This is a genomic window from Mastigocoleus testarum BC008 (assembly GCF_001456025.1).
GTDB lineage: Bacteria > Cyanobacteriota > Cyanobacteriia > Cyanobacteriales > Nostocaceae > Mastigocoleus > Mastigocoleus testarum.
In genome coordinates this window covers 1-56,852 of sequence record NZ_LMTZ01000160.1, presented here as the reverse complement: position 1 = coordinate 56,852, position 56,852 = coordinate 1, and the positions used below count along the sequence as shown (strand labels likewise).

Here is a 56,852-nt window from a genome sequence, read left to right as displayed (position 1 = left end):
TGACTCCCAACTCCTGACTTCTGACTCCCAACTCCTGACTCCTAACTCCTGACTCCTGACTCCTGACTTCTGACTCCTGACTCCTGACTCCTAACTCCTAACTCCTAACTCCTAACTCCTGACTTCTGACTTCTGACTTCAAAAACCCCTCTCCAGTAAAGAAAAGGGGCTTTGTGTAAATTAAATTAAATGTGTAATTCAATTAAGCAGGATAAATCCTTAATCGGCGATTTGGTTCATCCCCAAAACTGTCCGATCGCAGCCGATAGTGTTCTACTAATTCGTGCTGCATTTTACGTACTTGTGGCGAACGAGGCAGTAATTCTACTGGCTGTCCCTTAGGAATCACAATTTGTTCCACCGCAAGTCTAGCTTCTTCTAAAGCATCCATCTCATCATCGCTGGCGCTATGGAGAAAAAGTTGCAACTCGCGATCGTCAGTAACTTCCGGTTCGTCGATATTCAGTAACCGACGCAAAGCACGGGTAATTTGAGGAATAGTACCAGCTTTGAGCATCTGGATCGGTAGATGGCGCGCCTTTGCCATTTGCCTCAACTTCGCATGATTTTTCACGTGCGATCGCAAAGCCAAAATTGCATCAGCATTATCCAGTTCCTTTGTCAAGACCACTGGCAAATTCAAAACCCCAATGACTTGATCCAATTGATGGCGACTGACACCATAAGGATAGATATGGAGTGGTAGATCTTCACCGTTTGGTCCCGATTCCGATCTGCTATTGCGACCGAAGCTATTGCCGTTACTTAAAGATTCTTTACGTAATAAGCGTTCAAACTCACTTCGCCCAGAACCATTACCATTTTCTGCTTCAGAAGATAATGGTAGCGGAATCATTTGTCCGCTAGCACGCCAACCAGTGGATTTCCTGCCAGAACCTGCAGCAGCTAAAGATTCTTCTCTGCGGCTACCCTTCTTATGACCGTCGATTGCAGTTAACTGACGGGTAATGTTGATATTACCTTCCTCATCAACGGTTCTAACTTGGGGAGTAGGTTGATGTCCTCGCAACAAACCGTCAACAGTATCTGCGAGATCTTCGTGAACAACCCAACGCTTCCGCTCTTGCATTTCAACGGCAATTTCAAAGGTTGGAGGAGCTTTTCTTTCCAGTACAGTTTTTTGAGAACCCCTTCTTCTGGCTTCATCATCCCCCAGGGTTACAGCCTGGATTCCACCAACCAAATCGGATAGTGTGGGATTTTTGATCAGGTTTTCTATTTGGTTACCGTGGGCGGTACCAACTAACTGTACTCCTCTCTCAGCGATGGTACGGGCTGCTAAGGCTTCCAACTCAGTACCGATTTCATCAATGACAATCACTTCTGGCATGTGGTTTTCCACCGCCTCGATCATCACCTGATGTTGTCGGTCTGGATGGGACACTTGCATCCTTCTTGCTTTTCCAATTGCTGGGTGGGGCACATCGCCATCCCCGGCAATTTCGTTGGAAGAGTCAATAATTACCACTCGCTTATCCAATTCATCTGCGAGAGTACGAGCGATTTCCCGTAGGGCAGTAGTTTTACCTACCCCAGGACGACCCAACATCAGAATAGATTTTCCAGTTTCGACTAAATCGCGGATCATACTAATGGTACCGAAAATCGCTCGACCAACACGACAGGTCAAACCGATAACCTTCCCACTGCGATTGCGAATAGCACTGATGCGATGCAGGGTTTGCTCTATTCCGGCTCTGTTGTCTGCGCCAAAGCTTCCCACTCGCACAATGCAATCATCTATCTGTTCCTGGGTGACTGGTACGTCGCTCAAATACTCGGCTCCGGAAGGAAATCGAGCTTCTGGGCATCGACCCAAATCCAAGACTACTTCTACTAAGCTATCTCTTTGCGGATGGTTCTCTAAATTTTGCCTCAGATCTTGGGGCAAAATTTCTAATAGTTTTTGGAGATCGTCTGTAATCGTCATGCTTTAATATGGTGACGTTTTTAGAGATAGGGAACTATGAACTAGCGCTCCTGCTGTAACTTGAGCTGGGAAACGAGAGAATGGGCAAGCTCTACAGCTTGCCAAAGCAAGTCTGGCTCTTCTTCAAGACGGACAATAGCTCGATCGCTATGGTTATTCACCTCCTTATCTTCTAGTTTTTGAAGAACTGGCGACAATAAGACCCGGGCATAGCTACCATAAGCTACACCGGCAATATATGGGGATTTCGGAAAATTATCAGATAATTCAAAGAAATTTGAGGAATTGTTACTTGAAGCACCTTTCCTCCCATTCCCCATAGACGTACGCAGCATTCCCATTGCCTTAATTTTGGCAACTGTATAGCTGTTTGTGCCACCTGCCAATTGCACGTATCCGGGTAACTTAGATGTCAAAACTTTTTGCCCTAATTTCACCGTTGCTAAAGTGGTGCCACCTCCTATGTCCCCGCTCATCGGACGACCATCAGTTTGCCAAATCAATGCACCCGGCAAAGGAGACATCAAATCATATATCGATTTGAGGTATTCAATGAATCCTTTGTCGTCTGGACAACTGACCGCAACTAATTTCAAGCGATTCAGCCATGGCACAATGGATTGCCACAATCGCTTAAATTCCTGTTCCCGTCCTACACGAGTATGAATTTCTACAGCATCCACCCCCATTGAAAGTACCAATGGCGCAACCGCTCCCGGCGTCGACACATAGGATGATGTATAAATTTTATCATACGGGCAAATAGGAACGCAACGACCGCAGCCATAGCATTTTTCAGCTAAAACACCAGAGTATTTCTCTTGATGGCGCTCGAAAACAATGGCTTGTGTTGGACAAACTCTTTCACATGGTCTTGAACAATTGGGAGGACATTGGGTATAATTAAATGTTGCTTTCCGAAAGTGAGGATCCTCGCCATCATTTATGCTAACCATAAGTAATGGTAGACTTTTTGATGCCAAAAAACCTTTCTCCCTAGCTTGCTTGACAAATAGGGAGGCAACATGTAATCCTTCTTGAGCGGCTGCGATCACAGCAGGATCGGCAGCGACATCTATGCAGTCAGCACCAGCCAATGTGTAGGCAATCGTTAAACTTCTAACTGCAGGCAGATGTTGGAAGCTGGCTCCGCATATGAGCTTAAACCAGTTACCTTCCTCAAGGGATTTTAAAGGAGCGTTTTGAAGAACAGTCACATTTCTATTATGCTAATTGGTGACTGAAAAGAGTAGTAGATTACAAATTAATTTGGCTGGTTTACTGGAATCTCAATTGCAAATTCGGCACCGCGTTCGGTTAAAGGAGTACAGTCAAGCATTCCTTTATGCTTTTGCACCACAATTTGATAGCTAATTGACAAACCTAAGCCACTACCCTCTCCCACCGGTTTAGTGGTGAAAAAGGGGTCGAACAAACGCGAACGCACTTCTTCATCAATACCCGCTCCATTATCGGCTATCGAAATTCTAATTCGGTCGGTATTCAAAGATTGAGTAGATATCCGAATTTGCGGCTGTGATGGCGGCATTTTCGCCTGGGAAGCGCTTTTATTTGCTATTTGTTTTTGTTCATCTAAAGCATCAATGGCATTATTGAGCAAATGCATAAACACCTGATTGAGTTCGCTGGCATAGCAGGTTGCTAGTGGTAAACTACCATATTCTCTGACAATATGGATTGCTGGTCGCTTTTCAGTTTCTTTAAGTCGATGTTGCAACATTACCAAAGTACTTTCAATCCCCTGATGAATATCAACCTGTTTCATTTGAGCTTCATCATGTCTGGAGAAATTTTGTAGCGCTAGCACCATAGAACGAATCCGATCTACACCCCTGTACATAGCCCCCATAAGATTTTGTAAGTCATTGATGACAAAATTTAAATCTATATCTTGGATTATTTTTTGAATTTTACTTGTGGGGCGGGGATATTCTGTTTGGTAAGCCTGTATTAAGTTCACCAAATTTTGTACATATTGACGAGCGTAGTCAAGATTACCGTAGATAAAACTAATTGGATTATTTACTTCATGGGCAATACCAGCTACCATCTGTCCCAATGCTACCATTTTTTCATTTTGAATTTGTTGAACTTGGGCAGCTTTTAAATCATCCAGCGCTTGTTGCAATAATACATTTTTTTCTTGCAGTTTAATTTGTAACCAACGAAGATTAATTTGATTTTCAATTCGCAGTAATACTTCTGTGCCATTGAAAGGTTTAGTAATATAATCAACTCCACCAACATCAAAGGCTTTAACTTTATCTAGTACATCGTCAAGAGCACTAATAAAAATTACTGGTACGTCACAAGTTTTATCATCATTTTTTAGCTGACGACACACCTCATAGCCATTCATTTGAGGCATATTAATATCTAGTAAAACCACATCTGGTAATAACATTTGGCAAGCAGTTAGCGCCATTTTTCCACTTAAGGCTTTACGAACTTCATAGCCTTGAGCTGTCAACATTGCCGACAAAAGCCTCAAATTATCGGGCGTGTCGTCTACTATAAGTATATTTCCTTTATATTTTCTATTTTTATTTAAACTCATTTTTTAGTAATTTTGTCGATAATTTTATTCACTATCAAATTAAAAAATGGCAGCAGTTTATATTATAGGTATATATCCAACCAAGAATGATGATAAAATACAACTCCGAGATGTTGTTTCCAAGTAGAAACACATAATAAAATCTTCTATTTGCCAATTGACTATCCGGTCTTATAGGTATAAAAACTCTAGCTATAGTTTTGCAGCATTTGTGAAAACCAAATTACACATTTAGGCAGAGCGTGGGGATTTATCAGAGCATAGGAGTGTAGTTATAATATCTCTTAATAATGCTAATTTCCTTGCTGATGATAAGAGGCTTCTCAAAATATCATTTACTCAGCAAAATGCGGTCTAGCATACAAAAATTACCACCATATCTGAATTTAAAGGAAATTGGCGAATTTTTGTGATCGTTAGGTTAGATTAATTCAGTTAGATTAATTCAATTAGATTAATTCAAATAAGATTTTGCTTCTCTGAAGGACCAAGTCTACTTATATTTTTTTTGATTTGTATCTTGGGAACTTGACTATTTCGCCAAAATATTAAATTGATTTTCAATGACGTAATGACGTTAATTTTGCGTAAGTTCTATTGGTCTGTAGTTAGGCTATGTCCTGATGGACACGCTGACGCTAATAGCCCATTAAAGTTCTGATTTTCAAGTGCTGATATCATGTCCGGTAAAACACTTGCGATAAGGTTCGTAGTAGCGCTTTAGCGCCAATATCTTTACTATGGCGCTAAAGCGCTACTACAAANAGCACTACTACAAATTTCAAGTCTGAAGCACTACTACAAACCTTAGCTTACCCAGCAGAATTAATGAAAAATACTACTAGCAACTTGCGTTAGCAAATCCTTGGTCCTCAGTTCCGTGCTTGTGATGTTAGTAGTAGTGCGGTTTATTTTGATCTACAGGTAGCGCTGTATGACAGCGATCGCATCAAAAACTTTCCTAATTTTAGGACTCACACAAACAAAATTTTTCATTGCGATAGTTACTAAGAAGCAAGCAGGTGTAGAGTTAGGGCTTAGCGACAGCGCAATGACGTAATTGTTTAAATTTTGCGTGAGTCCCCAGTTTATTAATTTAATCGAGGCAGCATAAATAACTCAAGACTAACTTGAGACGAATTTACCTCCCGAAACCGTAAAAGTTAATTAACGGTATTCTAGATATTTTTTTATAGAACTGTTATTGTCTGGTTTGCCTATAGCAAAAGCTTGCTAAAATTGATGAGTTAATTTACTCACCAATGTATTGGCGATGTTAATTATTTCAGGTTTTTAGGAATCTTTATAGTAGAAGATCCAAGCACAAAACTAAAAATAAAACCTAAAAATATATTGTTCAATAATTAGTCTTATTTGCTAACTCCTTAGGTTCTTCACATGAGTTGAACACCTCGATTTTTTTATTTGTAAGTGCTCTGTAAAGCTCAAATAATAACTTGGCATAACAGGTACTAGAGGGGAATTTTATTAATTGACATTTAAATGAATGCAGTAAATAAAATTCCGAGCGCACAATCATTTATAGTGCAGAACCAGAATATTTTTTATTTATACAAAGGATTTCCTCGATCAATAGAGCCAAACTTTTCATTCAAAGGCCAAAACCTAAGTACAGCTTTACCAATGATATTTTCCTTTGGTACAACGCCCCAACAACGACTGTCATAACTACTATTACGATTATCTCCTAACACTAAATACGAATTCGCCGGAATAGTTTCTGTTTGAGCTAAAAATGGGGAATTTTGGGAAGAATGACAAACACTAATTTCTGTTTTTTGCTCTTGATCCAAATATTGTTTTTCAGCTAATGGTTTACCATCTATATGAACTTGGCCATTTTTTAGTTCAACTTTTTCTCCTGGCAAGCCAATAACCCGCTTAATAAAAGCGTCTTGATATTGCTCTTTCTGTAAGTTTTCTGTGGGTGAAAAAACTACAATATCTCCTCTCTTAGGATCGGAAAATTTATAGCTCACTTTATCTACAATGATCTTATCTGCTTCCCATTGGTTTGGTGAACCGTGCAGAGTTGGTTCCATTGAACCAGACGGTATCCAGCGTGCCTCAGCAACAAAAGTACGAATTCCTAAAGCTAGAAGAATGCTAAGTAAAATTGTTCTAACTAGTTCTGCAATCCAGGAATTATCTGGTTGTTGACTGGAATTTTGATCGGACACTTGATTTTGCATCTTTAATTAATTAATTACAGACAACAAGAAAGTAAGTAAACTGCCCAACAGGAAGGTCACAAAGAATATATTTATTCATTCTAACGATGAGATGCCGAAAAATGGCGATTAGAAGGTTTTGAGAAAAGAATAGACAGTTAAAACTCAAATTTTGGCATAATCTGCAAAAATTTATAACTTATAGTAAATCGTGCATCTCAGTTTAACCCAAAAGCACGTTACTCTGTCATGATTTATTCATCGTTTTTACCCTGCTAACTCTATGACATCTTCACATAGTTTACTGATCCGCCGTGCAAACATTATTTTAGCCAATGGAGAATTGAGTATCGGGGATGTACTCATTGACGAAGGTCAGATATTAGATGTTGCATCATCAATTGACAATGTAACAGCAGCTCGAGAAATTGATGCACAAGGGCTAAATTTGTTGCCAGGAGTTATCGATCCCCAAGTGCATTTTCGGGAACCCGGACTAGAACACAAGGAAGATTTATTTACTGCAAGTTGTGCCTGTGTTAAAGGGGGAGTAACTTCTTTTTTGGAAATGCCTAATACTCGTCCTCCGACAATTTCCCAAGTAGAAATGGATGATAAGTTAGAACGGGCAGCCCAAAAATGCTTGGTTAATTATGGTTTTTTCATTGGAGCAACATTAGACAATGTTGCAGACTTGCTAGCGGTAGAACCAGCATGCGGGATTAAAATTTTTATGGGTTCCATGGGAGGCAAGCTATTAGTTGATGAAGAAGCAGTATTAGATGGGATATTTGCTCGGGGCAAACGCTTGATTGCTGTTCATGCCGAGGATCAGATGAGGATAAAGCAAAGACGAGAGCAATTTGCCGGAATTCACGATCCAGCGATTCATTCCCAAATCCAAGATAATCAAACAGCACTACTTGCGACGAAACTGGCTTTAAAACTATCTAAAAAGTACCAACGGCGCTTACATATTTTGCACATGTCAACGGCGGATGAAGCCGATTTGCTGCGGGAATCAAAACCTGATTGGGTTACTGCCGAAGTCACGCCACAACATTTGCTTTTAAATGTTAGTGCCTATGAAAAAATTGGGACTTTAGCACAGATGAATCCCCCTTTGCGGACAACCCACGATAATGAAGTTTTATGGCAAGCTTTGCGTGACGGTGTGATTGATTTTATTGCCACAGATCATGCGCCCCATCTCTTGGAAGAAAAAGCTAAGGAGTACCCCAACACCCCTTCAGGTATGCCGGGAGTTGAAACTTCTCTACCCTTAATGTTAACTGCTGCAGTTGAGGGCAAATGTACGGTTTCTCAAGTAGCTAACTGGATGTCAACTGCTGTGGCGAAGGCATATGGAATCCCTAATAAAGGTGCGATCGCTCCTGGGTATGATGCCGATCTAGTATTAGTAGATTTGAAGAAATATCGACCCGTATTACGGGAAGAATTACTAAGCAAATCTGGTTGGAGCCCTTTTGAAGGTTGGAATCTGACGGGATGGCCGGTGGTTACTATTGTAGGTGGTCAAATCGCTTATGAGAAAGGTCGCCCGAATACTGAAGTCCGGGGTCAAGCTTTAAGGTTCGTCGACACGCCTCTACCGAGTTAACATTTTTCTATTTCCAAAGTTTTATTTGGGGATTTAAGACTTTATCTGTGCACATCTTTTGACATTCACACTCCTCAGCCTGAAAGGCTTGAGGATTTTTCTTTAATAGACTCGGGGAGAGTCTACCAAGTTTATTAATTGCTTTCTTGCGGTTGGTACTGCCCTTCTTTTTGCGTTCGCGTAGCGCGTGGAATAAACACGACGCTGATAAAACTTTAGTCGCTTTTCACATGAGCGATAAAATGTATTTCTAAAAACTGTAATTGTAGAGACGTCCTCATAAAATGTCTCTACATATTTTGTATGCTGAAACACCTATGAATAGTTTTTACGGCTAGAAAAATTTCGTTTTACAAAAATTCTTTAAAGTTTATGATAATTGTATTTTTTTTATCTTAATCCTAGGTCTTCTGCCCCCTAAAATTATCCCGGAATATAACGAATACCTGTGGAACTTTTTTTTTATTCTTCTTACGAGGATATACTCATGCATGTCTTTTATATAACTGCAATACTAAATACAAACATCTTAATAAAATCATGAAAAATTAGAGACAAATAAATAGTTTCTGCTTTTTCTGTTTGAGTTTTCAGGCAATCAAAATAGGTTTATTAACTAACTGCTTTACCAAAAACGGTTGGTGGGGTGATTTATGCATTGCAATACACCGTAACAAGTGTTTTTGCTGCATCTATATCGACTCACTAGTTCGTTTTTGTGGGCGCAAGCAGTAGTAAATTATCTAATTGTCTGTAGAAAGTGACAATAAATCGCATAGTTGCGGAATAATATTTTAAATTTAGATTTGGGACATACATAATCATGAGAGAAATATTCGATTGTGAACGGGGTAGTGGTAGATTGACATTTGCATTGCAATGATACAATTTGTCCTTGAACGTATCAGTAAAAATATGTGAATGAAAACAGATTCTGGAAAAGTTTATTATATTGCAAGTAAACATACTAATATCAAGTTCATAAATTTGAAGATGTATTGAAAATTCATTTAAATTCAGTAGTTTACTTGCATTTTGTTAAACCTTTTATCAGAAAAAAACAATTTTATCCTGCCAACTATTCTTGCTCAAAATACTCCTAGCAAGAATTGGTTGGTATATTTTTTGTTATATTGTTATTTACATTAGTTACAATAATCAATACTAACTAGATCTTACAAAGTATAGCAATATTAGGAAAAATTACATAACTGCCTAAATATAAGTCTAATTACATAAAAATTATTTTATCAATCGAATTTTGAATCGAAAAATATACTCTAATTTCTCAAAAATATAGTGTTACTACTTAGCTATAATATAATAATTTAGCAAAAACACCGATTCAAAATGAATTCTTAATTAGTGCAAAGCGGAAATGATCGCCAATAATCAAAAATATACTGAATATAAACAAGAATGTTCTGCAGTAAAAGCTATTTTAAATTTAAGTAAATTAAAGAATAAAATTGCTAGGGAGAAAGATTGGTGTGGAAGAACAGCTTCAAGCACTTCTTGATGAATTGCGGTGCTACCCGGAACATAGCCTAGAGAAACGTAAAGCTTTAAACCGATTACTAATAATAATTCAGCAGTTTCCCGGTATATACAAGTCATCCCATCAAGATTATCCAGAAGCTTTAAATAAAACTTGGGAATGGGTTTGTAAAAAGATTTGTGATTTTCAGCCCCATTCTTCTTCGGTTCAACAAAGTCTAACTCAATGGATTAACGGCTACCTGAAATGGCGGATTAAAGATCTATATGCAGCAGATGGGAAATATACCATCAGTTTGGATAAACCATTAAATATTAATGATGATAACGATAAGGTTTCGATGTTGGATATGTTGCCTGATATGAGGTGGCAAAGTACGACTTTAAATTTACTGGATCTAAAAATTGCTCAAATGCAAAAGCGCGATCGCGAATATTGGGGCGAGCGGATTAAACGCTATATAGAAGAAGATAAAACCGGCAAATTAAAAAATTGTCATCTGAAAAAAAATCCGGACTGTAACTGTCAACAATTAGCAATGCGCTTATTGTTGTATCAACCACCTCATAAAATTGCAGATATTGCCAGACAGTTAAATAGTAGCAATCAAACTATTTACTCTCATTGGAAGAGAAAATGCTTGCCGCTATTAAGAGAAATAGGTACAAATTTGGAGCTCGATCAATGATTGATACCAAATATTATCATATAAATATTCCTTTAAGTAGATGCGCCCATAAATTAGCAGAGGAATTTGCTGCAGAACAATATTCTTTAGAAAAAAGTAAAAAAGTTTATTTAAATACTCTAGCGGTTTATGCCGTACACAGCTATCTTACATGGTTAAATATAAAAACTACACTTACAGGAGACAGTTGGCATAAAAGCTTAAGAGCAATATTTGATGCAGCTGATTTGGAGATAGTCAATGTTGGTAAATTAGAATGTCTTCCGGTGCTTCCGGGCGAAAAAACTATACCTTTACCACCAGAAGCAACTATCGACCGAATTGGTTATGTTGTAGTTCAATTTCACCGAAAATTCGATGCTGTAAAACTGTTGGGTTTTATTTCCATAAATGCGATTTTGGAACCATCGGAGACCATTGAACTAAATGATTTGCAACCTTTAGAGGCTTTACTTGAAACAATTCACATTGTCAACTTACGTCAATGGCTTGAGGGAATATTTAAGCAAGATTGGCAAGTTCCCGAGTTGTTGATTTCTCATAATTTAAGAGGTAATGCTATTGCCGATCCTTTAACCCTTGAGTCTCAGAGCCAGTCTGTTAGTCGGGCAAAAGTTGTTAATGTCGGTAAACAAGTGGTACTTATGGTGCAGTTAACCTCTAATGTTGCTGATGTTTTTGATATTAGAGTTAGAACTTATCCTGGTGAAGATGAAACCCATTTACCCGCAGATTTACAACTGGTAATCCTTGACGAAGACCACAACCCTTGCATGGAAGTTCAGTCAAGAAATATCGACAATTGGATTCAACTGGAGTTTAGTTGCAAACACGAAGAAAAATTCAGTGTGATGTTGATATTAGGAGACACAACGATTAAAGAAGATTTTGTCGTTTGAACGCATAACAATAACGCACAAACAAACAGTAACAGCAAAGGAGACGGCAATAGTGCTTGTCAAACTTAAACTTAGAGGAAATTCACAACAGGGATGGAATGTAGATCTAACGGAAAAACAACTAGAAGTTGAAGCTGAAGGATTTTTACCGCCATTATCTCCAGAATTAGAATCATCTTTAAGCAAGTGGCAATCATCTTATCGCCAAATAGATTCAGTACGTTCCTGTATTGCTCCCAAACCTGGTAGCCGGATCGTGTCAAAAAGTATGACAAGATATTCTAGTTTTGAACATACTGCAGTTGTAAGGAAAGATCTTAACCAATGGCTTAATAGTGGCGATCCGAGGTGGCTACCAATCCGGGATAAATTAATAGAAATTTCACAAAAGCTGGAGTCTACCAATGAAGAAATTTTTGTACTTATTGATGCCAAGGATCTTGATTTGAGACGGCTTCCTTGGCAAGAATGGAGTATTTTTGAAAAATACTATCCCCAGACGGAAATAGCCCTCAGTTTACCCAAGAGTTCAAATAAAACAACCATTAAACTTCTCCCAAAAAGCCAAAACATGAGAATTTTAGTTGTTGTGGGTAGAAGTGATGGTATTAATACCCAAAATGATCTGGAAATCATTCAGGATTTGGAAAATCATGGAGCAAAAGTTGTTTGCTTAATTAAACCGACTCCTAGGTCATTGTGTGAAGCTTTGTGGGATGAAGATGGTTACCATATCTTCGTATTCACGGGACATAGCGGAAGTGAAAATAATGGTACCATTGGCTGGATTGAGCTAAATGATAAACATAGCTTGAATATAGAGCAGTTTAAAGAAGCTTTGCGGGAAGCAATAAATAGAGGGTTGCAGTTAGCAATTTTTAATTCTTGTGATGGTTTAGGATTAGCCAATCAACTAGCACAATTAAATTTACCCCATTCTATTGTGATGCGCGAACCAGTACCAGACCTGGTTGCGGTAGAATTTTTTAAATACTTCTTCAAGGAATTTTCTAATAATAAATCTATTTTTGATGCTGTCCATACAGCACGTAAACACTTAGAACATTTCCAGTTAGATTATTTTAATAACACTTGTTTCCCTGGTGCCACTTGGCTACCAATAGTTTGTGTTTTACCAGATGTAGATACATTAAATTGGCAAGAAATGGCTGACGGAAAAAAATTTAATTCAATGATATTCAGGAAAAATAAAAAAACAAAAAAACGTAATTCTTTGATTACAAACCCGGGTTATTTTTTTTATATGGGCATACTTGCTGTGCTCATAGGTTCAACCCTATTCTATATTTACAAAACTCCTTTTACCATACCTTTAAGAAATGATCGGACAGTAAAAGAAAGCAATCAAAAAGGTGATTTGAGTTTTATAAATCTTCCCAAGGGAACATGGCGTTATGGAGGGAGTACTAGTTGGACTCCAATACGCGAAATATTTGAACGGAAGCTAAAAATTACACATCCTCACTTCAGATTAAAATATACGAATTCAAGTACGGAACCTCCTGGTTCTGGGACTGGAATAAGAATGCTTTTGAATGATGAGCTTGATTTTTCTCTGTCTTCTCGAAGTCTAAAAGATAAAGAACGTCAAATAGCAGAAGAAAGAGGTTTCAAACTCATACAAATTCCAATTGCTGTTGACGGAATTGCTGTTGCTGTAAACCACAATCTTCAAATTCCTGGTTTAACTATCACCCAACTGAGGGATATTTACATGGGTAAAATTCGCAATTGGCAACAGGTTGGAGCCCCAGACTTACCGATAATACCCTATTCCCGTAGTTTAGCAGAATCAGGTACAGTTGATTTTTTTAAGCATAAAGTCCTCAGAGATAAAAATTTTGGTAGCGATGTCAAGTTTGTTCCTACAACCACACAAGGTTTGAAAAATGTAGGAGCCAATCCTGGAGGTATTTACTATGCAACAGCTTCAGAGATTGTTCCCCAATGCAATGTCAAGTCTTTACCGCTAGGACGAGAAACCGATCATTTGATTTCTCCTTATCAAAAGCCGATTGTTCCATTCTCTGAGTGTCCGCAACAACGTAATCGAGTAGATATCAAAGCTTTTCAAAGTCATAGTTACCCGATATCGCGCCCATTATATGTAATTACTAAGGCTTATAAAAATTCCGAATCCAACCTTGGGGAAAACCAAGATAAATACAAAGCTGCAAAGGCTTATGCAAAATTATTTGATACGAATCAAGGACATATCTTAATTGAAGAAGTTGGATTTATTCCTATAAACCTGAAGAAATAAGTGACCTTTCAACAAAACTGATGATTCACCTATGTAAGGGGGTGTCATTAAATCTCTTTCCTAGGTGAATTCATTTTAATTTGAGTTTGTTAAGTTATTCTGACTTTAATTAATTACAATCTAATAAAATTGAAAAAATTAGTTCCCGAGTGATGTTTGTTTAATTACTTCTTACTCATTAATGACACTAGGTTATAAATTTGTAGATAAATACCCTTTCTGTTATCAGATGAAGAAATTAAGATAATGATTGAAGAAATAGCAAAAAGTGAGGTAATTATCTAGACAATGTTCAAACTGCAGATTTTCATAAAAACCTTGTATTAGTTAATTTTTGTTTAATAAATATTAGACTTTACTTAACTAAAATTAAGCTTAATTTAACAAACAGCTTATAAAATTACATAGTTAAAAAAATTGAATATATAGAAAACCAGCGAGTATTTTATTCTTGCTATTTTTTGGGTTATTTTTTCTTCTTAACATCAATTAGAGAAAAAGTAACTAAACTATTACCGCATGAATTTTGAGAGCATAATCAGAACTCAAAACATTTAATACCCAAGGATTATAACTGTAAACTTTATAGTTCCAAAGTATACTTCCATACTTTTGATGATTTTGTAGGTCCGATTAGATAAATTAACGCGAATCAAAATGATACTTCTCAAACTTAAGTTCAGAGAAAACCACCAACCGAAAGGATGGAATGTGGAACTGAGTGTAGAGCAACTCGAAGTTGAAACTGAAGGCTTTTTATTGTCACTCCCTTTAGAGTTAGAATCATCTTTGAGACAATGGCAATCGGCTTATTATCAAATAAAGAGCGTGCGTGCTTGTATTGCTCCCAAACCAGGAATACGTCTCATACCTAAAAGCGTTGCTAACTATTACAACCCCGAAGATGCGATCGCGGTGAAAAAGCGTCTAAATCAATGGCTCAACTCTGGCGATCTGAGATGGAAGCCAATTCTGAATAAGCTAGTAGAAATTGCACAACAACTAAAGCAAATAGATGAAGAAACGTCTGTAATTATTGAGACGGAAGATACTTTGCTCCAGCATCTTCCCTGGGAAGAATGGGATATATTTCAAAAATACTATCCCCAAGCGGGAATTGCTCTGAGTATCCCCAAAAATCTCAACAAAATAATCATTAACTCTCTTCCAAAAAGTAAGGAGATTAGAATTTTATTGGTTATAGGTAGAAGTAACAATATTATTAGAGAGGATTTAGAATTTATTGAAGATTTAAAGGAAAATGGGGCAAGTGTTGTTTGTTTAATGCAACCAAGCTTCAAAGAATTACACGAAGCGCTGCGAGATAAAATCGGTTTTCATATCTTTATCTTTACTGGTCATAGTGGCAAGAAAGATGATGAATCTATTGGTTGGATTGAGCTAAACGAAAAAGATAGTTTCAGTATAGAACAACTTATAGAGGGTTTAAAAAAGACTATTGAAAAAGGATTGCAATTAGTAATTTTTAATGGTTGTGATGGATTGGAATTGGCACAACAACTGTCACAGTTAAATTTGCCCCAATCTATTGTGATGCAAGAGCCTTTACCAAATCTTGCAGCGATAGAATTTTTGAAATATTTTTTCAGGAATTTTGCTCAGAATAAATCAATTTTTACTGCTGTTCATACAGCACGCAAGTACTTAGAATATTTTCAATTTGATGATTTTCATCAAACTTGTTATCCTGGAGCAAATCGGCTACCGACAATCTATCTTTCCCCAGAAATAGATATATTTTCCTGGGATGAAATGACCGATGAAAAAACTTTTAATTCAATTATTTTTAAGAAAAGAGAAAATTTAAAATATCGTCAGTCACAGATTATAAATATTAGAAACTTATGGAATCTATTTTATGTAATTGTAGCTTTCTTAGTTCTAGGTTCGGCTTTATTATACGTTTATGAAACACCTTTTACAGAATCTACCGAAGATGAGGTTATAGAAACAAAACAAAATGATTTTGACTCTATAAATCTTCCAAAGGGAAGCTGGCGTTATGGAGGGAGTACTAGCTGGGTTCCAATACGTGAAAAATTTGAGGAAGCCATTAAAAATACCCACCCCCAATTTAAATTAAAATATACGGATTCTAGTGTAGATGCTCCTGGTTCTGGTACCGGGATAAAAATGTTGTTGAACAACGAACTCGATTTTTCTCTATCTTCCCGATCTCTTACCAATTCAGAACGTCAAAAAGCCAAAGAGCAAGGCTTTAGACTCCAACAAATTCCAGTAGTGATTGATGGTATTGCGCTTGCGGTAAATCCTAGTCTTAATATTTCTGGTTTAACTGTCGCTCAACTTAGAGATATTTATACTGGTAAAATTCGTAACTGGGAAAACTTTGGTGGACCCGATCTTCCAATTACAGTTTATTCTCGTCATCCAAAAGAATCAGGAACAGTTGAGTTTTTTAAACACAAAATCCTTAGGGATGAAAGTTTTGGCGATAATGTTAAATTTGTTAGCTTCACAACACGAGCTTTAAAAAAAGTGGGAGTTGAACCAGGAGCAATTTATTATGCTTCTGCATCTGAAGTTATTCCACAATGTAGTGTCAAATCTTTAGCGATTGGAGAAAGAAGCGACCAATTAATTACTCCTTATAAGAGACCATTTATTCCTCTTTCTCAATGTCCAAGACCTCGCAATCAGGTTAATTTACAGGCTTTTCAAACTCATAGATATCCCATATCAAGACCACTATATATTATTACTAAAATAAATGAGGACATAAAATCCAAGACAATAAAAGATCAAAATAAACATGAAGCAGCAAAAGCTTACGCCAAGCTATTTGCAACAAATCAAGGACATACTTTAATTCAAGAAGCAGAATTTATTCCAATCTTGAATGCGAAGAATAAATAATATTTTATCTTTTAAGAGTCTCATATCATTTTATGAAACCCGATTACAAAGCTCGATTTGGTGATTAATAGAATCAATCAATCAAACCTGCTTCTCTTGCTCTGATTTGGGTTATAACTCGTAAATTTTTACCTTGATTTTTTAATTCTTCGCAATCTATATTCAGAGCTTCTTGCACTCTATCCCAGTAATGGCGAACCATACGTTCTGATACACACATATGTTTAGCAATTACTTTATCTTTAAATCCTTCTCTAAATGCCAGATTTACTAGTTTAAGCCATTCTGGTTTGAGTTCTAGTTCGGAGTCAATAACTTTAATATCTTTGATGTCTTTAACATAAGTTAGTTGTTCTAAAGCCCAATTTACTCTGGTAATTATTTCCTCACTTGCAAGGGTTTTATTCACAACAGTAAAACCTCCAATGTGAGAATAAATCTTTTGTTTCATGGGTACTAGAGATCTAATCTGCTCGCTGTGGATAACTATATTAAGTTTGGGATAATTACCGAGTAGATGAGTAAGAAAATTGATTCCCGTCGCAGTCTGGGGGGTTTCCCCAGGACTGTTTGGAAGCAAAATATCCATTACTATCAGGTCTATTTTTAGTTTTGGAAATTTGTTAAGAATATCTTCAATGCTTTGTGCAGTAATAATTTTAGAATCTGGATAGGAGGAGATTAGTAAATCTCTAGTTCTGCTCAAAGATAATTCATGAGCATCAACTAATAGAACTATAGGCGATGCTTTACCGTTCAGATATTTTTTCATGCTACGTTTTCACTCAAAAAACCTTTAGTGGGACAAAATGAGAGCAAGGCTGATACTTAATATTCTCTTGTAAGCATCTCTGCATAATTTGCTTATTTACTCAATAAAAATAGTGAGTATTTGTACTTGAAGGTAAGTTTTGATTCTATTTTTGCCTTAGCCTCAAAATTTAACCACTTTCAGAAAATGTCATAAACAACATAACAAAAGACTCATAAATCCTCTGTTGGTTCCCATAAAATAAGATAAAGACTAGAAAAATATTTAAATTTTATACCTTTAGTTATAAGTTAGCCTCCTTTAGGAGTAAGTATATAAGTGTTTACGAAGAGTATAGAATAAAAAAAGGCACTAGTGAACTAGTAATTTTTGAGAAATTAAATACTCTGAAAAAATTAAAAAAATAACTTTGCAAATCTGAAAAATTTATAGTTAATTCGGCTGTTATTCAGCCAGGAATTTCATATTGTTCAGCACAAAGTTAAAGATAAATTAAATCTCAAAAAATAAATATATATCTTCAAAATTGTAATATTTTATTTCACAATTAAAGTTGAAGTTGAAGATTGACAAAATCAGAGTAGATTTAAAAGATTTATTTAGAACGGGTGTGAAATATCCCTCTTGAATCACTCTCTGAAATCAAGAAGTAAGCAATAACTTGAATTACACAAAAGAATAAAAGGGATGAAATTGATTTGTTGCACTAATTAAATAATTAAAGCCAATTAGCAAATTAGAGTTTGGGAAAACATTCAGCCAGGGATAAATAAGCCAAAATAAGAATATGGGTTGCACAACTAAACGAAGATTGTTTAAACTACTCTTCCATCCACGCGTAATACCCTTTTTCTAGTAAATTTTTGATTTTAGTTATAGTCGATTCAGAGCCGAAACGAGTCTAGTATGTTTTCTTAGATATAGATTCAATAAGTTTGCTACTTGTCGGGGTCGAGTCTTGTTTATTCTCAAATTAACAACTATCTTATTCCGTAAGATTATAAAATCAAGTAGTTAAAATTACTGTTTGCTAACAACGAAGAGATTTACCCTCTGATATCCTCTGATAATATTCAGAAAATTTTAGTAAACTGAGAAGTAACCAATCAAAATAATTTTGTGACTAATGTTGCCACATGATTTTCTGACTGAGATTGCCCACGAGCATGAATTATCTCCAGAACAAGAGGCTGTTTTTCTATTACGTCTAGGGAAAGGTCAAAGTTACGAGGAAATTGCCACAGAACTAAGTACTTCTGCGGATGCTTGCTTGAAGCGAATGGGACAAGTTTATAAAAAGCTGAATATCAGTGGGAGTAGCCGAGGTAAGGAAAACCGCCTCAGAATTTTTCTGAATAATAAATTAAAACAGTTAGAACATCCTCAGAAAAATCTTGAAAAAACTACAAACAAAAAGAGTATTGGCAATTTTCCACAAACAGAAGGAAAGTATACTTTTATTCCAACACCCGAAAAAATTCGTATTTTTCAAAACTTACCCGCAAGAGAATACACAGCTTTTGTTGGTCGGGAAAGAGAAATCATTAGGTTGATGGAACTACTAAGTCCTCAACATTCTGCTCATCTAATTAGTGTTGATGGTATCGGTGGTGTGGGTAAAACAACTTTAGCTGTAGAAGTTGCTTACCGCTGCTTTGAAACCAGTTTAAATCAAGGTTTTATCTCAGATGTTCCTACTTTTGAAGCAATAATTTTTACCTCTGCGAAACAAAATCATCTAACTTCTATTGGTCTTTTACCAAGATTAACTCAAGAGCGTACTCTCAGAGAAATATGCCGAGAAATTGCTCGTACTTTGGACATTTCAGAAATTAGTAATTTACCTCTCCAAGAGCAAATAGAAATAATTCGACAAAAATTATCTCAACTCAGGACTTTACTAATTGTTGATAATTTAGAAACGATTGAGGATAAGCAGGAAGTACTCTCCTTACTTTATGATTTACCACCAACGGTCAAGGTGATTATTACCACCCGCGAGCAAGCTTTATTTGTACCTATCCGCCTAGGTTGTCTACCGCGAGAACATGGTTTACGACTGATTCAACACGAAGCCAAAGAAAAAAGTGTAACGATAAATCCGACAGAATCTCAGGAATTATTTGATGGAGTCAGTGGTATACCAGCAGCTATTATCTATGCCATCGGTCAAATGGCCGCAGGTTATATCCTTGAAGATGTTTTACCACAAATCAAAGATCCGCAAGGAGATGTAGCCCGTTTTTGTTTTTCAGGCTCGGTAAATTCCTTGAAGAATCAGCCTCCTCATTATTTACTCATGACCTTATCGCTGTTTGTACAACCTGTAACTAGAGAGACAGCAGCTGGTGTAGCTTTTGAGAAGTCAGATCCGATTATTACCAATCGAGGATTGGCAAAATTACAGCAACTTTCTTTAGTTTATCAGCAGCAAGGACGCTACGGTTTACTTAATCTTACCCGCGAGTACGCTTTAGCAGAATTAGCTACCCATCGTGAATTCGCTCAAAAATTACGACAACGATGGGTAAACTGGTACGTCAAATTTTCAGAAGCTTACGGAGCTTCTAACTGGAAAGAATGGCATGTTGATTATGGTTATTTAGAAACTGAATGGGAAAATCTTCGTTGTGTGTTGGAGTGGTGTATGTTCCAAGGTCGCTATGCTGATTTCCTTGCGATTTGGCAACATATTAAAGGTTACGTTCATATTCGCGGTTATTGGGATGAACGTTTGGATTGGGCTGCTTGGTTAATTGAAGCAGCAAAACAAGCTGGTGATTGGTCTAATGCTGTGGAAGCAATATGCGATCGCGCATCCACTTTAGTGAGGATTCGCCAAAAAAGTCAGTTAGATGAAGGAGAAATGCTTCTCCAAGAAGCTTGGAATCTACGTCACCATAAGACAATTAAATTTCAATTAGATCTAGCTGCAAATATGGCAATTTTATATATTCAACAGAAAAAATTGCAGCAAGCAAAAGAATGGTTAGGCATAGAACAAGAACTATTACAGCAAGCTTCATTATCGGATTTAGAATCTCAAGAACAACAAGTTCATATTCTTTATTACCAAGGGCGAATATCTTATCAAAGCGGTAATTATCAAGAAAGTCAAATACTTTTTCGAAAAGCATTGGAACAAGCTAAAAAAGTTGGATGGCAAAGAGCTACCGCAGCGATGCACAATTGGTTAGCAGATATTGCACTAATATTAGGTAACCTCAAGGAAGCAAGGGAATTACTAGAATTGAGCTTACCAATGGCACAAAGGCATAAAGATAAACGTAGCATTGCTTTTCACAAAGCAACCTTTGCTAAATTAGAAAAAATAACAGGTAATTTAACCCAGGCTAAACGGTTAGCAAAAGAGGCTGCTGAAGGTTTTGAAAGTCTCAAAATGATTACAGAAGCAAAAGAGATGCAGTCTTTATTTCCTAATTAAGACTTAAATATTAAGAGCTAAAATAAAAAATATTTATGCTTTAAAGTTATATTTTAAAGCATATTAAAAGTATAAAACTATTAAAGTATTTGGGAATGTTCGTAACTAGGTGCATCATCAGAGAATGAATATTTTGGTAAGTTAAGACATGCGCCTATCTGTAGTGAAGTTTCGGAAGATATTGGTAAATCCACACAAGGTGCAACCTCAAAAGTAGTTTCCCCAAAAATATCCTCTGCAAATATTTCCATAAATAGTTGCTTAGTTGTTATAAAAGCTCTTCTTGCTTTTTGACTTTCTAAGATATCCTTTTTACTATCAGTCCAACGATGATGTAATAGGTATCCAAATAGATAATGACAGTCCTGAATATATTGGTGTGTATTCACTAAAATATGTTCGTGCCACACTGCATCAATTTCTTTACTAGGAACTAACTCAAAATTGGGATAAAGATATTGAAGAATTAAAAATTTTTTGTACCGCTCTATAGCTAGTTGTATTTTTTCCATATCCCATCCATAACCATATTCTGATGACATAAGTTTATCTGCGACTAATTGCAAATCTAATCTTTCTAGCTTATCTGCAAAAGTAGAAATATTCATTTGGTAATCCTAGGAAATAATTTAATTTAGTAGTGAAATATAAATCATTAGATGATTTGCTCGCAAAAATCACGCTAACATTTTTATGACTAATTTATGTTAGAGTGAATTTACTATTTAGTTATTCTGAGATGTAGATTAATTAATATCTATTGCGAAATAATTTATTGAAAGAGCATGATTTTTAGAAATATGATACTTTGAATTTCGCATAAGATTTCGATTATCCAAATATGATTTACTGATAAAAAATATATAGAAACATATCTGAATTAATAAGTAATAAAATTCATCTACCGATAGTTTATATATACACTAGAATAAATGAAGATTTCGGAATAATGAAAATAACAAAATTTATTGATATTTTTACTTGTTTTCTATACTTAATTTAGTTTGAATAAATGAAAATATTTTATTCTTAATTCATGGCATTGGTAAAAGAATAAGTATATAGAAAAATATGAATATGAGCTTTTAATATCAGCCTTGAAAATAAGTTATGAAAATAATATTTGAAAACAAACTTTAAGAATCAGCCTTAAAAATAGATTTTACGTTTGCGGTTTGGAAAACTTCACCCAACTCTCAACTGCTAAAGCGATCGCAATAAATAAAACCATCAAACCTTGGATTGCATAAACAATAGTGACAGGTACACCAGCAACACTTTGCATAGCCCGCGCACCACTTTGTAAAGCACCGAAGAACAAAGAAATCAAAACTACAGCAATAGTACTACCACGACTAAGAAAAGCTATTGCGATCGCGTCAAAACCAAAACCGGGAGAAACCTGTTCAAATAAGCGATATTTTAACCCCATAACCTCTGAAGCTCCAGCTAAACCAGCTAAACCACCAGCTAAAACCATGACCAAAATCATAGTGCGCTTTACAGGAATTCTTGCATAACGAGATGCGGTAGGATTAAATCCAACTGCCATAATTTGATAGCCCAAAGGTGTAAGTTCTAATAACACCCAAGTAACTATTGCAGCGATTAACGCCAATAAAATACCAGCGTGAACAAAACCTCCAGAAAAAATTACCGGTAAACGTGCAGACTCTGCAATTAAAGGAGAATAAGGACTCGGTGCGTTGGCTTCTTCAAGTGGGTTTTGCACCAAATAACTAATCAGATTTACTGCAATATAATTTAGTAGCAACGTGGCGATAACTTCGTTGACACCTCGTACCGCTTTAAGATAACCAGGAATTAAGCCCCAAATTCCACCAAAAATAAAACCAGCTAAAAGTGCTAATGGAATATGAATAAAAGTAGGTAATCCAGAAACATACAATCCAACTAAAGTACTTCCCAACGCACCTAAATAGATTTGTCCTTCTCCACCTATATTGAATAAACCTCCGCGTAAGGCGATCATTACTCCCAAGCTAGTAAACAATAATGGCGTCATTTTTTTTAAAGTATCGCCAAACCCAAAGAAAGTAAAAAGAGATTGCTGTATCAGTGCAGCATATGCAGCGATTGGATTAGCACCAGCGATTAAGATGAAGATAGCACCTATGAGTAATGCCAATGCGATCGCTATTAAAGGTGAGAAAATCTTTAATAAAACCTGGGCACGATTATTCTCATTCATAAAAATAATAAATATCTTAGTGGATATAAAAACAATCCAGCAAGATAGTTATCCATGGATATCATTCGTAGAGAACTGGGGTGCTAGGATTCGAACCTAGGAATGCCGGGACCAAAACCCGGTGCCTTACCGCTTGGCGACACCCCAACGTTATTTCCTGTATAAACATATCAACTACCTCCAAGAACTGTCAAGGGTTTTTGGGATAAATTATATTTTTTTTAAGGGCTATTTTTATTTAACGGCAAAAATTAGATAAAGAGAGAGGTGAGTGGGTTTAGTTTGGTTAACCTGTACGAAGTATTTACCAATCTGAAACTAAATTTTCCTGAACTTTTCGGGATTTTTTCTGTAAAAGATAAGCCGTACACTGAATCTTAAAGAACCTTCTTTCTGTTTTAAAGGCCAATCCGCATTCCAAATACAGTTTGTATAGCCGAAGCTGTATTTAATCGGGTTGGCTTTATTTCTCTGAGTAAGCCGTTTTTGGAAAAGTATGTAGTTTTTGGAGCATTGGATATAGAACTACATAATTAAGTCAGGAAATTAATGACTTGCACGTAGCGCTGCAATGCATCTTCCACTTCGCCATTGTCATTGCTGCAAATATATCTTCAGAAATAGATTTATTGGTCGACATCAATGTAGAATATTACGTTAATGTTGAAAATATTAATTAAAAAGTATTTGCTCAAAAGTATTGATAGTTAATGCCAGAGTTTTTGAGGTGTTTTCACCTGTGAATATAAACTCCAAAAAACAACCGATTTATCGGTAATATAACTAGCAGAGCAAAAACTATTAAAGTAAGAGAAGAGACAATAAAAGTTTAACGACAAACTAAATAAGTAATTTGTATATCCGAAATAATTTTTGGATTTAGCTCTATTGGGTTAAAGCTAACTCCAAGGGATGATACAACTATTTTTTATAATCTAGATAAATAAAATTTAATTAGAGAATTTAAAATGGCAAACAAGGCGCTATTGGTTGGAGTTAGCGAGTATAAACATGGTTTAGAGCAGCTACCAAGCACAGTAAATAATATCGATATAGTACGACGAGTGTTATTAAGCTCGGAAGCTGGTCGCTTTGCAGAAGAAGATATCAAAGTATTGACAAATCCAAATCTACAGATGATGGAGGAAGAAATTGAAAATCTATTTCTTTATCCTCAAAGTGATGATTTGATTTTCTTCTTTTACTCCGGTCATTGTATTCAAGATAGTGGAGGTAAACTTTACCTTTCAAGTAGTACAACGCGTAGAAGTTACACTGGAGATTTGATTCGCTCCTCTGCATTAGCTGCTGGAATATTACATGAAAGCATGAACCGCAGTTCTTCTAGAAGACAAATTGTCATCCTTGACAGTCACTTTAGGGACACCCATGGAGAAAATTCAGAAAACAAAAATGTTGTTAACGTAAGTGTGCAACAGTCCCTTGCAAGGGGAGCAGCAGCTGTTGCTGATAGCCTTCCCAAGCCGTATTTATTTGCCCCAGATGCTTCAGAACTATTAAGTTATCACCGTTATTTAATAGAAGGTATTGAAAAAATTATTGTTGACAAAGATGAAGATGCTTACTTTTATATTGATGATTTACACGAATATGTGATTAAAAAGTTTCAGGAAAACTCTCCTAGCATAACCCCGAAGTTTTCTCCTATTGAGCTTGGAAATCATAAGATTCTACAAGCAAAATTACCTACTGATGTTGGCAAATCAAAAGACGAACGAGAAATTTATCCTGTCAAGCAACAGTTAATTTCCACTGAGGAAATTGGAGAGAGCGAACCATCATCAAAAGAATTATCCCCAACATCTTTGCCCAAGAAAATTCCAGCCAAAATTAAAACTCAGTCATTTGAATTTGAGTTCGCAACCATAGCCTATGTTAGATCCCGCTTTTTGGGGATAGGGAAAACCTGCGAGCTTCAGAAGAAAAAAGGAATAGCCGAATTTTTTACTTTGGATTTGGGCGAGGGTGTAGTAAAGGAGATGATAGCAATTCCCGGTGGTCAATTTATGATTGGTTCGCCAGCATGGGAGTTAGAAAGATTAGAGAATGAAGGACCACAACAAATTGTCATTGTGGAACCATTTTTCATGGGTAAGTTTACCGTAACCCAAGCTCAATGGGCACGCGTTGCTTGTTTCCCCAAGCTTAAAATTGACTTAGATCCAGATCCATCATATTTTAAGGGCCTTGATCGACCTGTTGAAAAAGTATCCTGGAATGACGTACAGGAGTTTTGTGCCAGGTTAAGCGTTCACACTAAGATGAATATGCGCTTACCTACTGAGGCTGAATGGGAATATGCTTGTAGAGCTAAAACAAGCACTCCATTTTACTTTGGTGAAACTATCTCGATGAGCTTGGCAAATTACCGGGGAACAGATTGGGCAGATGAGGATATAGAGTATAAAGGTAGTTATGCAGGAGGTCCAAAAGGTAAGTATCGCCAGCAAACAACAAATGTTGGTATTTTCCCTGCGAATCCTTTTGGCTTATATGATATGCACGGTAATGTATGGGAATGGTGCCAAGATGACTGGCGGGAAAACTACGATATCACCCTCCCAGGCAGCACAGCCGATATAGAAATTAGTGAAACTAAAAGGAAAGTACTGCGGGGCGGTTCGTGGCATAGTTTTCCTGACTCCTGTCGTTCTGCCAGTCGTCTGAGGGGTATACCAGACAGTAATCCTTATCACATCGGCTTGCGAGTAGTTTGTGATGGTGTTACGGAATGAGCGGTTATCAGTTTATGGCTAACGCCACGCCCTTACGGGCTACAGTTATCAGTTATCAGTCATCAGTTTACAGCTGATAATAAACCCTCAAAGGTTACCGTTATCAGTGAAAGATTACCACAACTGGCAATTACCAATTACCAATTACCAATTACCAATTACCAATTACCAATTACCAATTACCAATAATCCATTCTGTGCACTCTTGCGCCCCGCTTACTCTAACATCACTCTTGCTGTTCTTGTTCTCCAGATGGTAATGTCGGTACTTCTTGAACCGCAGGTTGGGTCACTTCTGGTTCGGGATTAAGCAATCTTTGCCACGCACGAATTTGGTTTCTAGCAGAATAATAAGCAGCAGTCCCTCGTGGCACTAATCTAGCAGTTTCAATGGCTCGAACAATATCAGAATTTCCTTGAAAGCGAGCAATATCTAATATTTGCCGACTCCACTGTTCGATCGCTGGATTAGCATCAGTGCGGAGGAAACTTGTTCTCGGTATTCTTCGTGCAATTCGAATGGCTTGTGATAAAGAATTTGCCGTTCCTCTCTGGGCAATAGCCTTCGCTTGTTGCCAATTATCTCTGGCTTGAATTTCCCTTCGCCAACCTGCAATGTATCTTTGAGCTTCTCCTGATAGCGCCCTTCCCCGACCAATTTGTTGGGCAATATTAATTGCTTCTGTTAAGTTACCGTTGCGTGCAACAGCCCTTGCTCTATCTAGGTAAGGTTGGTCTTGAATGCGTTGAACTTTTGATCGCCACTTACGAACTTTGCGACGCGCTTCTGGATACAAAGCACGACCGCGCCGAATTTGACTTGCTTCAGCGATCGCAGCTTCTAAGGAGTTAATATCTTGTAAAATTGCTAGTTGATCTGCTCGATCTAAATATGGTCGGTCTTCAATTGTTTGTACCCGTGCACGCCAACTATTTATCTCCCGTCTAGCTTCTCGAGAGCGGGGATTACTTGCAGGTATTAATTGAGCTTCTGCGATCGCAGCGTTTAGATCGACTAATGTACCTTGCAGTGCCAGGGTCCGTGCTTTTTCTAACCGCCCAACATCCTCAATTTCCAATTGCCAGCGAGAAATTAATTGTTGAGCTTCCTGGTAATTACTTCTAGAACTATCAATTTGTTGGGCTTGAGATATTGCTAATTCCAAACCGGATACACTTCCAGTCCAAGCACTTCTTCGAGCATCAGCCAAAGCAATAAAATCTTCAACTTCTGTCTGCAAATCTGGAATTTCAGGAATTTTTTGAGCAATGTATATCGCTTCATCAGCATCTTTTTGCTTAATTTTTGCCTCAGCAAGCTCTAACATCCGGCGTCCAAATTTTGGTATTGCTTCTTGTGCCTTCTGATAGATATAGCTGTCTTTCTCAATCGCTTTTGCGGTCTCAATTGCTTTAAGAATTTTATCTACACTTTTACCCTTAGCTGCATCTTCAGCTTGTGCTAGCTTAGTACCATCTTCTCGTGATTTTGTTATGATGTTATTTAATTCATCATACTTAATAGTCGTCCAGTATCGATTATTCAAGCGTAACAGCTTAGCAGCGCTCATAAATGCCTGTTGCCAACGTGCTTCCCGCAGATGCTCTTCCGTATTTTTGTAGATGTCATTTGCATCTGACCAGGTGGAACGCCAATCAGCAATTTTATCCTCTACCAATTTATACGCAGGCATATCATCCGGTATTCTGCGAACAGTTGCAATAGCCTGTTCTATTTTCCCTTCTTGAAAGCTTTCGTCTGCTAATTCCAAAATCTCCTGGGACCATAATTTTAAGCTCGTGTCAATTTCTGACCTCAGGGGATGATTTTGAGGTAAGTGTTTAACCAAGGACATTGCTTGTAGCAGATCGTTAACCGTATTTTTAGAAGCTGCTATTTGAGCACAATGTATCCGTACAGAAGCACTGGCGAGAGGCCAAAAAATTGACGGACAGTTGGGAGCAGAAGGTAATTTCAAAAGCATCGACATTGCCATGAAAGCAATTGTACCGGGGACAAAAGTGAGCAAAACTGCCCACAAAACCCAACTTTTCAAGAAACCTGGTATTTTCCTAACTTTACTTTTATGTTTAGAAGCTGTGGAAATATCATTCGATACAGCTTTTGCCAAACTATTTTGCTTTTGTTGTTGTGCTGATTGTGAGGTTGAACCAGTAGTAGGTATACCAGAACCGTAAACCTGACCGGATTGGTTAACCTGGGACAATCCATCTATTCCCTGTGATTCTCCTGCTCGGGCTGGCGGCCAATTTTCTGGAATTTCCCGCTCTGTCATTTTCCCACACCAAAATAATTATTTAACGGTTTTATCTTTTTAAAATCTAATTTTTGTTGTTGCCATAGTAACTTTCTCCAGACAGAAAAAGCTACCTTAATTTTAAAGCTTGTATTTCCACAGATACCATTAACAAAGGGAAATCACAGTTCCCTTTTATACTTTATCCTTGGGAAGCCGAGGATTCTGCCTGTAAATCTACAATCAACTGTGATAAATGCTCCTTATTTGCCTGGTAAACTGTACCACAAAAATCGCAAGTTGCTTCTGCACCATCATCTTTAATAATCATATCTTGAAGTTCAGCTTCTCCTAACATTTTTAATGCTCCTAAAACTCTCTCAAAAGAGCATTTACAGTTGAAACGTAATATTTGGGTATCGGGGAAAATTTGTAATCCCATATCTCCCAACAAATCGTGGAAAATTTCCACTAAATTTTTGCCTGCTTGTAGTAAAGGTGTGAATCCAGACAGCCCAGCAACGCGGGATTCCAGCTTGGTAACAAGGGCTTCATCTCTTGCAGCTTTTGGTAATACTTGGATTAACAGACCACCTGCGGCGGTTACTCCAGTAGAGTCAACAAAAACTCCCACCACTAAAGCTGAAGGTGTTTGTTCCGAATTTAAAAGGTAATGAGCAACATCGTCACCAATTTCGCCGGATACTAATTCAACAGTGCTCGAATAAGGATATCCGTAGCCAACATCACGAACTACGTAAAGATAGCCATTACCTACAGCACGACCAACATCTAACTTACCGATATCATTGAGGGGTAATTCGATAGATGGATTCTCCACAAATCCACGTACGGTTCCATCCAAACCGGCATCAACAAGTATACCGCCCAGTGGACCATCACCTTTAACTCTTACATTGACCCTTGATTCTTGACGTTTCATGTTGGAAGCCATCAATAAGCCCGAAGTCATTGTCCTACCCAATGCGGCTGTTGCCACATACGACAATTTATGACGTACTCTTGCTTCTTCACTTAAGCGTGTTGTAATCGCCCCAACGACTCTAATACCATCATCTGCTGCTGTTGCACGAATTAAGTGATCCGCCATGTGACAAATAACCTTACATTTCTTAACAAGTTCAATATACCTATTTTAAATTCTGATTCACAATTATTTGGGATTGGGGATTGGCGACTGGGGATTGGGGATTGGGGATTGGGGATTGGGGATTGGGTTTAAATTGTGGCAGTTATTTCTCAGGTTTTGATGATGGTACTATTCGAATAGTATTTCAGTACAATAAATCAATTTATTTGCTGTGTCTTTGCGCCAACCTGTGGGTGTTGAAAATCATTCACCAAAATTATGGGCTGAATTGATTGCTCTGTCTTGGTTTTAGGGATTTTTGTCCATTTTGAGGTTGGCGCAACTCTTGAAATCCTTTATAGTTGAAACATCATAAAATCCCTATCAGGGATTGAAACCATGAAACCTTAGTTTGATTTGATACAAATATGTTGAAACATCATAAAATCCCTATCAGGGATTGAAACTTGAGAAGTCATACTCCAGCCATTGCCGGAAAAGTAAAAGTTGAAACACCATAAAATCCCTATCAGGGATTGAAACTCATTTTGCAACCCGAACAACTTAGAAACAGTATGTTGAAACACCATAAAATCCCTATCAGGGATTGAAACGCAGTAGTAAAAGTTGTGAATTGCATTGTGAAAAATCTCTATGTTGAAACACCATAAAATCCCTATCAGGGATTGAAACAGAGATGGCAGCAAAAGATCATAGAATCCTAAGATGTTGAAACACCATAAAATCCCTATCAGGGATTCAAAAAAGCGATCGCAAAATCAGATGAAATGTTAGATCAATATCTGGAACACTGACAACTGTTCACTGACAACTGTAGCCCGTAAGGGCGTGGCGCAAGCCATAAACTGATAACTGATAACTGTTCACTGACAACTGATAACTGATTATTCGTTATAAATTAGAAAGAATTTACGATAAAAACCAAAATGTTGGGAAAGTTTCAAAAAAGTCAATTAAGAATAGAAGTTGAAGCTTCAGCCGATAAAATTCGTGAAAGTCTCTTAAATCCCGTAACACTAAAAAAATGGCTTCCTTGGGGTAATTTAAATTCGAGCGCCAACCAACTACATTCAGGATTAGAATTTACAACTCAAATGGGAATTATTTCAATTCATCATCGAGTTGATGTCGCAGGTGATAACTGTTTGCGCTTGCTCTTGAGCCAAGGTATAGATGGTTTCCATGAATGGTACTGGGGTGAAGGTTGGGTACAATCTCGTTTGGAAGGTGTATCCATGCTACCCATATCCCTCGGACAAAGCTTAAGCTTACTCAGCTTACGTCAGTTTTTGACTAGTAATGGCGTTAGCGGTAGCGTGACACGATAGTGTCATATATGGATTAGCGATTAGGGATTAGGTATTGGGAATTGGCGATTGAGTTAAAATACACTATCTTCCTATTCCCAGTCTCCTATACCCAGTCGCCAGTCGCCAATCCCCAATCACCAATCTACGAAGAAGTTCGTAATTGAGTAGTTTTCACAGAAACTTGCTGTGTGCGGTTACCCCGTCGAATTTTTACTTGTAATGTTTGACCAACTTCACTGTCTTCAACGATACCAAGTAATTGTTCGCCCTCAGTTGTTTGTTTCCCATCTACCTGAATAATTACATCACCAGGACGAATACCTGCTGTTGCAGCTGGAGAATTAGGTACGACTCGACGTACTAAAATTCCTTTGATTTCAGGTATTTCTACTGGCGAATTGGGATCCTGATTAAATTTTTTCGCCATCTCTGGAGTTAAATCTTGCATCACCACACCAATGAAGGGGTGAGAGACTTTTTCCCCACGCTGTAATTTGGCTGCAATTGTTTTTGCTTTATTAATAGGAATTGCAAATCCAATACCCATTGCATCAGCTCGAATTGCAGTATTAATTCCAATTACTTCACCGCGATCGTTCAGTAAAGGTCCACCAGAATTTCCGGGGTTAATTGCTGCGTCAGTTTGAATAAAATCTAAGCGTTTATCAGAAATTCCTACTTGGGAACTCGGACGTCTAAGAGTACTAATAATTCCTAAAGTAACGGTGTTGTCAAATCCCAAAGGATTACCTACTGCGATCGCCCAATCTCCAACTTGAACGTCATCGGAGGAACCTAAAACCGCAGCGGGTAAATTATCCCCAGCGTCAATCTTTACTACAGCTAGGTCAGTAATTTCATCAACACCTCGAACCTTACCTTCCACACTACGTCCATCTTTAAGATGAACCGTGACCTTGTCGGCTTTATCTACTACGTGAGCATTGGTCAGTATCAGTCCAGTACGGTCGAAAATCACGCCCGAACCTAAACCACGCTGTTGTTGACGTCTGGGGGCTTGTTGTGGAAGACTGTCGCCAAAAAATTCCCGAAAAAATGGATCGTCAAAAAATGGATCTAGACGACGTTGGCGACTAACCACTGTACGTTCAGTATCAATACGTACAACAGCTGGACCAACTCGTTTTACCGCCGCTGTAACAAAGCTACGATTACCAATGGCTGCAGCAGCTGCAGGTGATTGGCGTTGTGCGAGCAACTGACTGGAATCTGTTGTCGATAAACTAGGTGCAGGTTCTGCTTGTGAAGGTAATACTCTAACGGTACTTACCGTAAACACAACACCCATCAAAATAGCTAAAAGATGGGTCGTTAATTGACGCATTGAGCGAGGTAGTTTGGAAAATCCCATAGACACAACTGTTGTTAATTTCTAGTTTTTAATGATTTACACTTCTTGATTTGTTAGTTAGTCGTGACAATCACATTTACTGATATTCTGACAGATTTGTCCTTTATCTTGGGTCGCAGACGTTTGTTTTCCTGCTATGGTTTCTTTTTGATGTGGCGATCGAAATTAAATCATCAATAAATTACTCATCTGTGCTGACCAGTAGGCTAGGATCTTAATTGAGACACTAAAATAAAATATTCAGCTCATGAATACAACTAACCGATTTTCTCAAGAATCCTTGTCCGCCTCAGAAGAAAATTCAGATGTACTCGGTTATGATATCAAGCAAGAAAATATCAGCAAAACTCAAAGAAATAAAACTAATAAAACTAATAAAAATAAAATCCACAAAACTCAAACTCATAACACTCAAAATGATACAAATCATACCCATGCTCACATCCACAGTGAAGAGTCACTACGACGCATTGTCAATCGGCTATCGAGAATAGAAGGACATGTGCGTGGAATCAAGACTATGGTGCAACAAAGTAGTCCTTGTCCCGATGTATTATTACAAATTGCGGCTGTCAGAGGAGCCTTAGATAGGGTTGCAAGAATTGTTTTAGATGAACATCTAACTGAGTGTATTGCGAGAGCCGTGGATGAAGGTAATATTGAGGTAGAAATCAAAGAATTAAAAGCCGCCTTAGATAGATTTCTTCCTTAGATAAATTTCTTGTTTGGATAGCATAATGTTGGTTATGGATAGATTTTTATTCGTTTATTATCTCCATTACCAATTATCAATTATCTACGATATTGAAGCGCGTGTAACCAATTACTAATCGCTGTGCGCTATGTACACTTACATGTCCCCCCGAGAACGCGCTGCGCGTTAGACGTACCTACGGTGTTCAGCGTAGCTGCGTCAACAAACAGCTTGCTGCGTTAAAACGCTACGTTATAGCTGCGCTACCTATTGGTCCACTAATATGACTCATCAATTATCGCCCATTAATTTACCTGACATAATATTAAAAATCATATTTATATAGTTAAAATGCCAGAAAATTAATGTTTGAAAACTATCAATTTAACTATATTTTCAGTGGCAATACCCATAAGCCACTGATTATTTTTTTACATGGTTTTATGGGTAATACTAATGAATTCGATCAAATTACATCAATAGTAGCTGAAGATTTCTATTGTTTAAAAATTGACCTTCCCGGACATGGCAGAACTCAAATTTTTGGTAGTGATGAATACTATCAAATGCCGAATACTGCGAAAGCATTAATGAAATTATTAGATAAATTACTGAAGAAATTAAATCTCGAACGATGTTTTTTAATCGGCTATTCAATGGGTGGTAGATTAGCCCTCTATCTTACTATAAATTTTCCCCAATATTTTACCAAGGTTATTTTGGAATCAGCCTCCCCTGGTTTAGCTACAGAACCAGAAAGATTAGGAAGAATTAAACGGGATGCTCAAATAGCTCGCAAATTAAGTAGAATAATTAATCCAGAAGATTTTACTCTTTTTCTTACAAACTGGTACAGCCAAGAAATTTTTGGCGATATAAAAACCCACACCCAGTTTTCAGAGTTAATAAAACAGCGCTTACAAAACGATCCAAAACAACTAGTTAAATCCCTCAAGATGATGGGTACTGGTGTTCAACCTTCTTTATGGTCAAAACTTAAAACTAACAATGTTCCTTTATTATTGCTAGTGGGAGAATTAGATCCAAAGTTTGTGGAAATAAATAAAAAGATTCAGCGAGAAGCCAAATATTCTCAACTAAAAATAGTTAGAGATACTGCTCACAATATTCATTTTGCAAAACCATTAGAATTTGTCAGTGTAGTCAAGAATTTTTTAAGTGCCGAATTTTAATTACTGACCTTTAACTTTTGCTCCCTGTTCCTGTGACTTGTTAGCCAATTGCAATTCTTCCTTCAACATTTTTTGGTATATTTTTGGGAGATGGCGACTCATAGAATTATTTTCAATTCCATATCCCAAACTTGTCCAAGTTGGAGATAAACGTCGTAAAACATCTTTAACCTTTCCTTCTTGTAAAGATTTAGAAAAATTTGTTTGCCAAAATTTTGAATCGCTCAACCAGCTATAAATTACTGCATCTTGATATTGAGCCTCAAAACTATAATTCGTCCACCACATAAATTGATTCGGTTGGGGATGATAGCGCTGAGCAATGTCATACCAGGTAGTGTTGATTATTTGATAGCGACCTGCAGCGGTAGAACAATTTCCCTTGTTGGGACCGTTAACAATTGTTATGCATTGTTCCGGATGCCTGCTGAGGTCGCTTACATGTTTACCACCGTATAAAATCGAATAAGGACGAGGATCGTTAGCTTCGCTAGCTGAAATGGTTCGCATTAGCGCCCTAATATAGGGATCGCCACCTTCCATAATTAAAGGTGGCTGTTGAACTTGAAATACTGGATCGATTCCAGATGGTCTTAAAGTCCCGTGTATATACCACTGCATCATAAACACAAAGCCTAAAAGTGCAGCGAGTGGACCAATAAACTTCTCTGCTCCTCTAAGTTGGAACCCTTTAATAGTTCGTGTCATTAATGATTATTGGATATAGTTATCAGAATATAAACACAAGTCTTTATACCTAAATTCCGGTAAAATCACTTGTCACAGGGCAGAAAACTAAGGGATTTATCTAACTTCGATTTCTTTTAGTAACAAGCAACTAATTTCCAATCCCCATTCCCTTTTCGGAAGCAAAAATATAAGACAAACGATATATTTACCCCAATTTCTTAACTGCGGTCAAAGTCAAATCCTCATTCAAAATTAAGGTTAAGTTAAAAATTACATTCAGACTAAATTTTAAATTCAAGTTTAAAGTTAAAAATATTGACAAACATATCAAAAAATATTGACGAAAAATACTTTGACAAAAAATGCTATCAGGACGCAGAAATACTACGTCCTAGATATTTATGCCACGTCAGCGAAAAGTTCTTGCAAACTCTTGGCTGCAGCATCGGGTTTAGCGATAATCTCTACAATTTTATCTCGTGCTTCTGGATTTGACAGCGCTTCTACACAAACTTGTGCTACTTTTTGACGGGGGATACTACCCTCAAATAAAGTATCGGCTTTTGCCATCACTATTGAATCGGAATTATCTTCATTTTTTAACCCCCCCGGGCGAACTATGGTGTAAGTTAAACCACTTTTTTGAATGTATTCCTCAGCTTGTTTTTTCCAATACAAAATCAGCCAAAATAAGTTAAGTGGATGAAAAAACTGTGAAACACACATTGAAGAAACTAAAACAAAATGTTCTATTCCTTGACTTTTAGCTGCGTTGACTAAATTTTTTGTTCCTTCATAATCTACTTTATAAGGTCCGCTGGGATCGAGACTGGGTCTTGCTCCTGTAGCACATAGCAATACAGTACATCCCTCTAAAGAGGAAACAAAAGTATCAGATTTAAGAACATCCGCTTGTATTAACTCGGTGGACTCTGGCAAAATAGTTTTTGCTTGTTCAATATCCCTAACTAAAGCACGAACAGGTATATTACGTGCCACTAACTCTCGTACGATCCGACGTCCAGTTTCGCCTGTTGCCCCTGCTACAAATGCTTTCACGATTTACGCTACCCTAGGAAACTAATATGTCTGTACATGTTTGTTTTTCGTTTTCTATTTTAGAGATGAGATGAACTTAAGAACAGATAATTAAAGTTTTGCTGACAAATAAGACTGGTGCGAAATTACCCCACTCCGAGGGGAATTATTAATTTAGAGAAAAAAATTGGTCAAGACACAGGAATGGGTTTATGCTTTCAAAAAACCGGGAACATCAATTTCAGGAGAAAAGCAACATAGTATATTCAGCACAATCAAATTTCGGAGTATTACCGGAGACAACGGAAGAATTAAATTTTAATGCTCCAACTGAATTTTGCGGTCATTACAGTGATTGCATGAAAATGTCCGCCTCTGCTGAAAGTGTGGCTGAGTACCTTGACAATCACGCTTCCTGGTTTGTACGTTGTGCTCTACCAATGAAAGTACAACCTTTGGGTGATAATGGTTATGCCTTGGTAATCGGTCGTTTTGGCTCTTTTGGTTACGAGTTAGAGCCCAAAATTGGTCTGGAACTATTGCCTCAAGAACAGGGGATTTACAGGATTAGGACGATACCCATTCCTGGATACGATCCCATGAACTACGATGTTGACTACCGTGCATCCCTACAATTGTTTGAAGATTCTGTAGAGAAAAATGGTGTTTTAGAACACATAACTAGAGTGGAATGGGAATTAGACTTGAAGGTGTATATTCAGTTTCCCAAGTTTATTCAGCGATTACCCAAATCTTTAGTTAAATCAACTGGTGACAAATTACTCAATCAAATTGTTCGACAAGTTTCCCGACGCTTAACCCGCAAAGTACAAGAAGATTTTCATCAAAATATATAGTCAGTCGAGATATGTGAGGAGAATAGAGTTCATTTTTTACTGAGTACTCCGATAAAAGTGAAATAATTGCTTAAATCTCCTCAATTTCTCCCCCAATAATCTAATACCTCGTAAATTCTATGTTTTTTTCAGAAGGAATATTAAACTGGAGACAATAGTCTTCAATTTTTCTCGTAATTTGATTGCCATTAAGTTCGAATTGTTCTCATGAATAACTATGAAACCCATATTTATCTTGGGGATTGTTGCTAATAATATTATTTGAGATTTTACTGGAGTTGGAAATTAACTTACAAATGTTCTAAATTACACTATTTATTGACGTTAAAAATTAAACTATATCTTTTTTGAAGTAGCTATTATATCTAGATATACGGATAATCTCTCCATTACATTTTAGCGAATTTTTTACCTGAGTCTTTTACCTCTTTAAGCTTCAAGATGATTAGAAGCTTTTTGCAGTTTCCTTTTATTCAACTGCTACCGAGATTTAAGATTGTTTATGTGGAAATTTGTGAAGTAAAATATCAGCCTTACTCAAAAAATAATGAGAAGTCTTCAAACCCTGATTTTAAATTTATAATACCCTTCAATATTTCATATAAAAATCACATAATACTGATAATTTTGCAGCAGAAATACAAAAAAATGTAATTTTTAGGAATTTATTTATTACTCTATCTAATAATGTTGTATTGTATTCCTCATATCGATAAAACTTCTGCTGAGCTATGTCATTTAATTGAAATTTTTTAGCTCTTAATCAAGGATGTTGTGAACCTGTTATTAAGCGTTTTTCTATTGGCTCAAATTGCAATTTATAGGTGAAATATAATAAGTTTCACATACATTAATACAATTTTCAGTTAAGTTTGAGCTATTTAATCTGTTTCAAAGCGATTTAACAGAATATAGAAATCCAAGTTTGTAACTAGCAAATTGTATTCTTGAGTTAGTCAAAGCTGAAAGAATTCCAAGATTATTCACAAATAAATGGAAAGTGAAGCTTGATGATGTTTATTGATCGCAAAAAGCAAAACTTATACTTATTTAGTCCTGACTAAAGGTGAATCGTTTAACTAATGAGTACATTGTTTGAACGGATTGGTGGCGAGCCTGCTGTAGAAGCTGCAGTAGATAAACTATATTTGCGACTCATGGCAAACGAAAAAGTAAGCCATTTCTTTGCTGGTATAGACATGAATAGGCAGAGAGAACATTTAGCATCTTTTTTGACCTATGCTTTCGGTGGTAAGACCGGCTATGATGGGCGTTCAATGCGACAAGCCCACCAGAGATTAGTAGAACATCTTGGACTTACAGATACGCACTTCGATGCACTAATTGAAAATATAGTGGCGACTCTCCGAGAGTTGAACGTACCTGAAGATTTAATTACAGAAGTGGCACAAATTACAGAATCTGTTCGAGGTGAAGTTCTTAACCACTAAGAATTATCTGGGTCCCCGATGGCGCTCTAGCATCTTAAAGGAAACATAAGAAAGGTGTAGCGATGTAATGTCTCTGCGTTAAAACTTTACAAGAACTTTAGAATAATTAAACACTTAGTTAGTTTATAGATCGCTTGAGGAAAATTAAGGATTATCAGCAATACCAAAAGTTGGTAGATAATGATTACAGGGTCTCTCCAAGAGTATTCCGTGCCCATTGCTTTCAATTGATTGTTTTTTCCTTTGAGAATCTGTAGAGACGTGGGAGCAAAATATTCCTGGAGGAAGATATGTCGCGTCTCTACAGTTATTCCTGTGGCTAAAATTATCCAATACCTACGGTAGGAAATTCTGTAAAAAAACTACTGGATATTCTTCTTATTCCTCACTAATTACTGTCTAAAGTAATGTATCAGCTGAGGATTTTTTGAACTATTTGGACTCCAGTAATCGCTTGCCAAGTAAATAAACCCAGTAACGTAAAATTTAAAATTATGTGGGTGACTCGCGCCCAATTTGCACCTTTTTGCATAAATGGAGACAAGGATGCAGAAAAGGCAATAATTCCTGTCATACCCAAACCTACAAGTAAGTGGGGACCAAAAAATAACTTGCCATTATTGATGTAGGTAACAGCCATACCGCCAATTGAACCAGCTACCATAACTGCTAAAAGCAACGAACCAATTTGATGGTGCTTAATATTGAACCTTCCTTTTATGAGTTCTTTTTTTTCTTCCCCCCTAGCATTTCTTACTCTCTGTACTTGCAGACCTAAGTAAGCTGCATATAAGGTAATTGCAAACAGGACCCACATAAGCGCTGGATGAAAAAATTGCATCCCATATTTGACTGATTCTGGAATTGCTGAGATCATTGTGTTCTCCCCCGACTCTTAAATCTTCTTCATAAAAATTAGCATAACCTTATTTTTGCTCCCTAAAGTAATCAAAATTCTTCCTGCAATAACTTCAAACATGCCAAAGAAAGCTGTATGATTCTAAGCTGCGGGGTTTATGACTTGTAGCTGGGAATTAGCTACATCATCTATGGATGGCTATCAGATCAAAATTTACGCTTTTTCGAAAAGCAAGATCGAGGTTTGTGGTGTATGACTTTGTCATATCGACATGAACTAATAACAGCTACTAACTGCTAGATGCTAAAGTATTTTTGCTTATTCCAAAATCTTTTGGGAAATAGAAATTACGTAAATATTTGGAAATATTGCCAACTATTTTGCCATCAAAGAAAAATCTGATTTAAGCTATGGGTAAGTAATTATGACCGCAAGTAATGATGTCCTGCTGTTATCAGCGGTAAAACAAGGTGAAGTAAATAAAGTTCCAGCGCTGTTAGCAACCGGTACTTCACCAGATGCGAAAGATGGTGATGGTACAACAGCGTTAATGTTTGCTGCTAACTTTGGTTATGCAGAAATTGCTAAGACACTCATCCATGCTGGTGCTGATATTAATGCATCAAGAGAAGTCTATGGTTTGACAGCTTTAATGTTGGCATCTAACGCAAAACAAATTGATGTTATGCGTTTGTTGATAGATAAAGGTGTTGATGTAAATAGCACTAACGAAGACGGTAGTACGGCTTTAATGGCAGCAGTTTTTAAAGGTTACCTAGAAGTAGTAGAAGTTTTGTTGGCTGCTGGGGCTGATGTCAATATCAAAGATAATGATGATGATACGGCTCTAAAGTTAGCCGTACGAACAGGTAACAAACTCATAACGCAAAAGTTGTTACAAGCAGGTGCAAATGTCAACGAAACAGACACTGAAGGCGATACTGTATTAATGTTGGCAGCTGACTTGGGTAATATAGAAATTGTCCAAGTACTATTGGCTGCAGGAGTTGATGTTAATAAAAAAGATATTAGTGGTGGAACAGCACTTTTAGCAGCATCTGCTGCTGGTCATAATGGGGTTATTAATGCTTTATTAGATCGAGATGCTGATATTAATGAGAAAGATTTAGAAGGCGAAACAGCACTTCACTTCGCTGTGGTTGAATGTCATACAGATGTGGTCGAAAATTTGTTGAATCGCGGTGCGAATCCAGAAGTTAAAAATAATATTGGCGATACACCTTTACTAGTTGCAGCGCTACAAGGATACAGCCAAATTGTCAAATTATTACTTGAAGGTGGTGCAAATCCTAATATCAATAATTTAGGAGAGTCCCCATTGACCTTAGCATCTGCTCGGGGGAATATTGAAGTCGTCAAGACTTTATTAGATTGGGAAGCAGACGTAAATATTCAGGGTAAAGATGGTAAAACTGCCTTAATTTACGCCAGCGAACGCAACCATACTGAAGTAATCAAACAGTTGATTCTTAAAGGTGCAGATGCAAATATCAAAGATTCAGCTGATGCAACGGCTTTAATGTGGGCTGCATCAAGGGGTTACCTTGAAGCTGTAGAACTGTTACTACAAACTAATGCTGATGTGAATTTAAAAAATCAAGGTGGTTATACCGCACTAGCGATCGCTCAATTTAATAGATATGATGACGTGGTGGAAATTTTACAGGCTTTGGGAGCAGCATAAAATCACCAGTATAGCCATAGTTTTAAGCCCCTAGTGCGGTGGAAGGTAATTCTTTAATCCTTCCCGACCTCCCTTAGGGAAGGAAAATATTGCGTTACGCGCAAATCATTAGCGTGTCCGTAGGACAAATGGAATTTATCAATGCCCTAACCTAATTGCGTAGTGTCATATCATATGAACTTCTTTACTTAGAAAATTGTTATAAAAAATATGCATTGCTTCTGGCGTAAGTAATGAATAATAAATAAAAAACTCATTGATTTTAAAAGTTGATATTTGAACTAGACAGTGTGGCTGCTAGGTTATAGCTCTGTTTTCACTACAGGTGCGTGCATTTTTTGCAGGTAAATTCAAAGCTTGACCATTTGTGAAAACACAAAAACTAATTTGATTTTTGATTTTTCTGATTTCAGATAAAAGTATTACTCGCCAGTCATTACTCATACCTTATCATTCACTTGTTTAGTATTTATTAGTTTGATCGATAGTAATAAAAAGCAAGTATTTACTCTGAGTTTTTTTGCAGTCACTAAATTTATATCACAAAATATTAACAATATTTACCTCAAATCAAGTACCAAAGGTAATATAAATTTCAGATCTTAATACGGTAGATCTTATTGCATTCATAAGTACATCTTGCAAATTATATCTCTTTGGCAAGATACTACATAAAAATACACATAAATCAAGAATAATAAACACTTTAATTCCATTAAGGTGTATGATAAGTTTCAGAAGTTTTTCTTATACTTTTTGCAAAAATCTGTTAGATTCAATCTCTTAATTATGCTTTTCATACTTGTTATGAATCCAGTCAGAATCATGACAAGATTGCTTGTTGTTAAATACAGCATGCATATAATTAGCCAATTGATAGATTTTCTACAGGTGTTGTGTCTGCGTGAGTTAGATGATAAAAGAAGCACACTGCCTATGGTCCATAACCAATCTTATAAGTTAATAATGTTTTATACATACTCACTCAAATGCTGCGATTAATTTTTCTCGGACCACCTGGAGCAGGGAAAGGGACTCAGGCTGCGACTTTAGCAGAATCCTGGAAAATACCCCATATTTCAACTGGCGACCTACTGCGTCAAGCGGTAGCAGAGCAAAATGTTTTAGGCAAACAAGCTTCGTCATTTATGGACAAAGGAGAATTGGTTCCTGACTCTCTGGTAATTGAATTGATTAGAGAGCGTCTGAATCAGTTAGACTGTCAACAGGGATGGATTTTGGATGGATTTCCTCGAAGTATTTCCCAAGCTCAAACCTTGGAAGAGTTACTGCAGAGCATTCAAAAAACCTATGATTTCGTAATCTATTTCCAAGTAGAGACCGAAGCTTTAGTTCAAAGGATGTTAGGACGAGGTCGTCAAGATGACAACGAAGTAACAATCCGCCGTCGTTTTGAGGTATATCAAGAACAAACTTTTCCTTTAATTGACTTTTATCGTCAGCAAGGTTGTCTAAAAATAGTTGATGGGAATGCTCCTGTTGCTGATGTAACAAAGACTTTGTTGGAATTGATTGCATTATCAAAAAGTTAGACGTCTTAGAGGATTCAAGAGTAGTAAGTCGTTAGACAAAACAGACCGCGTCTGCGGCGTTTAAAAGTCAGAAGTGATAAGTAAGGGTTAAGAAGTAAGGGTTAAGAAGTAATAACTCAAGGGTAATTAAAAATTACGTTTGTCCGTCAGGACGCGTCTCATTACTAACTAACAACTACCAATTAACAATTACCAATTACCAATTACTAATTGACCTGTGAAAATTATGTTTCTCAGTGAGGATACTAAAATGATTGGTGCAGCAGAAATATTACAAAGTTATGCAGCAGGAAAAAGAAATTTCAGACGCGTAAATTTGAGTGGAGTAGCTTTGGGTTCAGCCAAACTTCGAGATACAGATTTTTCGCTGGCTATTATGACTGGAATAGACTTGAATCATGCAGATCTTTCCCAAGCTATTCTTACAGAAGCCGATCTAACAGCAGCTAATTTGAGTAAAGCCTGTTTTTATCGTGCGAATTTACAAAAAGCTAAACTTCAAGGGTCTGTACTCTCTGAAGTCGTTCTGCGCAGAGCGTATCTTCAAGGAGCAATTCTCTCCCGTGCAATTTTAAAGGGAGGAAATTTACAACAAGCAAATTTAATGCAGGTTGATTTAAGCGGAGCAGACCTCAGCGGTGCAGATCTAACCGCAGCATTTTTAGTGAATGCAAATCTGCGAGGAGCAAATTTAACTGGGGCGAAACTATCACGTGCGATTACAACTGGAGCAATTATGCCTGATGGTCGTGTCAGTGAACCATTAGTAAGAACTTAGTAAGAACTTGAAATGCTTCTGAAATCAAGGATATGGGCTTCTTGGGGGTTTCTTCAATTCTTCAAAGTTCTTCAATTCTTCAAAGTTCTAGTATTTGAGATTTGAATATTGGATATTTGGGATTTGGACACTTAGGTTTTGAATCTAGAAGGCTTGCTTAGATCTGGAAGGTTTAAATACGCGAGGAGTGGAAGTTATCTAAATGGTTATTGGTACGAATAAGTAGAGACGTTCCATGGAACGTCTCCAGTCAATTTATATCTGTACACAACAGAAAATATTTACACAAAATATATTTATACAGAAGATATTTACACAGAAGATATTTACACAGAAGATATTTACACAGAAGATATTTACACCTAAATTTCGCCTATCTATTAAACTTGTTGGTGATTAAGCTTGTTGATAAATAATCTCTTCAAACTGGATTATATCTTTCTGTGGGTCAGCTAAGATAACTTTAACCGATACTTGTTCCCCAAGCTTGACAATACGCTTGAAGAACATTGGTAACTGCAAACCTAATTCTTCAATTAAAATTAACGCCAAGTTACTGTCTTCTCTAAGCCACATTAACACCGTTACCTGCCAAATATTACCAACATGGCGGCGCAGATATTCTAAAGCCCAATACCTATTGGTTTGGCGTTCCACCATTGTTACTTCTTGTGTCGTGCTAATAACACTCATCATCACTTCTCTAAGTTGGTCAGCGGAGAAAGGTGGAGAATCTCCTCTCAAGTGAGCTTTAATTTGAAAATGAGTTAGCAAGTCGCTGTAACGGCGGATTGGAGAGGTCGCCTGAGTGTAAGTATCTAAACCTAAACCAGCATGACGTAACGGAGTAATGCTCATTTCACTTTTAGGCATACAACGACGCATTGCGCAAGCACGAACAAATCCTGCGGGCAACAATAATAACTCTTCTTCCGGAGGTAATTCCGGTTGTGGTTGACCGCGAAATGGTAAGGGAAGATTGTTTTCTTTCCCATAACGAGCAGCTACTTCACCAGCAAGAATCATCATTTCCGCGACTAATTGCCGGGACATAGAATCATCTAATACATCAATATTGATTTCATCTTCTCTGACTTTAATCATTGCCTCAGGCATACTGATACTGACGGCTCCTTGCTCGTAGCGCCAAGTCTTACGCTGACGTGCCCATTTGGCGATCGCTTCAATTTCTGGTTCTGCAGTTACACCTAACTCCAACATTTCATCTACGTCTTCGTAGGTTAGGCGATATGTTGGTTTGATTAAACTGGCATGAATGCTATATTCTTCAACTCCGCCATGTTCATTTAAAATAACTCCAAAACTTAGGGCACAACAAACTTCTCCCTGGACTAGGCTCATGGGTCCAGTTGCCAACAGTTCTGGGAACATAGGAACCATACCGGTTGGCAAGTAAACTGTACTACCACGTTTTCGAGCATCTAAATCTAATTCATCTTCCGGCAATACCCAGCGCGAGGGGTCGGCAATATGTACCCACAATCGCTCTCTACCATCTGCAAGTTTCTCCCAACTCAAACCATCATCTATTTCAGTGGTTGTCTCGTCATCGATGGTATAAACTTTTAAACTTGTGAGATCCAGTCGATTAGTATCTAGATCTGGTGGATGTACTTGCAGTCGCTGTTGCGCCACTTCTATTACCTTCGTTGGGAATTGAACCGGAATCGATGAACGGCGCAGGAATAAATTTTCATGCGGACTCCACCAACACAAGTCTACTAATAGCTGAAAAGCTCCTTGGGGTGTAGCCGGACGTCCCAACATGCCCATCGTTTCCAAAACTGGTGCGGGAGGGGGAAAGGCACGAGCTAATGATTCATAATTTACACCAGTACGGGGAATATCAGCCAGCAATGCTGCATACTTTTCTAAAGCTTCTAAGCGGTGGCGGTCGTGACGCTGCCATTCCACTTTCTCACCTTTGAGCGCTTGGGAAACTCGCTCCAAAAATTCCTTTTGTCCCTTGGCTTTGAGCGCTTCTACTTCTAATTGGTGTTTGCGCTCTGCAACTTGGTTTGCACTTCGCGGCTCATAATTATCTCCTTTTTGCTTGAAATAGACTTTATCATCCGATAACAAGCAATAAGCTGCATAACTATGAGGAGCTTCAGACTCAGAAAATAGTAAATTCGCCATACCTTTGGGGTTAACGGACTCACCATCTTCTACCAGTAATTCCCAAGCCACTTCCAAGCTTGATGGATCCAAATACGGTTTGACTTGTTCTAAAAAACTGTCTATCTGCGAAGGCTTGTAGTTGCCGCCATCGACTTTGTAGGTAACTTGTCGAGGCGCTAGGCTGTGGGATTGACCTGCCTTATCTATCACAAACCAGCGGGATTTTCCATCTGGACGATCTACAATTCCCAGACGGCGATCGCCCCCTACTCTAAATTCAACTAATGTGCCCTTCTCCACAAGCCTCGCAGTGAATCAGTTTTCTATTTTGGACTTTTATAACTGGCATTTAGATTAAAATCTAGTTAATAACTGCCAATACTTAAAGTGTTAGGAGCTTGATTTGAGCTCCTGAATTAATTTTAGATTTTGAAGTTCAAAATACCAAGTTTAACGTATAAAACATCTAACTCAATGGGATGATTCTACTATCCCTGGTATTCTGACACTCAATCAATTAGGAGTTCATCCTTCAGCAAAGTTTATCCTTCAGCGTTGATAAATGGCAACAAAGCTAAAACTCGAGCGCGTTTAATTGCAGTGGTCAAAGCCCGTTGTTGCTGAGATGTCAATCCAGTGATCCGACGCGGTAATATTTTACCCCGTTCGGTGATAAATTTCCGCAGCAAATCCACATCTTTGTAATCGATTGGGTCTCCTGGCTTAATTGGTGACAGACGACGACGATAATAACTCATTTTTGCTCAGTTTCCTTTTTTACTTGATTTCCTTGTGGACGGTGTGACTATTGCAATGGGTGCAGAACTTTTTTAGCTCTAGACGATTGGTGGTGTTACGACGATTTTTGGTACTCGTGTAACGGGAAACGCCAGGAGAGCGTTTGTTTGAGTTACTGCGGCATTCAGTGCATTCGAGTGTCACTATAATCCGGACACCTTTATTCTTAGCCATAATTTTAGATAGACAGCCAGGAGAGAATAAATACGATCAAATATTTTCCCACATGACGCCACAATATTTCAACTAAAATGTTGACTTTAATGTCGAGTTAGTGCCCACATTGCGACGAAGTTGAGATAGTCCTAACATTACCTTAATTTAAAGCTTTGTCTGGGCATTAGATAAAGCTATTTTGCATCGGAATGCTAGGGGAATGCTTAGTACTATAGCAGCAGAATTCATAATTATATTGCAAAAAGTAGCAGAAAATATTTGGGTTGGGGATTGGCGACTGGGGATTGGGGATAGCACTGCGTGCTATCCCCAACCCCCTAAAACCTCCTCTGATACTCGATCCGAAATTCACCAAAATCATAGTCGTAAATAAACCTGACAGAAGAATTCTCGTTGATATCTTTTAACCCCGTGACTGAGGGGAAAACTTGCAAGCGTGTGAGACCTATTTTCTTACCTACAGAATTCACTGGTCTCTGGACATTCCACAGAAATTCTTGGTAATATTCATCAATAATTGGTGTTATTACGTAATCAATAAAAGCTGATTGTATCAGTTCTTCTTCTTGACCGTCAGTAAGTTTTTGTTCTACATCTTTAATGATCGCAATAGTACGGTTACCAAGTAAAGATAAGATTTCGGTTTGGTTACGACTTGGAGTACTTGACAACTCTACGATTGGATTATTAATCAGGCTTTGGTTCCTAATGGCGACTTGAGAACTCTCATTTATACAATTAGCTATTCTTTGTAATCTTTGGGGTGAATTTTGTATTGTTTTTCTGAGAAATACCCTGGGAACATTAATTTGACAATTTTCTGAATTATCGTCCAAAGAACCAATTAGTTGACTAGCTTCTCCTTCAATACCGATCCGTACATCAATTTGGTTAGGATTTGTCGGCGCTACTGCATCGTCACGAATTTCAGAATCAACGGGTTGGGGACGGTCGAAGCTGGGAGCGTCAAGAACTGTTGTTTGCAGTTCAATATCTAGGTTGGGATTGAGTAAACCTTGCTCTGGAGAAAATACAATGAAGTGTTCGCGATCGCGCGAGAGGAAAAAGGAATTATCGAGGAAATAAATACTTCCTCGACGCAAATTTATGATTCCTTCGGGCTGTAAGTTATCCAGGGGACCATTTAATGTTAAGTTACCGGCAATTAAAAAGTTTGTCCGGGGTACGGATCGTTTAAATCTAAATCCTTCGCCAATATTTATTTGTAAGTCGTCGAATATAGGTTGAAAGGAATAGTTGTCTTTAGCCCGTCTTTTTCTTCTTTTAGCTGATTTTTTTTGTTGGTTACTTGCTTGTTCCTCGTTTTCCTCAGCCTCATTATTCAGTTTTGGAACAATAACTCTTCCTTCGCTGAGATCGATATTTCCGCCGATTATGGGACGCGTTACTGTTTGAGATACTTCAACGCTGGCGTTAACATTTCCTTTGTAGAGTCCTTCAAGATTTAGTTTTCCTGGACCTAGGGCTAATATCAGCGAACTAGGATTATCAGGGTTGGTAATTCCGGCACGAACTAAAGGTAAACTACCCGTAAGGGAAAATGGACTATCAGCAAAGTTCCCTTCTAACTGGTTTACTTGAATGTTTTGATTTTGTAGAGCAATGTCACCAGCAATATTTAGATTGATTTCCTCACCTAGTTGCTTAGTTTTGACGGTGGCGTTTTCAATTTGAATTGTGGAAGTACCTGTTAAATCTTTTATGAGTTGGGGAGGGGTTTGGGCTGACCAATTTAAAGGTCCTTCAAGGTTGAGTGCAATTTCTCCGTTTCCTTTAACCCATTCTAATTGCTCCTGAGTAAAAGTACTTAAAAACGCTAATCCTTGAGTTCCAATTTTAGCATCTAAAGTAATAGAGTTATCTGTATTGGGTTGGGGAGGATAGGGTATTTTGGCGTTGATTTGGGTGAATGAATCGGGGGTTGTATTAAATTTCGCTACTGAATCTATGTAGCTGAAGGTACCAGAAAATATCCCTAATGGATCTTGATTGAAGCTACCATCAATTAAGGAGATTTTTCCTTCTTGAATTTGGGGTTGATTAATCGTACCGTCTACTGTGGCTTGAAGGTTTACTTTTCCCCCAATGTCTACAGGAACATCAATAAAGGCAAATTTTTCAAGATTATCTAAGGAGAAGTTTTGTACTTGGACAAATCCGGATGTTTTTTCTCCTGTTAATTCTCCATTTAAAGCAATTGTGCCTTCTTCTAGGGCGACACGTAATGGATCTACTTTTATACTTCCGTCTTTATAACTTCCCCGTGCTGTTACCTGGTTGATATCTAACGGCTTTCCTTCCTGAATAACTGGACCTTTACGACGTTTGACGGTAACAACTTTGGGTTGGGGATACCATTCCCAGTTATTACCATCTAGCTGAAAGTCTACTTGGGGGTTATAAAATTTACCTGCTATATCGATCTGGGCGTTATATTCTCCCCTCAAGTCTAATTGAATTGCGGATTCTTCTTCTCGCTTGCGGGCTGCATATCGTCGAACCCGTCGATCTACTCTCCTGAGTAAGCGTAGCTGTCGGGCTAAGGGTGCGTTGGGTTTTCCTACTGGATCTGTTTCAATAGCTGCAGCGTTAGTAAAGTTAGAAGAACCAAAGAAAATGCTTTGCAGGTCTTCTAATCTGTACGTATTAATAGTCGCAAAGATATCTTCTAACTTGGCTGATTTTGTGAATATCTTGGCGTTGACATCACCCGAGTTCAGATTTAGGTTACCTTGAAGATTATATCGGCTCTGTCCTGATTCCAAGTAAGCTGATGGGACGTTTGCAACTCCTCCATCGTAAGAGAAATTTGCTGCGACTTCTTCTGCCTTAAGATATCCAATACTTGGTTTGGTAACTTGTAAGTTTCCAGCGATGTTTGTAACGTCGAATAGGTTCAAGTCAAGTTTTCCGGTGACTATTCCCCCAACTTGCGCAGGGAGATTTTCTTGGACTGCTGGTACTACATTTAACAAAGCCAGGGAAAAGTTTTTCAGATCGATATTTAGCCGATCGCCGTTACGTTGACCGCTTACTAAAATAGCGTTTTTGGAATTTCCTCCTTGTTGCAGGTTAAAGGAAACTGGAAGATAAGGTGAGATACATTCTTCTCTATTACAGGGTTCTAGCTGGGCTGAGATTTGATCGTTTTGTCCTTGTAAGTTAATTGCTAAAGTTTTACCGGGTTGTAAATTTACTGGACCTGTTAGTAATGGTTCAAAGGCGATTTTATCAACTGCAAAATCCCTAAGTTGTAAGTTACCTGTTAATTGTAAATTTCCCGGTGCTAGGGGATCTCCAAGTAAGTTATCGCCTTGGAAGCGACCTTGAAAAGCAGCATTTCCGGCGATGGGAATATCAGTTTGCTGGGAAATTTGGGCGATTAAGGTGGAGGGAAGTTCACTTAAGTTGGAACGGGCATTAATATTTAAATTAGTACCTATTCCCCAAGTTCCATTTTTACTTGTCGCCGGATTTGGATTTAAAGTTATTTGACCGTCAGCAGTAAGTGATTGTTCTCCTACTTGCAAAGATATGGTTTTAGCTTGGATCGTAGCGGGGGAATTACCTTCTATAAAAGGATTGATATTTCCTGCGAGATTAAATTTACCAGATAATTTTCCGACTTCGGGACAGGATAAATCAAAATTTTGGCAAATGGCTGGGGTGTTAATATTCGTTGCAGTTGTATTGCTAGAAAAAATACCATTATTTAAATTGGTGATGGTATTAACCGTACCTCCTTGAACGCCCAATCTTGCAACAGCATTGGCTCGAATATTATTAAAATCTTGAGATAGTAATCGATTTACAGAACCGGAAAGATTAACTTGACTATCTGCAATAGTCAGGGGTACTGGTAAATCAGGCAAAAATGGGGAAACTGAAACTCCTTTAGCAGTAGCGATCGCTTCTAAAAGACCTTGTTCTAATTTACCGTCGATGGCTACTTTACCATTATTGACGTCTAAATCCAGATCGGTATTACCTCTAACTCTGGCTAAATTAAGATTACCCGACCCTAAATCATCTAAGATATCTAAATTTCCTGCTAACTGAACCTTTCCTTGGCGCAGGTTAATTGGTCGATTTAAGTTTAAGTTTAATTCGGGGGGTTTAAATTGAGATATAAAAGGATTTAGTGCTACAGAATTAGCATTGATCGATGCTTGCCAAGTTTCCGTCCCTAGATTACCTGAACCATTAAAATTAACTGTGCCATTTCTTCGGGTTTCGGGGACGATTAATTGACCGGAAGCGCTTGCGCGGAAGCTACTTAGCTTATCACTTAAAGTATCGCTTAAATTATTATTTATATTTTGATTTTGACTTGTTGCAAATGATAATAATTGTTTTACAGAACCAGAAACATTAACTCGGGTATTTGCTACTGTTACAGGGGAGCCAAGCTGAGGTAAAAATTTATTAAGTGAAACTCTGTTGGCGATCGCATTCCCTTGTAAAACTCCCCGATCTAACTTTCCATCTACGGCAACTTTACCATTGTCAACGTTTAAATTTAAATCGGCAGTTCCTTGAATATTAGCCGGGTCGAAATTATCTAATCTACCCGCAATATTAACATTACCCCGTTCTAAAAATACCGGTACATCTTCACCAGTAGGGAGTTCAGATAAAGGTAAAAATCTATTGAGGGAAATTCGATTAGCGATCGCTTTGGCTTGTAAAAGACCTCGATTTAATACTGCGTCTACAGCAACGTCACCATTATTAACATTTAAATCTAGGTCAGCAGTTCCTTGGATATTACGCGGATTTAAATTATCTAATCTACCTGCTAATTTGACGTTACCCCGCTCCAAAAAGACGGGTACATCTAAGTTTTCATCCTGTTGAAATTCAGATAATAAAGGCGTTAATGATAGGGAATTAGCACTAACATTACCCTGCCAAAGCCTATTTGCTAGATTAGCTTCACCATCAACATTGACTTTACCATCTTTGGTTTGCAAAACCGTGTTACGCAGACTGACTTTATTTGCTGCGTACAAAATATCTCCAGTACCAGAAACTTGTCCCGCAACTGCAGTGTTAGCATTAGGTACTTTCCACGATAAAACTGCTTGGGGATTTGCAACTGTACCTCTAACTGTTCCTAGTGCGGTAATTCTATTTAACCGATAAGAATCATCTGTAACTCCGTAACGAGCAATAATTGCTCTGGGATTAGTTAACAGAGCATTCAAATTAAAAGCTAGCTGGGACTTAGCAAAATTTTTGAATTCAAAATTCTCTAATTCTGTCAAACGACGAGGAAATTTAACGTTACCTTTGGCGACAATTTCACCACCACTTAAGGTTGTAGCTCGGAATTCTCGAAGTAAAAATTGCGACAAATTACCAACAAAACTGGTATTTATTTTACTAAACCTTACTTTGTCAACAATGACGTTGCGAGTGCTGACAATATTACCTGTTAAAACTGGATTTTCAAATTTTCCCTTGACAAGCATATCTGCCCGCAATTTACCATCTATCCCAATCGGTAACTTTGCAGGTACAGTTCTCAAAACCTTAGCAACTTCAAAAGGATTAACATTAACCTTAACGTCAAAACCTTCCTTGACATCTACATCACCAGATACCAATGCTGTCAGATTACCGTAGCTCCCCTTCGTTTCCTCAAAAGTTATCTTATCCCCCTTAAATCGCAACAAAGCGTTCGCATCGATTGGGGCTAGTAGTTGCTTGCTTCTAACCTTCAAATCTTGTAATTTTGCCGTACCCACAACCAAAGGTAATTCAGAAAAGGTCGAGAGTTTGATATCTAAATCGGCATTTAGCTCGCCACTTGAGATATTAACCGGAACCTGGGAAATGAAAGGATTAAGCTTAGCTAAAGTTAGTTTTGCGATTTTGGCACTTGCCTTAGTTTTACCAGTTTCTAACTGAGTTTCTCCCTCAAGCTCCACTTTACCTTGAAATATTTCTGCATCAAGGTCGTATCGCAGGCGTTCGGTTTCTACCTGATTATAGTTGACAAATCCATCTATTTTACTCTGCAATGGAGTCTGATAACCGCGAGGAAGCAAAGCAACCTTACCATCTCGCACGCGGATAGTTGTGTTCAGCTTAACAGGAAGTTCGCTATCATCATCTGTATCTAATTCCAGTCTTACCCATTCTCCCGACTTCACCTCTTGAGCATAAACATCTGGTTTAATAAAAGTGATATCGACAGGCAAAATTCGAGAGAATATTACCGGAATTGGATTAAAATTGACATTAACCGCTTCAATTGAGACGTTATTAGGATCGTCCTCAGTCGCCGGGAGGGAAGAAGAACCAAAGCGAATTCCGGTCAAACTCCAACTTTGCACCTCCCCCACATCAACCTCACGATTGATGTAATTGCTAAGTTGAGTTTCTACTAAAGATGGTAAATTGCGACGAATCCAAAAATCTGTGACGAAATAGCCAACCGTACCCATTCCGACAAGAGCAATACTAGTTGCAAACGCAATTTTACGAAACCAAGAACCTGTATCATTCTGGTTTTGAGGTTCTTGAGAGTCAGCTTCATCCGGAGTATTTGGAGATGTCATAACTTTTTGGTTCTACAGATTGTTTATTTTCCTCACAAAACTAAATTTTGAATCAATTTTAGGTTATTGAACCTTAAATTATCTAACTTTGAATTAGTTTACGCTTAATATTATGCCTACTCAATTACCCGAAAGCTTATGTAAAAACCCCTATTCAGATTAACTACATTTAAATTCTGGGGTTAATAAACAAGATGGCAAACTTACTTGCAGGGACATGATATTTTAACATTTGTAGAGATGCGCTCTTCTTAGCGTTCCTGCGGGAAAATATGTCGCGTCTCTATCAGAATCTGTGTTTTATTATTAAATGTTTTCATACTCACATTTTACAGGAAAAATTTAAGAGAAAAATTACTATATAGTAAGCGATTCAACGGACACAATAGGTAATAGTTTACAGCTGAATCGACAGTTTCAAAATTACCCTATTTCACAATAATTTCCTAGAGTATCTTATACTTTCTGATTTGCCACCAAAATTCAAGAATTTCCATGTACGTAAAATAGTGTAATTTTATTTACTAGACCTCATGCTCTTTACACTTTAAGGGGAAATCAAAAATTACAAAATTATTTACGTATATAAGTCTTAATACTGGTAAGTTCTATATGCATTTTAAGTACCTAACATCATGTATAAAAATATTTTTAATTCTCAGATTCTATAGACTCACAATTTCCAAGCTAAGTAACACTGTTTTCCACGATGCTTAATAAAATCCTGGTTCTGTGAGTAAATCCTAAGGGGATTTAAAACTAAACCAAATTCAACTTGTAAAGCTTAGACAGAGATTGGGTTTAGAGTCTTATTTTCTAAGATTATGGATAAATTGGTACTCTAGTACTTTTTTGGTACGAATTTTTGCATACACATAGGAGGTCGAATATAATCCATTGCTTTCTGTCGCAGAGGTAATTTAATCGGTTCTGGCGTCAAATCTTCGTAGGGAATCATGCTTAGTAGATGATTGATGCAGTTGAGACGAGCGCTTTTCTTATCGTCAGCTTCTACCACATACCAAGGAGATAGAGTTGTGTCAGTGGCAGCAAACATATCATCTTTTGCCTTAGAATATTCTACCCATCGAGCGCGAGATTCCAAATCCATGGGGCTAAGTTTCCAGCGTTTGGTAGGGTTCTCAATACGTTTCTGGAAACGTCGTTCTTGTTCCTCATCACTGACTGAAAACCAATACTTGATGAGAATGATACCCGAACGCTGTAACATATGTTCAAATTCCGGACAAGAACGGAGGAACTCAACATATTGTTCGTGGGTGCAAAAACCCATTACCCGCTCGACTCCAGCCCGATTGTACCAACTGCGATCAAATAAGACGATTTCTCCTGCTGCTGGTAAATGAGCCACATAACGTTGAAAATACCATTGCGTTTTCTCTCGCTCAGTAGGTTTACCCAGAGCCGCAATTCGACAGACACGGGGGTTCAAACATTCTGCAATTCGCTGAATTGCTCCCCCTTTCCCCGCAGCATCCCGACCTTCAAAAACAACTACTACTCTTAAACCTTTGTGTTTAACCCATTCCTGAAGCTTAACCAATTCAATCTGAAGCTGCTTCAGTTCTTTGTTATATAGCTTGTTATATGCCTTTTTCTTGATTTTCTTTGGCTTTGATTTTTCTTGGACTGCTGAAAAAATCTTAACCTTGTTAGCTATAACTGACTTGTCTTTCAGGACATCTTTAAATTTCTTTTTCGCCATCAACTGACCCTTAAAATCTGTCAGACTGTGAAATATACTTTGTGAAATAAAACAAATATATGTAAAAATTATACACAAAATAGATAATAATCTATCTTGTGTAGACTCATGACAGAGTTGAATTTTCGTAAACTTTATTTGCTCAAATTTATACTAGAACCTAGAAGACTGGAGAAAGAAGACATTTTGTCGCACTTCACACTTAATTTGTAGCTATATCAAGAGTTACTGCATCATATTCATAGAGAAGAACTGGTATCGGGAGCCACATCAATTCCATCTCTGACCCTCAGATTTTGAGAGTAAGCAATCAAGTCACTCAGGGTTTCGATTTCGAGTCCCATTTTATTCCCAGCCAGTTTTAAAGCTTCTTCAAAACTGCTGATATCCTCCCCATAACCACATAGTTCGGCTGTCATTTTGATTCCATGTTCAGCATTAGCTTTGGCACAATCGATTAAATTAGTACCAGTAAGAGGTTGGTTAGATAAATTCTCTTTAGATTCGCCCCAATAAGCTTTAATTGTCCAGATTTGCTGGTTGCTTTTTCTTTCCACTGACCAGCGATAAACTGCAGATTTGGGGTCAACCCCAATCTCAATCAACTTCGCGCCCATATAGTATTCCATCTGGTTGAAAGTTCTTTGTTTGAGCGCAGTAGGCTGGTTAATATCTACAGTTCGGGTTAGTTGCGCTTGTGTATGTTTGGTCATGGTCACAATACCTTCTTAAATCATAAATCAGCCTACCAATGTGGTGAAGCTCGACCTCGACAACAACAAAGATAAGCATCAAAAAATTTGGTATTAATAGTATTTCTGCTGTGCTAATTTTTAAAGATGGCGATGAGGTAAAATGCCTGAGAGGCAAGGCTGCGCTTCTTATGAAACCTTTAGTAAAGAGAAAAATACCTGTTTGTTGACTGCTTTCCCGTTATTTTTTGTCTAAATCCCACTATCAGAGGGAAAATTGTCCTAAAACTGGAAAATATAGAAATATAGAATATCCAGAGACACAAAAATATATACCCCAATCAAAATAATTCTTAATTATTTGGTCAATGGAAAACCTATATCTAAATTATACCAGTTCATTATCGGAGTGAAGTACCATGCTCTCAGTCAGAGATGCAGAAAATATTATTTTTGATTTAGTACAACCGTTAACTACTCAAATAGATAAAGATATAGAAATTGTAGATTTATTCAACGCTAACGGACGAATTTTGGCAGATTCTGTAGTATCTAATCTAGATTTTCCCCATTGGGATAATTCTGCGATGGATGGTTATGCGGTGCGTTACGCAGATGTGCAAGAATGCAGTCAAGATAAACCTGTAACCTTACAAATTGTTGAAGATATTCCTGCTGGATATCAACCCCAAATTACTATTCAACCGGGACAAGCAGCACGGATTTTTACTGGTGCCGTAATGCCCCAAGGTGCAGATACAATTGTGATGCAGGAGAATACTCGTCGGGAAGAAGATCGTGTTGCGATTCTAACTGCACCTAAACCCGAAGAGTTTGTGAGAAAACGTGCCAATTACTACCAAGCGGGGAATTCATTATTAGCTGCAGGTATCGAACTCAAAGCAGCCGAAATTGCAATCTTAGCTGCAGCACAATGTCCTCAAATTAAAGTTTATCGCAAACTTAAAGTAGCTATTTTATCTAGTGGAGATGAATTAGTTACACCTAACCAATCCCTCCAACCCGGACAAATTGTGGATTCAAATCAGTATGCCTTAGCTGCTTTAGTTCAGCAAATGGGTGCAGAACCTCTGATGTTAGGAATTATTAAAGACGAACCAGAAGCACTTAGGGAAGCTATTAGCAATGCAATTAATAATGCTGATATAGTACTTTCTTCTGGTGGTGTTTCCGTTGGGGATTACGATTATGTCGAACAAATCATCGAATCTCTCGGAGGTGAAATCCATATTCGTTCTGTTGCGGTCAAACCAGGTAAACCCCTCACTGTTGCGACTTTCCCTCACACTTTATACTTCGGTTTACCAGGAAATCCTGGATCGGCTTTGGTTACCTTTTGGCGGTTTGTCAAGCCAGCAATTCAGAAATTTTCTGGTTTAGCAGAAGGTTGGAAACCTGAGTTTTTACAAGCAGAAAGTTTACACGATTTACGTTCTAACGGTAAACGGGAAACTTATATTTGGGGTAATTTGAAGGTTAATAATGGCGCTTATCAATTTCAAGTTGCTGGGGGTAGTCAAAGTTCCAGTAATTTGATTAATCTGGCGCAAACCAATGCTTTAGCTGTTATTCCGGTGGGACAGAAATCAATTAGTCGACGGGAAAAAGTACAGGTTTTGTTGTTGTAACAAGACTTCAGTTAATATAGCTAAGCGACTCCATCAATTTTAATTTTTAGCAATTGAAGCAGGAACACAAACACCTGAAGATTTAGGATATCCCCCCGGTTTTTTTTATCAGACCTATGGTAGCTGTCAAGATGACCCAATTATTATTGATTCTAAAGTAATTGAATATTAGTCACTTGTTACTTACCCGATAACCTGCACCAACCTTGTTCAGCCCAAATTCCCACCTGGAAATCAATTTCCAGGCTCATAAACTAAGTACGTTAAAACGCACTACAAGCCTTACATAGTCTGATTTATCAGACTTTTTCTATGAGCCTGGGATTTTAATCCAAGGCGGTTATTGTATCCGCTCAGTAAGTCGGGGTAAGAAGAAAAAAGAAGAAGGAACAAAAGTAGAGCATGTGTCGTAGAATAT

36 protein-coding genes, 1 tRNA gene, 1 pseudogene and 1 CRISPR repeat array are annotated in these 56,852 nt (G+C 37.6%); of the genes and pseudogenes, 17 read left to right on the top strand and 21 right to left on the bottom strand.

Annotated features, from left to right (window positions below; all coding sequences use genetic code 11):
* Nucleotides 1–202 precede the first annotated feature (202 nt).
* The 4 genes from BC008_RS42950 to lepB all read right to left on the bottom strand — a co-directional run bounded on the left by BC008_RS42950 (nt 203) and on the right by lepB (nt 6,742).
* Nucleotides 203–1,951: a R3H domain-containing nucleic acid-binding protein gene (locus BC008_RS42950; RefSeq protein WP_027846448.1), complete on the bottom strand. Its 1,749-nt coding sequence runs from the start codon at nt 1,949–1,951 to the stop codon at nt 203–205.
* 41 nt (nt 1,952–1,992) lie between these two features.
* Nucleotides 1,993–3,168 carry a circadian clock protein LdpA gene (ldpA, locus tag BC008_RS42945; RefSeq protein WP_027846449.1) on the bottom strand — a complete coding sequence of 392 codons (1,176 nt, stop codon included), beginning with the start codon at nt 3,166–3,168 and terminating at the stop codon, nt 1,993–1,995.
* A gap of 47 nt (nt 3,169–3,215) precedes the next feature.
* Nucleotides 3,216–4,529, bottom strand: a complete 1,314-nt coding sequence (locus BC008_RS42940; protein ID WP_027846450.1) for a hybrid sensor histidine kinase/response regulator — start codon at nt 4,527–4,529, stop codon at nt 3,216–3,218.
* 1,565 nt (nt 4,530–6,094) lie between these two features.
* Entirely contained in the window at nt 6,095–6,742 is a 648-nt protein-coding gene (gene lepB, locus BC008_RS42935; RefSeq protein WP_027843780.1) for a signal peptidase I, read from the bottom strand.
* 262 nt (nt 6,743–7,004) lie between these two features.
* Between lepB and BC008_RS42930 the strand changes: the two genes are divergently transcribed.
* From BC008_RS42930 to BC008_RS42910, 6 genes are all read left to right on the top strand, one after another.
* Nucleotides 7,005–8,342 (top strand): dihydroorotase, encoded by a 1,338-nt coding sequence (locus tag BC008_RS42930; protein WP_027843779.1) that lies wholly within the window; start codon nt 7,005–7,007, stop codon nt 8,340–8,342.
* Between the two features lie 1,378 nt (nt 8,343–9,720).
* Nucleotides 9,721–9,861 carry a hypothetical protein gene (locus BC008_RS50120; protein ID WP_161938196.1) on the top strand — a complete coding sequence of 47 codons (141 nt, stop codon included), beginning with the start codon at nt 9,721–9,723 and terminating at the stop codon, nt 9,859–9,861.
* Nucleotides 9,833–10,528 (top strand): hypothetical protein, encoded by a 696-nt coding sequence (locus BC008_RS42925; protein ID WP_027843778.1) that lies wholly within the window; start codon nt 9,833–9,835, stop codon nt 10,526–10,528. The genes BC008_RS50120 and BC008_RS42925 overlap by 29 nt, the downstream gene beginning before the upstream one ends.
* Complete coding sequence (locus BC008_RS42920; protein ID WP_027843777.1) at nt 10,525–11,427, top strand: DUF1822 family protein; 903 nt, start codon at nt 10,525–10,527, stop codon at nt 11,425–11,427. Before BC008_RS42925 ends, BC008_RS42920 begins: the two co-directional genes overlap by 4 nt.
* Before the next feature lie 52 nt (nt 11,428–11,479).
* Nucleotides 11,480–13,711: a substrate-binding domain-containing protein gene (locus tag BC008_RS47205; protein ID WP_235595980.1), complete on the top strand. Its 2,232-nt coding sequence runs from the start codon at nt 11,480–11,482 to the stop codon at nt 13,709–13,711.
* 657 nt (nt 13,712–14,368) lie between these two features.
* Nucleotides 14,369–16,609, top strand: coding sequence for a substrate-binding domain-containing protein (locus BC008_RS42910; protein WP_027843775.1), 2,241 nt, complete (start codon nt 14,369–14,371; stop codon nt 16,607–16,609).
* A gap of 73 nt (nt 16,610–16,682) precedes the next feature.
* On the opposite strand, the gene BC008_RS42905 is transcribed toward BC008_RS42910, so the two are convergent.
* Together BC008_RS42905 and BC008_RS49060 are read right to left on the bottom strand one after the other, a co-directional pair.
* The gene (locus tag BC008_RS42905; RefSeq protein ID WP_027843774.1) at nt 16,683–17,381 is read right to left on the bottom strand and encodes a response regulator; all 699 of its coding nucleotides are present in this window, start codon (nt 17,379–17,381) and stop codon (nt 16,683–16,685) included.
* A gap of 666 nt (nt 17,382–18,047) precedes the next feature.
* Nucleotides 18,048–18,215 (bottom strand): annotated as a pseudogene (locus BC008_RS49060) (IS701 family transposase); the annotation flags it as partial.
* Nucleotides 18,216–18,507: 292 nt separating this feature from the next.
* Here BC008_RS49060 and BC008_RS42900 point away from each other — a divergent pair.
* Nucleotides 18,508–20,826, top strand: coding sequence for a tetratricopeptide repeat protein (locus BC008_RS42900; protein WP_027843773.1), 2,319 nt, complete (start codon nt 18,508–18,510; stop codon nt 20,824–20,826).
* 80 nt (nt 20,827–20,906) lie between these two features.
* Here BC008_RS42900 and BC008_RS42895 read toward each other — a convergent pair whose 3' ends face one another.
* The 3 genes from BC008_RS42895 to BC008_RS42885 all read right to left on the bottom strand — a co-directional run bounded on the left by BC008_RS42895 (nt 20,907) and on the right by BC008_RS42885 (nt 23,185).
* Nucleotides 20,907–21,434, bottom strand: a complete 528-nt coding sequence (locus BC008_RS42895) for a glycine-rich domain-containing protein (RefSeq protein ID WP_058184278.1) — start codon at nt 21,432–21,434, stop codon at nt 20,907–20,909.
* Between the two features lie 554 nt (nt 21,435–21,988).
* Nucleotides 21,989–23,038 (bottom strand): ABC transporter permease, encoded by a 1,050-nt coding sequence (locus tag BC008_RS42890; RefSeq protein WP_027843772.1) that lies wholly within the window; start codon nt 23,036–23,038, stop codon nt 21,989–21,991.
* Nucleotides 23,039–23,113: 75 nt separating this feature from the next.
* Nucleotides 23,114–23,185 (bottom strand) — tRNA-Gln (locus BC008_RS42885).
* A gap of 821 nt (nt 23,186–24,006) precedes the next feature.
* On the opposite strand from BC008_RS42885, the gene BC008_RS45950 reads away from it, so the two are divergent.
* Nucleotides 24,007–25,794, top strand: coding sequence for an SUMF1/EgtB/PvdO family nonheme iron enzyme (locus BC008_RS45950; RefSeq protein ID WP_036265741.1), 1,788 nt, complete (start codon nt 24,007–24,009; stop codon nt 25,792–25,794).
* A gap of 227 nt (nt 25,795–26,021) precedes the next feature.
* Here the strand turns inward: BC008_RS45950 and BC008_RS42875 are convergent, their stop codons facing one another.
* Nucleotides 26,022–28,091: a coiled-coil domain-containing protein gene (locus BC008_RS42875; protein WP_027842553.1), complete on the bottom strand. Its 2,070-nt coding sequence runs from the start codon at nt 28,089–28,091 to the stop codon at nt 26,022–26,024.
* A gap of 163 nt (nt 28,092–28,254) precedes the next feature.
* Nucleotides 28,255–29,163, bottom strand: a complete 909-nt coding sequence (hslO, locus tag BC008_RS42870; protein WP_027842552.1) for an Hsp33 family molecular chaperone HslO — start codon at nt 29,161–29,163, stop codon at nt 28,255–28,257.
* Between the two features lie 340 nt (nt 29,164–29,503).
* Nucleotides 29,504–29,907: direct repeats of the CRISPR family, unit length 37 nt; unit sequence GTTGAAACACCATAAAATCCCTATCAGGGATTGAAAC.
* Between the two features lie 182 nt (nt 29,908–30,089).
* Between hslO and BC008_RS42865 the strand changes: the two genes are divergently transcribed.
* Nucleotides 30,090–30,491 (top strand): hypothetical protein, encoded by a 402-nt coding sequence (locus tag BC008_RS42865; protein WP_058184280.1) that lies wholly within the window; start codon nt 30,090–30,092, stop codon nt 30,489–30,491.
* Between the two features lie 124 nt (nt 30,492–30,615).
* On the opposite strand, the gene BC008_RS42860 is transcribed toward BC008_RS42865, so the two are convergent.
* On the bottom strand, nt 30,616–31,845 hold the full coding sequence (locus BC008_RS42860; protein ID WP_027842551.1) for an HhoA/HhoB/HtrA family serine endopeptidase: 1,230 nt from the start codon (nt 31,843–31,845) through the stop codon (nt 30,616–30,618).
* Nucleotides 31,846–32,092: 247 nt separating this feature from the next.
* On the opposite strand from BC008_RS42860, the gene BC008_RS42855 reads away from it, so the two are divergent.
* Together BC008_RS42855 and menH are read left to right on the top strand one after the other, a co-directional pair.
* On the top strand, nt 32,093–32,557 hold the full coding sequence (locus tag BC008_RS42855) for a metal-sensing transcriptional repressor (RefSeq protein WP_027842550.1): 465 nt from the start codon (nt 32,093–32,095) through the stop codon (nt 32,555–32,557).
* A gap of 347 nt (nt 32,558–32,904) precedes the next feature.
* Nucleotides 32,905–33,732, top strand: coding sequence for a 2-succinyl-6-hydroxy-2,4-cyclohexadiene-1-carboxylate synthase (menH, locus tag BC008_RS42850; protein ID WP_027842549.1), 828 nt, complete (start codon nt 32,905–32,907; stop codon nt 33,730–33,732).
* Here the strand turns inward: menH and BC008_RS42845 are convergent, their stop codons facing one another.
* Nucleotides 33,733–34,440 carry a glycoside hydrolase family 24 protein gene (locus BC008_RS42845; protein ID WP_036265097.1) on the bottom strand — a complete coding sequence of 236 codons (708 nt, stop codon included), beginning with the start codon at nt 34,438–34,440 and terminating at the stop codon, nt 33,733–33,735.
* Nucleotides 34,441–34,821: 381 nt separating this feature from the next.
* Nucleotides 34,822–35,481, bottom strand: a complete 660-nt coding sequence (locus BC008_RS42840) for an NAD(P)H-binding protein (RefSeq protein ID WP_027842548.1) — start codon at nt 35,479–35,481, stop codon at nt 34,822–34,824.
* Between the two features lie 191 nt (nt 35,482–35,672).
* On the opposite strand from BC008_RS42840, the gene BC008_RS42835 reads away from it, so the two are divergent.
* On the top strand, nt 35,673–36,317 hold the full coding sequence (locus BC008_RS42835; protein WP_027842547.1) for a DUF1997 domain-containing protein: 645 nt from the start codon (nt 35,673–35,675) through the stop codon (nt 36,315–36,317).
* A 1,082-nt stretch (nt 36,318–37,399) separates the two neighbouring features.
* The gene (locus BC008_RS42830; protein ID WP_027842545.1) at nt 37,400–37,768 is read left to right on the top strand and encodes a group I truncated hemoglobin; all 369 of its coding nucleotides are present in this window, start codon (nt 37,400–37,402) and stop codon (nt 37,766–37,768) included.
* Nucleotides 37,769–38,180: 412 nt separating this feature from the next.
* Here the strand turns inward: BC008_RS42830 and BC008_RS42825 are convergent, their stop codons facing one another.
* Nucleotides 38,181–38,645 carry a DUF4079 domain-containing protein gene (locus BC008_RS42825; protein ID WP_027842544.1) on the bottom strand — a complete coding sequence of 155 codons (465 nt, stop codon included), beginning with the start codon at nt 38,643–38,645 and terminating at the stop codon, nt 38,181–38,183.
* Nucleotides 38,646–39,051: 406 nt separating this feature from the next.
* On the opposite strand from BC008_RS42825, the gene BC008_RS42820 reads away from it, so the two are divergent.
* The 3 genes from BC008_RS42820 to BC008_RS42810 all read left to right on the top strand — a co-directional run bounded on the left by BC008_RS42820 (nt 39,052) and on the right by BC008_RS42810 (nt 42,663).
* On the top strand, nt 39,052–40,332 hold the full coding sequence (locus tag BC008_RS42820; protein WP_027842543.1) for an ankyrin repeat domain-containing protein: 1,281 nt from the start codon (nt 39,052–39,054) through the stop codon (nt 40,330–40,332).
* 989 nt (nt 40,333–41,321) lie between these two features.
* Nucleotides 41,322–41,885 carry an adenylate kinase gene (locus BC008_RS42815; RefSeq protein ID WP_036265095.1) on the top strand — a complete coding sequence of 188 codons (564 nt, stop codon included), beginning with the start codon at nt 41,322–41,324 and terminating at the stop codon, nt 41,883–41,885.
* 226 nt (nt 41,886–42,111) lie between these two features.
* Nucleotides 42,112–42,663, top strand: a complete 552-nt coding sequence (locus BC008_RS42810) for a pentapeptide repeat-containing protein (RefSeq protein ID WP_235595981.1) — start codon at nt 42,112–42,114, stop codon at nt 42,661–42,663.
* 396 nt (nt 42,664–43,059) lie between these two features.
* Here the strand turns inward: BC008_RS42810 and BC008_RS42805 are convergent, their stop codons facing one another.
* From BC008_RS42805 to BC008_RS42785, 6 genes are all read right to left on the bottom strand, one after another.
* Nucleotides 43,060–45,105 (bottom strand): ribonuclease catalytic domain-containing protein, encoded by a 2,046-nt coding sequence (locus tag BC008_RS42805; protein WP_027842539.1) that lies wholly within the window; start codon nt 45,103–45,105, stop codon nt 43,060–43,062.
* A 242-nt stretch (nt 45,106–45,347) separates the two neighbouring features.
* On the bottom strand, nt 45,348–45,563 hold the full coding sequence (rpsR, locus tag BC008_RS42800; RefSeq protein ID WP_058184284.1) for a 30S ribosomal protein S18: 216 nt from the start codon (nt 45,561–45,563) through the stop codon (nt 45,348–45,350).
* A 19-nt stretch (nt 45,564–45,582) separates the two neighbouring features.
* On the bottom strand, nt 45,583–45,777 hold the full coding sequence (gene rpmG, locus BC008_RS47195) for a 50S ribosomal protein L33 (RefSeq protein WP_072207801.1): 195 nt from the start codon (nt 45,775–45,777) through the stop codon (nt 45,583–45,585).
* Between the two features lie 320 nt (nt 45,778–46,097).
* On the bottom strand, nt 46,098–52,367 hold the full coding sequence (locus BC008_RS42795; RefSeq protein ID WP_027842538.1) for a translocation/assembly module TamB domain-containing protein: 6,270 nt from the start codon (nt 52,365–52,367) through the stop codon (nt 46,098–46,100).
* 841 nt (nt 52,368–53,208) lie between these two features.
* Nucleotides 53,209–54,093, bottom strand: a complete 885-nt coding sequence (gene ppk2 / locus BC008_RS42790) for a polyphosphate kinase 2 (RefSeq protein ID WP_027842537.1) — start codon at nt 54,091–54,093, stop codon at nt 53,209–53,211.
* 239 nt (nt 54,094–54,332) lie between these two features.
* The gene (locus BC008_RS42785; RefSeq protein WP_027842536.1) at nt 54,333–54,806 is read right to left on the bottom strand and encodes a hypothetical protein; all 474 of its coding nucleotides are present in this window, start codon (nt 54,804–54,806) and stop codon (nt 54,333–54,335) included.
* Between the two features lie 398 nt (nt 54,807–55,204).
* Here BC008_RS42785 and BC008_RS42780 point away from each other — a divergent pair, with 398 nt between their 5' ends.
* Complete coding sequence (locus BC008_RS42780) at nt 55,205–56,434, top strand: molybdopterin molybdotransferase MoeA (RefSeq protein ID WP_027842535.1); 1,230 nt, start codon at nt 55,205–55,207, stop codon at nt 56,432–56,434.
* Nucleotides 56,435–56,852: the final 418 nt, after the last annotated feature.

Excerpts from the sequence above, each read along its gene's own strand:
- BC008_RS42950 (WP_027846448.1), bottom strand. The coding sequence starts at position 1,951 with ATGACGATTACAGACGATCTCCAAAAACTATTAGAAATTTTGCCCCAA.
- BC008_RS42940 (WP_027846450.1), bottom strand. The coding sequence starts at position 4,529 with ATGAGTTTAAATAAAAATAGAAAATATAAAGGAAATATACTTATAGTA.
- lepB (WP_027843780.1), bottom strand. The coding sequence starts at position 6,742 with ATGCAAAATCAAGTGTCCGATCAAAATTCCAGTCAACAACCAGATAAT.
- BC008_RS42930 (WP_027843779.1), top strand. The coding sequence starts at position 7,005 with ATGACATCTTCACATAGTTTACTGATCCGCCGTGCAAACATTATTTTA.
- BC008_RS50120 (WP_161938196.1), top strand. The coding sequence starts at position 9,721 with ATGATCGCCAATAATCAAAAATATACTGAATATAAACAAGAATGTTCT.
- BC008_RS42920 (WP_027843777.1), top strand. The coding sequence starts at position 10,525 with ATGATTGATACCAAATATTATCATATAAATATTCCTTTAAGTAGATGC.
- BC008_RS42910 (WP_027843775.1), top strand. The coding sequence starts at position 14,369 with ATGATACTTCTCAAACTTAAGTTCAGAGAAAACCACCAACCGAAAGGA.
- BC008_RS42905 (WP_027843774.1), bottom strand. The coding sequence starts at position 17,381 with ATGAAAAAATATCTGAACGGTAAAGCATCGCCTATAGTTCTATTAGTT.
- BC008_RS42900 (WP_027843773.1), top strand. The coding sequence starts at position 18,508 with ATGTTGCCACATGATTTTCTGACTGAGATTGCCCACGAGCATGAATTA.
- BC008_RS42895 (WP_058184278.1), bottom strand. The coding sequence starts at position 21,434 with ATGAATATTTCTACTTTTGCAGATAAGCTAGAAAGATTAGATTTGCAA.
- BC008_RS42890 (WP_027843772.1), bottom strand. The coding sequence starts at position 23,038 with ATGAATGAGAATAATCGTGCCCAGGTTTTATTAAAGATTTTCTCACCT.
- BC008_RS45950 (WP_036265741.1), top strand. The coding sequence starts at position 24,007 with ATGGCAAACAAGGCGCTATTGGTTGGAGTTAGCGAGTATAAACATGGT.
- BC008_RS42875 (WP_027842553.1), bottom strand. The coding sequence starts at position 28,091 with ATGACAGAGCGGGAAATTCCAGAAAATTGGCCGCCAGCCCGAGCAGGA.
- hslO (WP_027842552.1), bottom strand. The coding sequence starts at position 29,163 with ATGGCGGATCACTTAATTCGTGCAACAGCAGCAGATGATGGTATTAGA.
- BC008_RS42865 (WP_058184280.1), top strand. The coding sequence starts at position 30,090 with ATGTTGGGAAAGTTTCAAAAAAGTCAATTAAGAATAGAAGTTGAAGCT.
- BC008_RS42860 (WP_027842551.1), bottom strand. The coding sequence starts at position 31,845 with ATGGGATTTTCCAAACTACCTCGCTCAATGCGTCAATTAACGACCCAT.
- BC008_RS42855 (WP_027842550.1), top strand. The coding sequence starts at position 32,093 with ATGAATACAACTAACCGATTTTCTCAAGAATCCTTGTCCGCCTCAGAA.
- menH (WP_027842549.1), top strand. The coding sequence starts at position 32,905 with ATGTTTGAAAACTATCAATTTAACTATATTTTCAGTGGCAATACCCAT.
- BC008_RS42845 (WP_036265097.1), bottom strand. The coding sequence starts at position 34,440 with ATGACACGAACTATTAAAGGGTTCCAACTTAGAGGAGCAGAGAAGTTT.
- BC008_RS42835 (WP_027842547.1), top strand. The coding sequence starts at position 35,673 with ATGCTTTCAAAAAACCGGGAACATCAATTTCAGGAGAAAAGCAACATA.
- BC008_RS42830 (WP_027842545.1), top strand. The coding sequence starts at position 37,400 with ATGAGTACATTGTTTGAACGGATTGGTGGCGAGCCTGCTGTAGAAGCT.
- BC008_RS42825 (WP_027842544.1), bottom strand. The coding sequence starts at position 38,645 with ATGATCTCAGCAATTCCAGAATCAGTCAAATATGGGATGCAATTTTTT.
- BC008_RS42820 (WP_027842543.1), top strand. The coding sequence starts at position 39,052 with ATGACCGCAAGTAATGATGTCCTGCTGTTATCAGCGGTAAAACAAGGT.
- BC008_RS42815 (WP_036265095.1), top strand. The coding sequence starts at position 41,322 with ATGCTGCGATTAATTTTTCTCGGACCACCTGGAGCAGGGAAAGGGACT.
- BC008_RS42810 (WP_235595981.1), top strand. The coding sequence starts at position 42,112 with ATGTTTCTCAGTGAGGATACTAAAATGATTGGTGCAGCAGAAATATTA.
- rpsR (WP_058184284.1), bottom strand. The coding sequence starts at position 45,563 with ATGAGTTATTATCGTCGTCGTCTGTCACCAATTAAGCCAGGAGACCCA.
- rpmG (WP_072207801.1), bottom strand. The coding sequence starts at position 45,777 with ATGGCTAAGAATAAAGGTGTCCGGATTATAGTGACACTCGAATGCACT.
- BC008_RS42795 (WP_027842538.1), bottom strand. The coding sequence starts at position 52,367 with ATGACATCTCCAAATACTCCGGATGAAGCTGACTCTCAAGAACCTCAA.
- ppk2 (WP_027842537.1), bottom strand. The coding sequence starts at position 54,093 with ATGGCGAAAAAGAAATTTAAAGATGTCCTGAAAGACAAGTCAGTTATA.
- BC008_RS42785 (WP_027842536.1), bottom strand. The coding sequence starts at position 54,806 with ATGACCAAACATACACAAGCGCAACTAACCCGAACTGTAGATATTAAC.
- BC008_RS42780 (WP_027842535.1), top strand. The coding sequence starts at position 55,205 with ATGCTCTCAGTCAGAGATGCAGAAAATATTATTTTTGATTTAGTACAA.